Source organism: Phenylobacterium aquaticum, from assembly GCF_022695515.1.
Lineage (GTDB): Bacteria > Pseudomonadota > Alphaproteobacteria > Caulobacterales > Caulobacteraceae > Phenylobacterium > Phenylobacterium aquaticum.
On record NZ_JALDPT010000001.1, the window covers coordinates 114147 to 171817 of the forward strand.

A 57671-nucleotide genomic window follows, 5' to 3' on the forward strand; every position below is an offset into this window, starting at 1 on the left:
CGAACGCCTTCATCACATCCTCCTGCGAATGAACTGAAAGACGCCGCACGCGCCTGCCCATTACGCTTAAAGAGCGAGGGGAACCGAACGTGGTCGGCGCGGCCGCTTTGAAGGGTCCGAGCGGCGCCGGGCCGTGGGCCAACCCACCCGCACCTCGGGCCATCTGGAGGTCAGCTCCACCCGCCGCCGAGCGCCCTGTAAATCGCGACGAGGTCGCTGCTCACCGCCGCTGCGCTCTCCGCCTGGGCGAGTTCGTTCTGCTGGAGGGTGCGTTCAGCGTCCAGCACCTCGATGTAGGAGCCGACGCCGCTGGCATAGCGCTGCTTGGCAAGCGCCGTGGCGTCACGGTTGCGTGCGACCGTCTCCATGAGGGCTGCGGCGCGCGCCTGGTCGGCGCCGTAGGCGGTCAGGGTGTCATCGACCTCATGCAGAGCCGCGAGGACCGTACGTCGATAGCTGAGCGCCGCCTCCTGCGCCCGCAGGTCCTGAAGCCGAACGGTGGCGCGGCGCCGGCCCGCGTCGAAGATCGGCAGCTCGACGGCAGGCCCAGAGGTCAGGAACCGGCTTCCCCAGTCCGTGAGGCTGGCGAGGCTCTGCCCCTGCAATCCCCCTTGGGCGTTCAGCGTCAGCCGCGGGTAGAGGTCGGCCACGGCGACGCCCACCCGCGCCGTGGCCGAATGGAGCCGGGCCTCGGCCTCGCGAATATCGGGGCGACGCCGCGCCAGATCCGCCGGCAGGCCGACCGGCACGCGCGGTGGGACCGGAGGAATGCGCGCTGAGGGCTCCAGCTCGGCCCGGAGCGCACCGGGCGGACGGCCGATCAGTTGGCTGAGCTGGTTGATGTCCCGGGCGATCTGGCGATCGAGTGCCGGCAGTTGCGCCTCGGCGCTGGAGGCTTCAGCGGCGGCGCGGACCACGTCGATGTCGCCGCTCAGTCCGGCGCGGCGGCGCTGGCTCGCAAGCTCAAGCAGCTCGCGGCGGGTGGCGATGGACTCCTCGAGGATCTTCCGCCTGGCCTGGGCGCCGCGCAGATCGATGTAGGCGCGTCCGACGTCGCCCAGCAGCGACACCAGAACAGCGCGGCTGTCCTCCAGGGTCGCCGCGCTATCGGCGTCGGCGGCCTCCACCGATCGCCGCACGCGTCCGAAGAGGTCGACCTCCCACGAGGCGCCGAATCCTAGCTGATATTGATCGTAGGGATTGGTGAAGCTGACGCCCGAGTCGCCCGCGACCTGGCCGATCTTACCGAACAGCGCCCCGGTCGGGGTGGATTCGCTCAGCCTGTTGACCTGGGCGGAGGCATTGGACGACAGGCTGGGCCATTGGGCGGCCGCGGCGACGTCGCGTTGCGCACGGGCTTCGGCGATGCGCAGCACGGCAAGACGAGCATCGAGGTTGGCGGCGCGCGCGCGCTCGATCAGAGAGGTGAGTTGCGGATCGTTGAAAGCGACCCACCACGCGACAGCGTCTTCGGCGGGCGAGCTGGTCACCTGGCTGGCCTGGTCGCCCACGCTGGCTGTGGCGCGGGCGCTCCAGGCCGCCGGGACCTCAGGCAGCGGCCGATGGAAATCCGGACCCACGGCGCAGCCCATGAGCGGAGAAGACAGAATCGCAGCCAAGATGAGGGCGGCGCGAGGGGAGGGGGGCATGGCGAGGCTCACTCGATCCGGTTGCGGAACATCCACGCCGCCGCCGTCAGGGTCACCGTGGCGATGATCGCCATCGGCCACAGATCCGGCCAAAGCCGATCCAAGCCTAGACCTTCCAGGTAGACACGGTGGACCAGGTCGATCGCGTAGCGCAGGGGGTTGATCAGGGTGAAGGCCTGGATCACCCGCGGCATGCTGCTGATCGGTGTCGTCAGGCCGGACAGCAGCGCGAACGGCATGATCGTGACGAAGGCGTAGAGCATGCCTTGCTGCATGGTGGCGGAGATCGAGGAAACGAACAGGCCGATTCCCACCGCGGCCAGGAGGAACAGGACCAGTCCCGCGTAGAGGGTGAGGTAGGATCCCGCGAAGGGGATACGGAACCATAGCTGCGCGACCAGCAGCGCGGTCGTCGATTGCGTCAGGCCGATCATCATCGCCGGGATCGCCTTGCCAACCATGATCTCCGCCGGGTTGAACGGCGCGACCAGCAGCTGGTCGAAGGTGCCTTCCTCGCGCTCACGGGCGACCGAGAGCGCCGCCAGCATCAGGGTCGACATCATGGTGATTGTTCCGACCAGAGCCGGCACCAGGTTCCAGCGCGTTTCGAGGTTGGGGTTGTACCAGGCCCGCGGACTGAGCCGCACCGGCGGCGGTGCGAGCCCGTGGTCGCGCCGCCAATCGACGTTGAACGACTCGACCGCCGCATTGACAGAGCCCAGCGCGGCGCCGGCGGTCGTGGAATTGCGGCCGTCGGCGACCACCTGGACAGCGGCGTTCTGACCCGCAGACAGGCGCCGCTGAAAATCCGGCGCGATCTGGACCACCAGGACGACCCGCCGGCTGTCGATCAGGCGGCGCATCTCGTCGGGGTCAGTGATGTTGGCGATCCTTTGGAAGGCGCTAGAACCGTCCAGCTTGGCGAGCAGGGCGGAGGAGGCGGCGCTGCGATCCCGATCGAAGGCCGCGTAGGGAATGTTGCTCAGGTCCAGAGTGGCGGCGTAGCCGAAAATCAGCAGTTGGATGACCGGCTGGATCAGCAGCATGTTGCGCGTGCGCGCGTCCTTCAGGATGGCCAGCAGCTCTTTACGGATCAGGGCGGCGATGCGGAGAAGCGAACTCAACATGCGGGTTCAGCCGAGCGACTTGCGCGTCGTCAGCCGGGTCAGCGCCAGCAGGACGGCGGCGAAGACCGCCAGGACGGCGGCGTTCGGGATGATGACGCTCCAGACGTCGCCGGCCAGAAACAGGCTCTGCAGCAAGCTTACGTAGTAGCGCGCGGGCACCAGATAGCTGATCAGCCGAACAGCCAGGGGAACGCCGCGCAAATCGTAGATGAATCCCGAGAGCATCAGGGCCGGCATGAAGGTGACGACCAGCGCCACCTGGCTGGACAGGAATTGACCCTTGAGGCTTGCGGAGATCAGTAGGCCCATCGACACGGACACCAGCAGGTAGAGCATGGAGACGGCAACCAGGAGCAGGATCGACCCGCGGATCGGCACGTCAAAGAGCAAGCGCGCGGAGCCCAGGCAAAGCAGCAGGCCGCCGAGACCCAGAAGGAAATAGGGGACGATCTTGGCGATCAGGATCTCGTCCGTGCGCACTGGGGTGACGAATAGCGCTTCAAAGGTGCCACGCTCCCACTCCCGGGCGACCACCATCGAGGTCATGAAGGCGCCAATCAGGGTCATGATCAGCACGACCAGGCCCGGCACCAGGAAGTAGCGGCTGTCGTTCGCCGCATTGAACCAGAGCTGGCTCTCCACCACCGCTTGCCCCCCCGCCGTGGGATCGCTCCGCCCCTCAGCGGCGCGACGGACACCGGCCTGGGCGATTGCGGCTTGAGCATAGGCCTGGATGAAACGGCCTCGGTTCGCATCGACGCCGTAGACCACCACTTCGATATTGGCGTCACCTTGGGCGGCGCGGCGCGCGAAGTCGGCGGGGAGATGCACGATGCCATCGACTTTCTGCGCCAGCATCAATTCCTCGGCTTCGGCCATCGACCGCGTCAGACGCGTTTCGAAGTAGGGCGAGAGCTGGAATCCGGCGGCGACTTCGCTGGCCTCGGAGGACGGCTGCTCCAGCACCACCGCGACAGGAACGTGCTTGACGTCCAGCGACATGGCGTAGCCGAACAGCAGGATCAGCATCAGCGGCAGGACAACGCCGATGGCGAAGCTGGAGGGATCGCGCAGGACCTGACGCCCCTCCTTGCGGATCAGAGCGACGATGCGCGAGGTCTTCGCGGCGAGCCGCGGGCCGGGGGATGTGGCGGCCATCACGCGGCCCGGCCCTGCAGCGCCGCGGCGCGGGCCTGCTCGACGACGGCGATGAAGGCGTCGTCCATGGTCGGCTCTGGGTTCCCCTCGGTCAGGGCGTGGCTGCGGATTTCGGCCGGCGCGCCCTGGGCGAGCACCCGGCCAGAGTCCAGGATGGCGATACGGTCGCAATATTCCGCCTCGGCCATGAAGTGGGTGGTGACGATCACCGTCACGCCCTGGTCGGCGAGAGCGTTCACCCGGCCCCAGAACTCCCGCCGGGCGACGGGATCGGCGCCGCTCGTGGCTTCGTCGAGGAACAGGATGTCCGGCTCGTGCAGCAGGGCCGCGGCCATGGCGAGGCGCTGCTTGAAGCCCCCAGCCAAATGCCCGCCAAGCACGCCCGCCAGGGGGTGTAGGGCGAACTCGTCCATCACCCAGTCAATCCGGCGGCGGCGCGCCGCCCCGGCCAGACCGTAGGCGGAGGCGAAGAAGTCCAGGTTCTCGGCCACCGAAAGCTGCCCATAGAGGGAGAACTTCTGGGCCACATAGCCGAGCTTGCGGCGGGCTTGGGCACGGCTGCGGCGAAGATCGGCGCCATCGACGTTCAAGGTTCCGCTGGTGGCGGTCAGCAGGCCGCAAAGCATGCGGAAGGTGGTGGTCTTGCCGGCGCCGTTCGGCCCAAGGAGACCAAAGATTTCGCCGCGGCGCACCTCGAAACCGATGCGATCCACGGCGACGAATTCGCCGAAGCGTTTGACTAGGTCACGGACCTCGACGACCACCTCGGCCTTGACGCCGCCGCTCAGCTGCTCGGCCCGCAGGGCGGGCGCCGGCCCGGTGGACATTTTGGCCCTCGTGGCGTCGGCAGCCCGCTGCAGGATCATGAAGGCGTCCTCGAACCTGGCGGGAACCGGCTCGAGGGCGAGGCCGGCGAACGCTGCATCGCCCGGCGCCGTGGTGCACACGATCCTTACGCGTCCGCCCTCGGGCGCGGCGTCGGTCACCGTGGGATCGGCGAGCAGACGCGCCTGCAGCTTGCGCGGCGATTCCTCCCCCCGCGGCGCTGCCCGGAAGGTGCGCCCGGCCGCGACCTGCGCGATGTCGTCGGGACGGCCTTGCGCGAGCACCGCGCCCCTGTGCATCACCACGACGTGGTCGCACCGCTCCGCCTCGTCCAGATAGGAGGTGCTGATCAGCACCGGCACGCCCTCGTCGCGCACCAAGGCCGCGATGATTTCCCAAAGCTCGCGCCTCGAAAGCGGATCCACGCCCGCCGTCGGATCGTCCAGCAAAAGCAGTTCGGGGGAGCGGACCAGGGCGCAGGCCAGGCCCAGCTTCTGCTTCATTCCGCCCGAGAGGCGGCCGGCCAGGCGGCCGGTGAAGGGACCGAGCGCCGTCATTTCCATCAGGCGCGGATATTTCTGCGCCCGCACCGCCGCCGAAACGCCGTGCAGATCGGCATAGAGGTCGAGGTTTTCCTGGACGCTCAGGTCCTCGTAGAGGCCGAACCGCTGAGGCATGTAGCCGATCCGGTCCTGGATGGCCTGCGGGTCCTTGGCCACGTCGATGCCCAGGACGGTCAGCTCGCCCGCATCGGCGCTCAACAGACCGGCGATCATGCGGATCAAGGTGGACTTGCCGGAACCATCTGGGCCGACCAGGGCGGACACGCCCCCGGCGGCGATTTCCAGCGACACGCTGGCGAGCGCATCGAGCGTACCGCCGGCGCGCTGTTTGAATCGCTTGCGCAGATCGCGGCCGACGATCACCGGCGCCGTCATCGGGCCGCGGCCTTGGCGGCCAAGGGCAGGTGCACCGTAGCGGGCATGCCGAGCCTGAGCTCATCGGCCGGATCCTTCACGAACACCCGAACCTCGTAAACGAGGCTCGTCCTGAGATCCGCGGTTTGCACTGTCTTCGGCGTGAACTCCGCCACGGGCGAGATGAAGCCGACCGATCCCTCAAAGCCGCGGCCGGTAAAGGCGTCGACGGTCACCGTCGCTTTTGTCCCGGGCCGCACCCGGCCGAGGTCGGTCTCGGTCACGTAGGCCCGGACCCACTTTGGATCGACGATCGCCAGTGAAAAGGCCGCCCGTTGCGGCGTGACGATCTCGCCCGGTTCCACCAGCCGCGAGCGGACCACGGCGTTCGTCGGCGCGCGCAGGACCGCATCCGCCAGCTTGCGCTGGAGCAAGGCCAGTTGGGCGCGAGCGCCGTCGAGCCGGGCCGCGGCCTCGGCGATGTCCTCACCTCGGGGACCGATCACCTGCAGGCGCAAGGCCTGCTGATTGACCGTCAGGCGCGCCTGAGCCGCTTCGAACGCGGCCCGTGCGTCGTCCAGGTCCTGGCGGCTGAGCGCCCGGCCAGCCGAACTTTGCGCCAGCTCCGCCAGGCGCTCGTATCTGCTGCGGGCGTTGTTGGCCTCGACGAGCCCTTGGGCGACACCCGCTCGCGCCTGGCCGATCTCCTCGGGGCGGGCGCCGCGGCGGAGCTTGTTCAGGACCTGTTGCTGCGCCGCGACCTCGGCCGCCGCTTGGGCCACTTCTGGCTCGAGCCGGCCGGTGTCGAGCCGGGCCAGCGCCTGGCCCCGCGCGACCCGTTCGCCCTCGGTGACCAGAACCGCTTCGATCCGCTCTGCGCCATTGAACGGCAACTCGATCTGCCGCAGGTCGACGTTGCCAAAGAGGGTGATCTCCTTCGCGCGCTTGGCGTGGTGGGTGATCCACCAGCCCACTCCTGCCGCCACAACGAGGCCGACCGCGAGCGCGATGGCGGTACGCCGGCCGCCGGGGATGTGCATGTGGGGCATAGCTCTCCTTCTGTGCGCTCGAACGCGGGCGCCGTGCGACTGACGCCCGCCACGGCGAAGCCTTACGGCGCCGCGCGCCGGTGACGGGCGCCAACAGGTTCATTTCCAGGCTATCAGCGCGCCGATTCGGCCGCAGCGCACCAAAACGAGGCCCCCGGTGTAAGGCGCGAGGCTCGTCGGCGTCCGCTGGGTGTAAGAAGCTGTCGGCCCGGCCGCGAAATCAAGGAGCACACGTGGATCAACTTACGTCCACCAGCGCCACGACGCGCGACTTTAGCCGTGCATCGGCCGGTCTTGCGGCATCGCGCGTGCAAGATCGGGCGCCGCCGAACGCATCTTCCGTCATGATACCGACGCTCGACCAGGCGGTCGCCTACCAGCGGGACGCCTGGGAACGCTCGATCCTGTTCTGGGACGTGTTGCGACGGCGTGCCAACAACATGCTCGAACACGAGCGGCTCGGCCTGCCGCCGCTGTTGAAGTTCAAGTATGAGACCCTGCTGGATGCGCGCACTTTCGATGCGCCGGCGAACTACGCCCTGTTGCGTATCACCGAGATCGACGACGCCAGCGCGGACGCCTGTGTCGATCATGACAAGCCGCCGGTGATCGTGATCGATCCGCGCGCCGGGCATGGCCCCGGCATCGGCGGTTTCAAGCGGGAGTCGGAGGTCGGCATGGCGCTGAAGGAAGGCCATCCGGTCTATTTCGTCATCTTCTTTCCCGAGCCGTGCGAGGGCCAGACATTGGCCGATGTGCTGCATGCGCTGCGGCGGTTCGTCGAAGCCGTCGCCGCCCGCCATCCGGGCAAACCGCCGGTGCTCTATGGCAACTGCCAGGCCGGCTGGGCGGTGACCCTGCTCTCGGCCGACTGCGAGGGGATCGTCGGACCGGCGGTGCTGAACGGATCGCCGCTGTCCTATTGGGCCGGCGAATCCGGCGTCAACCCGATGCGGCTCGCCGGCGGTCTTCTCGGCGGCGCCTGGGCCGCTGAGTGCATGGCCGATCTCAGCGACGGCCGCTTCGACGGCGCGTGGCTCGCGCTGAATTTCGAGAACCTCAACCCGGGCAACGCGCTGTGGGACAAGTACACGGCCCTGTTCGCCAAGATCGACACGGAGACGGATCGTTTCCTGGATTTCGAACGCTGGTGGAACGGATTCTACTTTCTCAGCCGCAACGAGATGGCGGCCATCGTCGAAAATCTGTTCATCGGCAATCAAGTCGAACGTGGGATTTTCCGGATCTGTGAGGGTTGCGTCGCCGACCTTCGCCGCATCCGCAACCCCTTGGTGCTCTTCGCGTCGTACGGCGACAACATCACCCCGCCGCACCAAGCGCTGAGCTGGATCCCCACGGTCTACGAGAGCACAGCCGATCTGAAGGCGGCCGGTCAACGCATCGTCTATCTGATCAACCCGCACATCGGCCACCTCGGCATCTTCGTCTCGGCCAGCGTCGCGAAGCTGGAGCATCGGGCGATCCTGGAAAGCCTCGCCGACGTCGAGGCTCTGGAACCGGGTCTCTATGAGATGAAGATCGACAACCCGACCGGAGATCCCGATTGCCACAAGCCGCAGTTCAGCGTGCGCTTTGAGCCGCGCGGGGTGGAGGATCTGCGCTTTCCCAAGGCCGAGAAGGCCTTTGGGCGGGTACGCGAGGTCTCGGAGTTGAACCTCGGCCTCTATCGCGCCTTCCTCGCCCCCTGGATCCAGGCCAGCGCCAATCCCTGGTCGGCCGCCATGCTGAAGTGGCTGCATCCGATGCGCACCAGCCGCTACCTGCTCTCCGAACAATTCGCCCCCTGGATGCGGATGGTCGCCGCGATGGCCCCCGCGATCACCGCCGACCGGCGCCCCGCGCCCGCGGACAATCCGCTGCTCGCGGCGGAGCAGCGTGTGATCAGCGAGGTGTCGGACGGCTTTAAGATCTTCCGCGAACGGCGTGACGCCACCCAGGAAGAGACCTTCGCCTCCCTCTATGGCTCGCGGTAACGCCGGAGATCATATGCATGGATGTTGTGGCGAAGCATGCGGCGGCCTGCGAGGCGATCGGCCTCGACGGGCGCAAGGGTCTGATCGTCCGCGTCGCCTACGATCACAGCCTCGCCTGGGCGGCGCGCGGGCTGTCACCACGCGGCTGGTCGTGAGAGCCCCGCAATCCGAAAGGGTCATCCATAACCCCACCGCTCACAAAGCTTGAACATCTGATCGACCAAGCCGCAGTCCTGCCGCCTCTCCGCGTCGCCGTCGTCGATGCCGCGCAATCGGTTGTCCTCGAGACCCTGCGCGATGCGCATGGGCGCGGCTTCATCGAGCCGCGTCTCATCGGCGACCGGCACGCGATCGAAGGTCTTTGCAATGATCTCGGCTGGACGCCTGAGCCGGACTGGATTGTTCCGGCCTCGAGCGATGCTGAAGCGGCCGCGACGGCGGTCGGCTTGGTGCGCACAGGTCGCGCGGAGCTGATCATGAAAGGCGAGATTCACACCGATGCGCTGATGCACGCACTCCTGGACAAGGATCACGGCCTGCGGCTGCCCGGCCAGCGCGTCAGCCACCTGTTCGTCGCCGAGGTTCCAACCTACCCGAAGCTGCTCGGCATCACCGACGCGGCCATCAACATCGCCCCCGATCTGAACGCCAAGGCCGAGATTCTTCAGAACGCCATCGCGGTTTTTCACCTGCTGGGGATCGAAACGCCGAAGGTCGCGCTCCTCTCCGCTCTCGAAACGATCAATCCGGCGATCATCTCCACCGTCGACGCGGCGTGCCTTACCTTGATGGCCCGGCGGGGCCAGATCACGGGCGCGCTCGTCGACGGCCCGCTCGCCTTGGACAATGCCATTTCGCGCAGGGCTGCCGACGAAAAGCGGATCGTCTCCCAGGTCGCCGGGGACGCCGACATCCTCCTCGTGCCGGAACTGGTGTCCGGGAACATCCTGGCGAAAGAGCTGGAATATCTCGCCGGCGCGATAGCGGCGGGGATCGCGCTGGGGTTAGCAGCGCCGGTCGTCCTCAGTTCCCGGGCGGACCCGCTGCCGGCCAGGCTGGCCTCTCTGGCGCTCGCTGTGCTGCTGCATCATTGGACACCGGACGCCCGGCCGAAAGCGTCGCCGCCGGACGTGAGCCTGCAATCTGCGCCGCAGCCCGAGCGCGCCTGCTGTCCGCTTCCGGCCTGACGCGCCGGACCCGGGCTCAATCGGGGCAATGAGCTCCCCCGTCGGCCGGACCGCATGGGGGCGAAGGAGCATTCCGCGAATCGGAAGCTTCCGATGAGTCGGAGCACGGTGAGACGCCGATCGCGCGCAGCCCCATCAGATGGCGCAGCTGCAGTGGCGGTGAGTCGACCGGCCGGCGCACGGTCAAGGCCGCAGGCGAAAAACCTCCCGTCAGCTCGCGCCGGTTCTGGAATTCGCTGGGGACGCGATGTCAGACAAGCTCGAGGCCTTTCGACCGGCGAGTCCCTCCGGGCCGCCAGCCCGGCCTTCCGTGGCGCGCCGTGCTCAGGGGGTCGCTGTTGCGCGGGGATGGTGATCCCGGCGGACCTTCCAGATCAGTCGGCAGGGCCCTAGGGCTCATCGAACCGGCTCCATGCGGCCGCGGCGGCGTGTCCGCCGCCGGTCAGACCGGCAAGAAGATCTGTCGCGGTCGCTTAACGCCAGACCCTTACGCCGAGGACGAACTGAACCTCGTCGTTCTTGCCGCTGGCCGCGCGCCGCAACCTCTCAGTTTCCCCGAAGGCTCGGTTCCACGCCACCCCGACATAGGGCGCAAATTCGCGGCGGATCTCGTAGCGCAAGCGAAGCGCGGTTTGGAGCGTGGAAAGCCCGCTGCCGAGCCCCCGCGCCGGGTCCGAGCGTCCGTAGAGATTGGCCTCGATCTCTGGCCGCAGCACGAGCTTTTGGGTGAAGCGCAGGTCAGACGAGGCTTTCAGCCGTGCGGCGGTGCGGCCGCTCTCTCCCACATAGGCGGTGGCCTCCATGCCGTACCAATAGGGAGTGGTCCCCTGGACGCCGAAGGCGAGCCAGGTCCGGTCCGGGCCCTTGCCCAGATCGTGCCGCAGCCCAAGTTGGGTCGCCCAGAAGGGGTGGTACGCATGCGACCAGAGGGCCTCGACGCTGGCGGTTTCGAGTTGGCCCTTGCGCACGTCGCCTTCGGTTCTGAGCCAGGCGCGGTCGAACGGGCCGCCATACCAGCCCTGCACGTCCCAGGCTCCCCCGGACCCCTGGTTGCCGGTCACCGCTTCGAACTGGTCCACGATGAGCGCCCCGAGCTGCAGAGCGTCGGCGGTCTCCGCATTGGGCATGGTGCTGCGCTGGTAGCCGCCCGAATAGGCATAGGGATCGCGGGCCGAGGCCGGCGCGCGTCCGCCTTGCATGGGGGCCATGGCTCCGGCCGCCGCGGCGCTGCTTTGCGCGGGCGCCGGACTCATGCCGGGCATCGCATCCATCGCCGGGTCGGTTCCACTGCCGTCATTGGCGGTCATGCCAGGCATGCTCGCCATGTCGTGACCGCCGCCTGCGTCCATTTGCATCGGCGCGGGCGACGGATCGGCGGGCGTAGGCATGGCCGAGGTCTGGGCCAGGGCGGGCGGGGCGACGATGGTGGTCGCGGCGGCCAAGCCCAGCCAGGCAGACCGGTGCGTCAGTTTCGAGCGGGGGGCGGGCGTTCTCATGCGACGACGATCTCGCGGAACATGCCCGCGGCCATGTGATAGAGGATGTGGCAATGGAAAGCCCACCGGCCGGGCGCATCGGCGTTGACACCGATCGACACACGCTGGGCCGGCTGCACGGTCACGGTGTGCTTGCGAACCTGGAACTGCCCGTCCGGGCTCTCGAGGTCCATCCACATCCCGTGCAGGTGCATCGGGTGGGTCATCATGGTGTCATTGACGAGCACCAAGCGCAGCCGCTCCCCGGCCTTGAACGCGACGGGCGGAGATTGCGAATAGCGGATGCCGTCGATCGACCAGATGTAGCGATCCATGTTTCCGGTGAGATGAAGCTCGATCTCTCGCCCGTCCGGGCGCGGATCGACCTTCACGCCGCGCGACTTCAGGTCCGCGTAGGTCAAGACCCGCCTGCCGTTGTCGCGCAGGCCGATCCCCGGGTCGTCAAGGTTGATCCGCGGGCGGTCCACCCGCATGTCGACGCCAGGCCCGTACTCGGTCCGCGCGTGGCGGGCGATCGGGCCGGCGGGCATCTCCATGCCGGGCATGTCGGCCATGGCCATGCCGCCCATCATGTCCGCAGGCGTGAGCCAAGGACGACGGTCGACTGCCGGCACGGCCGCGGGCGTCGCGCCGGGGGGCCCGAGGGTCCCACGAGCAAAGCCGGAGCGGTCCATCGCCTGGGCGAAGATGGTGTAGGCCCTGTCATCGGGCATTTCGACGTAGACGTCATAGGTCTCGCCGGGCGCGATCCGGAATTCGTCGACCGTCACCGGCTCCACGGGCTGGCCATCGGCGGCGACCACGGTGAGCTTCAGGCCAGGGATCCGCACGTCGAAATAGGTGGCCGCCCCGGCGCCGATGAACCGCAGCCTCACGCGGTCGCCGCCCCGCGCGTGTCCGGTCCAGTTGCCGACCGGTGTCATGCCATTCATCAGGTAAGTGAACGTGGCCCCGGAAATGTCGCTCAGGTCGGTCGGGTCCATCCGGGCGCGATAGAACATTGAACGTGAGGAGAGGGCGGCGGCGAAGCCGCTGCCGCGCGCATCCTCGAAGAAGTCGCCCAGGTTCGGCTGGTTGAAATTGTAGTACCCGCCGAGCTTCTTCAGCTTGCCATAGATCCGCAACGGATCCTCGTCGCTCCACTCGCTGATCATCACGACATAGTCGCGGTCTGCCTTCGGCAAGTCGCCTTCATCGCCGTCGATGATGATCGGACCGTAGACCCCGGTCTGCTCGTGCAGGGTGTGAGCGTGGTACCAGTAGGTGCCCGCCTGAATCACCGGGAACCGATAGGTGAAAGCTTGCCCCGGGGCGATGCCGGGGAAGCTTATTCCGGGTACCCCGTCCATCTCCGGCGGCACCAGCACGCCGTGCCAATGGATCGACGTCAGCGCGGCCAGGCGGTTGGTGACCCTTACCGTCGCTGTCTCCCCTTGGCGCAGTCGCAACAGCGGTCCGGGCACCCCGCCATTGATCGCCGTCGCCTGCCGCGGCCGCCCTGTGAAATTGACATCGAGCGGCGCGAGGGTGAGGTCATTGGGTCCGCCGGCGCCGCCAAGGTCTTGCGCCCACCCCGGCCGAGCCACCAGGGCTGCGCCAATCGCCGCGCCTCCGGTGACGAAGCGCCGGCGTGTCGGTCCGTCGGACGCAAGGAGAGTGGGCGGCATGGGCAACCTCGGTTGGGGGAGGGGAGACGGGCGAACATCGCGTCGGCTCGGGCAGGGGTGCGGGGCTCGCCCCGAGTGGGCGGCCGGCTGTCCTAGACGTCCGTTGGTCCCCACGGGTCGCGCGCGACCCGTGGGGACAGCCGATGACGGCGGCGCAGCTCAGCGGGCGTGGGTGTGACGGCCTTCACTGTGCGCGCCGGCCTCCGGGGCGGAGGCGGGCGTCTTACGCTCCTCCTTGGCGCCGCCGCAGCAGCCGGCAGCCTCGCCCTTCGGGGTCTCGGTCGCCTGGGATGTCGGCCGCGCCTGCTGCGCGGAAGTGGAGGCCTTGGGGCCACAACAGCTCATGATCTCGTCTCCAAAGACGCCGGACCTGCGCTCCCGCAACGGCCGGCGCTGTCCGCTGCGGGGCTCAGAGCTTCGGACGACCTATCATTCGAGGAGGGTCAGCCGAGCTCTAAGTGAAAGACGCAGCTCGGCAGATCGCCTTACGCGGAAAATGGCCGAGGCCCATGGAGGCAGAAGCATGCGCCTGAACACTGCAGCGCCCCCTTGTCGCCGCTCCGGCCCGCGAAGCGTTCCGTTCAGCGATTCCACCGCGGCTTGCGACGTTCGAGATAGGCCGCCACGCCCTCTCGCGCCTCGGGACGGACCCAGCGTGCCGCGTGGCGCTGTGCGAGACTCTCGATAAGCGCGTGATCTGGGGATTTGTAGGCGATCTCCGCGAACAGGGTTTTCAGCTCCGCCACCGCCTCCGGGGCGCTGGTCAGCGCCCAGTCAATCAGGCGGTCCATCGCGTGATCGAGGTCTGCAGGGCCCTCCACCACCTCTTGCACCAGGCCGAGCCGCCGCGCCTCGGCCGCATCGAAGCTACGGCCCAGGGCGCACAGCGCCTGTGCCTCACGCGGGCCGACGGCGCGCATGAGGTAGGGCGCGATCATCGCGGGCAGGAGACCGAGTTTGAGGTCCGGAACGGCGAACACCGCATCGTAGCGCGCGACCGCCATGTCGCAGGCGGCCACCAGGCCAACGCCGAGACTGCGAACCGCCCCCTCGACGATGGCGACCGTCAGCGCCGGAGTGGCCGCCACGGCCCTCAGCAGACGGCCCGCCGCGACCGCGTCGCCGCGGACGTCGTCCTCGATCCAGTCCTCCGATGCGACGGTCACCTGCGCCCGGTCGAGACTCCCGCCGAATTCGCCTTCGGCCCCGCGAAGGAAGACGATGCGCACGCCCTCCGCGCCATGCAGCGTCTCTAAAGCTTCGGCGAGCCCCTCCACCGCGAGGGCATTCAACGCATTGTGTTCGGCTGGCCGCTTCAGGGTCACGAAGACCACGCCTTCGGGCGAAGCCTCCAGCCTCACCACATCGGCTATGTCGTCGACGATCACATTTTCCACCAACGGATCGGAAATGGGGTTTTCCATGGAGATGACCTTCATCGATTGCGCCGATCTCGCGGCGTCTTCGCTTGGACGCGGCTGCAAGTCGGCAGCTTCCACGCCAACGCACATCCGCATCCGCCGCACCGGCGGCGGCGTTCTGGACACCCCAAGACCCATGTCGGCTGGGCGCCAAGCTCCCCACGGCGCAGGCGACCGGTTCAGGACGTCGCCGCGACGCGGTGGCGGGAGGCTCCCGGCAAGCCGCGAGCGGCCGGCGCGCGCGCCAACCCCTGTGCGACCGTCAGCGCGGCGGGAAAGTCCTGTCGGACCTGCTCGGCCGTAAGGTGTCGCCGCAGATGGTCCGCCCATCCGAACTCGCTGTAGGGTCCGTCGGTTTTGACGTACGCGCCGCTTCGCCTCAGCGCCGAAGCGAGACTGCGGAAGGGATCATCCGCCAGATCCTCGAAGCGTTGGGGAACGGCGTCGCAGGAGGACCGGACGCCATGGACGTCGATGGGACGGCACCAACCGCGTGCCTCCATCTCGCGCCAGAATGCGGCGCGGTCCAGCAGGTCGAGCTCGCTGACGACCGCCACAGCCACCCTGGCTACCCCCTCAAGCTTCAGGGCGCAGAGTGTATGATGCCGATCCAGCACATAGGCGGCGCCGCCCGGACCCACGACGGCCGGGACGGGGCGGGCCCGGAGCTCGGGGTCCAGGCGCGCGCCTTGCGCGCACCAACGCCGTCGCTTGTACTCTACTTCCTGGAAGCCGACGGTCATCTGCGTCGGGCGCAGATCGTCAAGCGCCCAGAGCGAAACCGGCCGCGTGTCGATGGAGCGAGTGGGGCGGCTCTCCTCAGAAGAGCTCGGCGGGCGCGTATCGGCGCTGACGTTTCCCATGGACACCGGGCTCAGCTCTCGAGCGCTGCGGTCTCATGGAACGGGAAGAGGATCGCAGGGTCGGCCGGTTGCGACGCCTTGTCGTCGAACTCGAAACGGCCAATCAGGTCGCGCATGACCGCGATCCGGGCCGCCCGCTTGTCATTGGCGCTGACGATGGTCCAGGGGGCCGTGAGCGTGTGGGTTCGCGCCAGCATGGTGTCCCGCAGGGCCGTGTAATCGGCCCACCGTTTGACCGCAGCCAGGTCGACCTTGCTCTCCTTCCACTGGCGCAGAGGATCCTTCGTCCGCGATTCGATCCGCGCCTTCTGCTCTTTCTTCGAGATGTCGAGGTAGTATTTGATCAGGCGTACGCCGCAATGGTCGAGGAGGTTCTCGAACAACGGCGCGGTGACGAGGAACTCCTCGTATTCGGCCTCACTGCAGAAGCCCATGACCTGTTCGACCCCAGCGCGGTTGTACCAACTGCGGTTGAAGAGCGCGATCTCGCCCGAGGCCGGGAGGTGAGCGACGTAACGCTGGAAATACCAGGACCGTCGTTCGCGATCCGAGGGCGGGTCGAGCGCCACCACACGGGTCTCGCGCGGACTGAGATGGCGCGTGATCCGCTTGATCACCCCGTCTTTGCCCGCCGCATCGCGCCCCTCGAAGATCACCAGGATCTTGAGGTTGTTGGCGATCACGTGGCGTTGCAGGCGCGAAAGCTGGACCTGGGCCTCCTGTAGTTCGGCCCGGTACCGCTTGTCGTCGGAAATGTCGTGCTTGCGCTTGTGGCCCATCGTCGTCTCCCATCCGCGACGGCAGCTCGCGCAGCAGCGCGGACAACACCGACCGGGAACAGACGCCGCGACCTGAGATTCGTTACGCGCAGGCCAGCATGCGCGCAGAAGTCGCGGCGCGGCGCGCGTTCCAAGGCCGCCTGTAAGGTCGGGGCCCGGCTTGCGTCCTGACTGACAGACGCGCGCATCGCGCGACATGGCCGAGGAGAATGGACGTGAATGAAGCTCCGGCCGCTCAGGAAGCGACGTCCGCCCTCATCACCTTCGAGGTGGTCAAGGAAAGCTACGGCTGGGCGATCCGGCGCGATCGTCAGATGATGACCCCGATGTGGTGCCGCGACTTGGCCGTGGCGGAAGCAGAACGCATGGTCGAAGCGCTCCGCCGTCACGGCGAACGCGCCGAGGTGCGCATCTGTGAGACCGACGAGGGGGCGCAGGGGTTATCGCTGGCCCAGTGACCGAGCCTTGCGCAAGATCGGTCACCGAGCCCCGGCGAAAGCCTAAGGACGCTGAACCGTTGACAAGCGCCGCTGCCGGCCCCTCATCAGGCGGCGTTCGCCCGGTTCTGCCCGTTACGCATTAGCTCTGCGCAGGCGCGGCGCGCTCCACAATGGCGTTGAGCTCGCAGCCGCGGCAACATGCCGAATGCGCCGGCCTCGGGGCCAAGCCGGCTCTTGAGGAAGGCCTCGACCATGAAACCCGGCGCATGGCGAATGAGCAGCGCGCCCTGCAGGGTGACAACGAGGTCTCGGCAGAGGCGGCGAAGGTTCGCCTCGTCATCTGCCACACGCGCAGAGTCGAGGACGAGGTCGATCTGGCGGTCCAGTCGCGGATCGGCGCCGCGGGCGGGGGCGAGTTCGGTGTCGAGCGCGTCCAAGACCTCAGGGGCGCGTTGCAACGCCCGCTGGACGTCCAGGCCCATGATGTTCCCGGCTCCCTCCCAGACGGAGTACAGCGGCAGTTCGCGATAGAGCCGGGGCAGGCCACTGTCTTCGACATAGCCATTGCCGCCCAGCACCTCGAGAGCCTCGGCTCCCACGACGGGGCCGCGCTTGCACACCCAGAACTTGGTGGCAGGCGTGACGAGGCGGCGGAAAAGCGCCTCGGCGGGGTCGCTCGGCGCGTCGAAGGCGCGGGCCAGGCGAAAGGCGACGGCGGTGGCGGCCTCCACCTCCAAGGCGAGATCCGCCAGCACGTTGGCCATAAGCGGCTGTTCGATCAACGGCCTCTGGAAGGCGGTGCGAAATTGGGCGTGGTGCAGCGCCAGGGCCAGCGCGCGGCGCTGCACGCCGGCGGAGCCGACGATGTTGTCGAGCCGCGTGAATTCCACCATCTCGAGGATGGTGGGCACGCCGCGGCCCTCGTCGCCGATCAGCCACCCGAGCGCACCCTCGAATTCCACCTCTGACGACGCGTTCGACCGATTGCCGAGCTTGTCCTTCAGCCGCTGGAAGCGCAGGGCGTTGAGGTTCCCATCTGGCGTCCAGCGCGGCAGGAAGAAGCACGAAAGGCCACCCGGCGCTTGCGCCAGGATCAGGAAGGCGTCGCACATCGGCGCCGACATGAACCACTTATGCCCGACGATGCGATAGGCGCTCCCGGGTCCTGCCGCGCCTACCGCTTCGGCCCGAGTCGTATTGGCTCGCACGTCGGAGCCGCCCTGCTTTTCGGTCATGCCCATGCCCACGAGCGCCCCGGCCTTCTCGGTGACGGGACGATGGGCCGGGTCGTAGACGCGCGAATAGAGCTTCGGAAGCCAGGCGCGCAGGCTCTCATCGGCCCGCGCCAGGATCGGGACCGCGGCGTGGGTCATGGAGATCGGGCAGCTCGTGCCGGCCTCCACCTGGCCGCTCATGTAGAGGCCCGCGGCCCGCCGCACATGGGCGCCTGGCCTCGGATCCGACCAAGGGGAGGACTGGAGACCCTGGGCGACGTGAAGCCGCATCAGGGCGTGGTAGGCAGGATGGAATTCCACCCTGTCGACACGTTCGCCGTAGCGATCGTGGGTCTCGAGCCGGGGGACCTCGCGGTTCGCGACCCTTCCAAGCTCGAGCGTCGCGGCTGTTCCAAGCGTTTCGCCATAAGCGGTCAGCTCATCGAGCGCCCACGCCGCACCTTCTCCGACAACAGCCTCCATCAGCGCCACGTCCGAGAGGAAAAGGTTGTAGTCTACCAAAGGTGGCGGCTGGTTGAGGACCTCATGGGTCTGAAAACACGGTCGGGCGCTCATGACAGATCGTCAGGCTCCTCAGGGCGACGCCGGCATCCCGAAGCTTCGCGGAGCCCAGTTCGGCTCTTCGCCGTGGTCTGTTCGCTCATCGCTTCTCGCCTCGGCGTGGAGGGAATCTAAAGGACGTGATCTCCGCCATTCCTGCGGCTGAGCGACACGTTTCACTGGTGACAGCGACGCAGCCGATGCGGCCGCATTACCCTCGTCTTGCACCGGGCGGTCGCGTAAGGCCGAAGCTCGATGCGCGTCATGCTACGCGAGCCGATGCGTACGACCCCGGCGCCCCTCCAACCGGGAGCCTCGAGATCGATGCGACGCGTTCAAGGCGAAGTCGATGCATTGCTGACAGGGCGCCCGCCCGCGGCCAGGTTGGCCACCAAGACATCCGTGGCGCTTGCCGTCCTCGGCGTATTGGTGAGCGCTTGCACGACAAGCCCACCAAACACCACGCGGGGAGGTCCGTCGCGTCCGATCGTGAACGCCACGCAGCAGCCGCTCCGGGACCTGAATGTCATGCGCGAGACGACGCCAGAGGTTCTCCAAGAGGCGCTCCGCGCGCCGTACGCCGTCCCTACGGGCGGCTGTCCCGCAGTGCGAGCTCAGAACCTTCGCCTCGACGCCGCGCTTGGGCCTGACGTGGACGCGCCGAAGGTGACTGAGGGGCGCGTGCAGGCGTTCGCGGCTGAGACCGTCAGGAGCGCAGCGGCCCTGCCGTACCGCGGCCTGGTGAGGAAGCTCTCAGGCGCTGCGGCCATCGATGAGGCGCGCAGCGCCGCGATCCTGGCCGGCATGGTGCGCCGTGGATATCTAAGGGGCCTCCTGCAAGCTTGCGGCGCCTAGCTTGCGGACGCCTTAGGGGCTCCCTCGCGACCACTCCGCGCGGTGCGCCTCAGCGGCTCATCGGCACGCAGAGGCTGGATTCGCCCGAGAGTTCGAAGGCGACCACGGCCGCGCCCGCCCGCCCGCCCGCCACGATTAGATCGGCCCCGCCGGCGACTTGCAGGATGGCATCAAGGGTGGTTCTGGGGCCTTCAGCGACGTTGAGGCCCGAGTCCCGGACCGCCGGGGGAAGCGGACTTGGCCGCGTTCAAGGTCGAGACGCAACGGCGCTCAGCAGGCGCCGGTGGGCCTCGGCCTCCGGCTGGACACGGCAAAAATTGGACCACGAGCGTGCCAGGCGCAGCGCGGGGCCGCTCAGAGCTGGCGCTCGCGGAGGTATCCGAGGTGTCGCGGCTCCGCCCCGACGCGCGAGAGTTCGGGGCGGAGCCTGCATCGATCACAGACGCGCGAAGGCGGCGACCGTCCGAGCTCAGGCCTTCACCGCCGCGGGAGCTCCATGGTGCCGCTGCTGAGCCGCGTGGCCCTCATGGCCGGCGCAGGTGCCGTGATGAACGTGGAGGTCGCTGGGCATGGCCGACTTCAGCAGCTCCTGAACCCGCTTGATCTGCTCCGGCGCGCCGTGCGCCAGGACCAGGAATCGATCCGCCTTGATCGCTTCCTCATAGCGGACGACGGAGTCCTTCGGGATGCCGATGCTAGCCAAGGCCCCGGCGAGAGCGCTCACGCCGCCGACGAGGAGCGCACCCTCGGCGGCGCCTAGGAGCATGGCGGCGAGATGACCCAGCACGACGACGGGGCCGACCAATGGCACGGTCATGAAGACGCCGCCCACGAACAGGCCCCAGAGGCCGCCCCAGAAAGCGCCGTTCTTACCCCAGAGCTTGATCCGATCGCCGACGTTGTAGAAGCCGATCACCTTCTCGTCGCTGTGATAGCCTTTGCCGATGATGGTGAGCTGCTGGACTGGAAAATCCGAGCGGCCGATTTCACGCACCGCCTCTTCAGCTTTGGCATGGCTGTCAAACACCGCAACGACAACATCTTCTTTGCTCATGGCTCCGCCCTTCGATCTTCGCCGTCCGACCCCATTGGCCGTGACGGACAAAAGACGCGCAACGCTCGACGGCATTACACGCCAGGTCGTAGGGGCTCGGCTTCGCGCCGGGCGGCCTCAGGATGATCGCCTCCAATGCGCGGGATCCACCTAAACGGCCCCGGTGCGCGGTGTTGAGATGGGGGCGGGCAAGGTCGCCCGTCACCGGCCAAGCGTTGCTCCAACGGGGGGCAGGCGCTGCGTGCCTAGACCGGTCCGCCTAGGCGCTGGCGAACCTTACGAATGTGCTCGCCCTCCTCGCACTGGCAATCGAGGAAGCCGTGTTCCGGGCAGGTCAGGCAAATGGCCTCGAGGCGCAGCTTCAGCGCCCGTCGGCCCCTGTGCAGCTTCACGTTGACGTTGTTCAAGGTGAGACCCAGGCTGATCGCCACGCGATCACGCGGTTCGCCGAGGAGGTCGATGCGCCAGATCAGTTCGCTGTATTCCGCCTTCAGGGTCGGCAGGAGCCGATAAAGGCAGAAGCACACCGCCGCCTCCACCTCGACGTCGGCTTCCATCGGCAGCTCATCCAGCTCAGCCGGTTCATGCAGCGTTTCGCGACGCCGCGAGCGGCGTCGATGATGATCCACGAGGGTTGTGGCGAGGATACGGCTCAGCCAGCCGCGGACAGACTCCACGTCTCGCAGGTCGTGCGACCGGGCGAGGGCCTTGGCCATGAACTCCTGCAGCACATCCTCCGCGTCATGGTGGCTGCCCAGCCGTCGACGCAGGAACAAGAGGAAGTCGCGGTGGCATTCAACGAGCTCGCGCCGCACCGCCGCGTCCGCGGCCTTGGCGGCGTCGCCGCGGCCTGAGGTGGTCTTCGGGTCGTCATCGTCGTCATCGCGTCTTTTCATCGGCGAACCTCCTGGGGTGATGACGCGCAAGGCTGCATGGGCTTACGCAACGGGGCGATGGCCCCCGACCTGGCCGCCGTTCCGCGGTGTTCACACCTGAACCGTTCCGTTTCCAGCAGCCGGCGCCTGGGAGAGCGGCCTGTAACGGGTCTGCATCCCGTGCGTCAGGCCTCCACGGCAAGCGCCTGGTGCGGCTCTCGGACCTCGGCGTCGTCGCGAGTATTCGATCAGCCAGAAGGTGACGCATGGCCCCAGAGACGGTCCAGCAAGGCATGGCCGCAGAAGAGGCGGACGCGCCGCCGCCGCGCGGCAAAGGCCGCGGCCCCGAGTGGTTGCGGGCGCTCGGCCCTGGCTTGATCACCGGCGCGGCTGATGATGATCCGAGCGGCATCGCCACCTACAGCCAGGCCGGCGCCCAATTCGGCCTCAACATGCTGTGGACGATGGCGTTTACCCTGCCTCTGATGGCCGCCGTCCAGATGATCAGCGCGCGGATCGGCCGCGTGACAGGCGCGGGCCTGGCGGCGAACATGGGCCGCGTCTTCCCCCGCTGGGCGGTCACCTCGCTGGTGGCGTTGCTGTTCGTCGCCAACACCATCAACATCGCCGCCGACTTAGCGGCCATGGGCGCGGCGGCTCAGCTCGTCTTCGGCCGCGGCGCCCATCTCTTCACGCTTCTGTTCGGCTTGGGATCGCTCCTGCTGCAGGTTTTCGTGCCCTATCACCGCTATGTCCGGTTCCTGAAGTGGCTGACCCTGGCGCTGTTCGCCTATGTCGGGGTCATCTTCACCGTCCATATCGATTGGGGGCAGGTGGCCGCGCGAACCTTCGCGCCCCACGTGGAGCTGAACGGCGCACTGATGACCTTGGTGGTCGCGGTGTTCGGCACCACCATCAGCCCCTACCTATTCTTCTGGCAGAGCTCGCAGGAGGTGGAGGACCAGGAAGCCGATCCCGATCAGGCCGCGCTGCTCGCCGCACCCGCCCAGGCGCCCCGACAGCTGCGTCGTATCCGCTGGGACACGTTGGTGGGCATGGGTATGTCCAATCTGATCGCCTTTTTCATCATCCTGACGACGGCGGTCACGCTCAACGCCGCCGGCAAAACCGACATCCAGACGTCCGTCGACGCGGCGGCGGCCCTGGAGCCGGTGGCTGGCCGCTTCGCCTTCCTGCTGTTCAGCCTGGGGGTGATCGGAACCGGATTGCTCGCCATCCCGGTGCTGGCCGGCTCGGCGGGCTATGCGGTGGCGGAGGCGCGTGGCTGGGTCAGCGGACTGGAGCGAAAACCCAGGTCCGCGCTCGGCTTCTACGCCGTCATCGCCCTCGCCACCGGGCTGGGCTTCGCCCTGCACGACTCGCCGCTCGATCCGATCAAGGCGTTGTTCTGGAGCGCGGTCCTGAACGGCCTGATCTCTGTGCCGATCATGGCGGCGATGATGATCGTGGTCGGCCGGCGCTCGGTGATGGGGCCGTTCACGGCGCCCCCGATCCAGCGCCTCTTAGGTTGGGTGGCCACCCTGGTGATGGCGGCCGTGGCGCTCGGCATGTTCGTCTTCCGGTGAGCGGCGCGACGGGCGCGCCCAACTCGGGGTTTCATCCCAGGCGCCCCGAGGCGCTGGTTCGCGCGCAGATCACCGACAACTCGGCTGGCGGCGACGCGGCCCTGCCGCTCGTCGCGATCGCCGCCCAGTGTCGGCTTGGGCCGCCGCGCCGCCGCCTGTTGAACTCAAAACCGGCCGTCACCGAGCCCGCTCAGATCTTGACCGTTCGCAGTCGCAAGGCGTTGCCGATGACGCTCACCGAAGAGGCCGCCATCGCCGCCGCGGCGATGATCGGTGAGAGCAGGAGGCCGAAGACGGGATATAGCACCCCGGCGGCGATTGGGATTCCGGCGATGTTGTAGGCGAACGCGAACACCAGGTTCTGTCGGATGTTGCGCATCACCGCGTGGCTGAGCCGCCGCGCGCGCGCCAGAGCCAGCAGGTCACCCGTCAGCAGGGTGACTCCGGCGCTCTCGATGGCCACGTCTGCGCCCGCGCCCATGGCGATGCCGACATCGGCGGCCGCCAGCGCTGGCGCGTCATTGACCCCATCACCGGCCATGGCCACCACGCGGCCCTCGTTGCGGAGCCTCGCCACGACGGAGGCCTTGTCCTGCGGCAGCACCTCGGCGGCGACCTCGTCGATGCCGAGCCGTCGGGCCACCGCGTCCGCCGTCGTCTGATTGTCTCCGGTCATCATTACGACCCGGATCTGCGCGGCCTTGAGCGCGCGCACGGCTTCCGCGCTGGTCGCCTTGATCGGGTCGGCGATGCCGATGACGCCGGCCAGGCGACCCTCGATGGCGACGAAGATCGCGGTGGCGCCCTCCTGGCGCAGGGTCTCGGCTGTCGCCTCCAGGGACGCCGTCTCGACGCCCTGTGACTTGAGGAACTTAGGATTGCCGAGCACGAGACGGCGCCCGTCGACCTGGCCGAGCACGCCGCGGCCGACGGGAGACTCGAACTCGGTGGGATCGCTGAGGGTGAGCTTTCGTTCGACCGCCGCGCGAACGATGGCGTCCCCAAGCGGATGCTCGCTGGCGCGCTCCAGGCTCGCGGCGAGCCTCAGGAGCTCCGTCTCATCCTGACCCTCGGCGGCCTTGAGCGCGGTCACGGCCGGATGGCCTTCGGTCAAGGTGCCAGTCTTGTCGACGACTAGGGTGTCGACCCGCTCGAACCGTTCGAGCGCCTCGGCGTTGCGGATGAGGACGCCGCTGCGCGCGCCGCGGCCGACGCCCACCATGATCGACATCGGCGTGGCCAGCCCCAAGGCGCAGGGACAGGCGATGATCAACACGGAGACAGCGGCGATCAGCGCATAGCCGAAGCGGGGTTCGGGGCCAACGGCCCACCAGACCGCGAAGGCGACAACGGCCACGCCGATGACCGCCGGCACGAACCAGCCGGAGACCTGGTCGGCCAGCCGCTGGATCGGCGCGCGGCTGCGCTGGGCCTGGGCCACCAGTTGCACTATCTGCGACAGGAGGGTGTCGGCGCCAACCCGCTCGGCGCGCATGACGAACGACCCCGTGGTGTTGATCGAGGCGCCGATCACCTTGGCGCCTTGCTCCTTCGTCACCGGCATGGACTCGCCCGTCACCATCGATTCGTCCACGGTGGCGCGGCCTTCGATCAGTTCGCCATCGACCGGCACCTTCTCGCCCGGCCGCACCCGCAGCCGGTCGCCAACCCCGATCTGGTCCAGGATCACTTCCTCGTCGCCGCCGTCCGGGCGCACGCGACGCGCGGTCTTCGGCGCGAGATCGAGGAGGGCGCGTATGGCGCCGGAGGTCTGTTCGCGCGCCCTGAGCTCGAGGACCTGCCCGAGCAGGACGAGTACGGTGATCACCGCGGCGGCTTCGAAATAGACCGGCACCGCACCCTGGGCGCCGCGGATCGCCGCCGGGAAGGCGTGCGGTGCGAGCAGCGCCACCACGCTGTAGGCCCAGGCCACGCCGACCCCCATGGAGACCAGCGTGAACATGTTGAGGCGGCGGGTGCGCAAGGACGCCCATCCCCGCGCGAAGAACGTCCAGCCGGCCCACCAGACGACGGGGGTGGCGAGCGCGAACTGAATCCAGTCGGAGACATGCCGGTCGACCGCATCATCAGACCGGTCAGGTGACCGCCCATCTCCAGGGCGAGGACGGGAAGCGCGAGCACCAGGCCGACCCAGAAGCGGCGGGTCATGTCGACGAGTTCGGGGTTGGGTTGGGTCCCGGCCTCGATCGTCTCCGGTTCCAGCGCCATGCCGCAGATCGGACAGGATCCTGGACCGAGCTGGCGGATCTGCGGGTGCATCGGGCACGTGTAGATGGCCCCCGCCGACGCCGGAGCCGACTCGACCGCTGCCGGCGAAAGATAGCGCGCCGGCTCGCTGATGAATTTCTCACGGCAACCGGCGGAGCAGAAGTGATAGGCGCGGCCCTCATGCTGCGCGTGGTGCGGCGTGGTCTCAGGGTCCACGGTCATCCCGCAGACTGGATCGACAACCTTCGCCGTGTCGGCCGCCGGGTCTTTCACCGCGGAGGCCTGATCATGTCGATGATGAATGTTCGTCACGCTGAACTCCCGCTCGGGATAAGGGCTTCCGGGGCGGAGAAGCCGCCTTGAAATTACCGGATCGGGGTATAGCCTCGATCCTGCAGATGATCTCCTCCGACAAGGCTCGACTCCGCAATCGGTTGCGCCGGCTCGAAGGCCAGATCGGCGGCGTTACGCGCATGCTTGACGCCGATCGCGACGCGCAAGACCTGCTGACGCAGTTGCAGGCGGCGCGCGCCGCGCTCGCCCGCGTCGAGGCGGAAATCCTCCAGTCGCTGGTGGATGCGTGGCTGGCTCGCGCACAGGCCGGCGGACGCTCGCCCGAGGCGACCGCCGAAATGAGAAGGCTGCTGAAGCATGCCTTGCGCTAGCGCTAGGCTACCGCCAGTCGGCCCGCGGGGGCTTGGCGCAAATCGGCTTCCGCTCACCCGGTGACCGCCGTCAGCGCGCCGATGCCAAGGCTGGCGTTGGTGAGGGCGATCGAGGCGCTCGGATCGTTCACCGTGCCGGCGAGCGCGCGGATGGCGTCGATCGTCTCGGGAATGACGATCGCCTGGTTATCGACCATGTAGGCGTAGAACAGCTCGTCGCCTTGGACCCGCAGCATGTCGGCCCAAAGCGCAACCTCATAGAGGTCGCCGTGGGGACGACCGAGGTCCGCAGTCATCTCCTTGACGACATTGAGCGCGACAACCCCATCCCCCATCGAGACGGGCGCGATGCGGCTCGAGGTGGCGAACGCCGCCAGCACCTCGGCCCGATCGGCGGGCCGGGTCAGCTGCACGGCCCAGTAATGCAGATGCCCGAGGGTCTCGGGAACCTTCACGGCCATGGTCACGACGTCGAGCTCGGGGTCGACGCTCTGCGCGTCAGGTCCTTGATGGCTCGGAATGTCCGGCTCCGGAACCAGGGTGTTCATGATCCCGCTGTGATCGCTCTCCCAGGGATCAGTTGCCCGCCTCAGCAGCGTGCCGCGCGCCCGCCACAGCAGCCCGGCGCGCTTCAGGGCCGACAGGGTGCGCACAATCGAGGTGGTGTTGCAGGAAACCACGCGCGTGGCGGGGCGCGAGAATGCTCCAGCATAGCTGGCTTCGGCGACGAAGGAATGCCCGGTGATCTCGTGTCTCTCGCCGCCCTGGACGATGAAGGGCTTGCCCGCTTGGCGGTAGAGCGCCGCGTTGGCGGCGCCGACGCGTTTGGGCGTGCAGTCGACGACGATGTCGGCCGCGCCGATCATATCTGCAAGGACGCCGGCGGGGGCGAGGCCGGCTTTGCGCATCGCCTCGCAATGCTCCGCCGTTGCGCCATAAAGCGAGAAGCCGCGGCGCGCAGCGTCGCGCAGGCGCCAGTCGGCGGTGACTTCGCCGATGCCCACCAGGACCATATCCTGCTGACGGGCGACGGCCGCGGCCACGCGCTTACCGATGACGCCATAGCCGTTGACGGCGACCTGGATCTTCTGGGGCTCAGTCATGGACGTGTCCTCGTATGTCAGCGGCTGGGGCGGCTCACGCGCTGGCGCGACGCTCGTCGTCGATCATATAGTCGCGGGTGAGCGGCAAGGCCCCGACGTCGCGGGTCAACTGCAACTGAAAGACCATCAGGCCGCCGAGGCGGAAGCCCGCCTCGCACGCAGCCAGGTAGTATTCCCACATGCGGCAAAAGCGCTCGTCGTAGAGCTGCGCGGCGGTCGGCCGGCGGCCTGGAAGCGCTCGTACCAACGTTTCAGGGTCTCGGCGTAGTGCAACCGAAGGATCTCGACATCGGTCACCCAAAGCCCAGCCTTTTCGACGGCCGCCAAGACCTCCGAAAGTGATGGGCAATAGCCGCCGGGGAAGATGTATTTCTCGATCCAGGGGTCGCTTTCCGCCGGGGTCGCGCGGCGGCCTATGGCGTGGATCAGCGCCACGCCACCCGGCGCGAGGCGCTCGCGGACCGTCTCGAAGAACTCGACATAGTGGGGTTCTCCAACATGCTCGAACATGCCGACCGACACGATCCGGTCATAGACCCCGGTTTCGTGTCGGTAGTCGCGCAGGTGGAAGCGCACCCGATCCTCGAGGCGCTCGCCGGCCACGCGGCGCTGAGCCACGGCGATCTGTTCCTGCGAGAGCGTCAGGCCGTCAACCTGCGCCTCGTATTCGCGCGCCAGTTCGAGCGCCAGGCCGCCCCAGCCTGAGCCGATGTCCAGAACCCGGGTTCCGGGCGTCAGGCGAAGCTTGGCGGCGATGTGCCGTTTCTTTCGCGCCTGGGCAACCGCGAGTGATTCATCGCCGGTTTCGAAGTAGCCGCAGGAGTACTGCAGATCAGGGTCCAGGAAGAGCCGATAGAGGTCCTCGGAGAGATCGTAGTGATGCGCGACATTGGCCCGGGCCCGCGCGATCGGATTGGCCCGGCGCAGTCTGCGCAACGGTGCGGCGATCTCGGAAAGGGCGCCCGCCTGCCGGGCCAGTTCCTCGGAAGCGGCCACGGCGATCATGAGGAAATCGCGCAGATCGCCCGCCTCGAGGGTCAACCGGCCGTCCATGTAGGCCTCGCCGACGTGGAGGCTAGGGTTCGCCAGCAACCGCACCGCCTCACCGGGATCCGCCAGCCGAATGGTGACGAAGGGGGGCTCGCCGCTCCCGAAAGCGTGCTGGCGGTCCCAGGGATCGATCACCGCCAGGGTCCCGTACTGCACAGAGCGGCCAAGAACCTTGGCGAGCAGGTCGAAGGCCGCACGGTCGGGGAGGACGGAGCTGAGGGCGGTTCGCAGCATGGACGGGTTCCTGGCAAATCTGACGTGTCAGGCTCCCTAGACGCCGGCGCACCCGCCGAGATTACATCGGCGTCGGCTTGGGACGCGTCGACGCTGTCGAGAGAGCACCGAGCCGCGGCGCGATCAGCAGGGCGACGACGGCGCTGGCCGCCGCCAGCCCTGCACTCCACAAGAATGGCGCACCGCCGCCAAGCCACGCCAGGAGCCAGCCGCCGGCCGCGGCGCCGGCCGCTTGACCAAGGCTCGCCGCCGCCGTCTGCCGGCCCAGCTGGGCGCCTTGACGGGTCCCGGCGTGCGCCGAGAGCCAGTAGGCGAGCGTGGGGCTTACCGCGCCGGCGCTGGCGGCGACCACGCTGACCGCGGTCATCTCCGGGGCGAAGCCCGCCACCGACGACGCCAGGAGGAGGCCTGCGGAGAGCAAGCCAAAGCCGGGCGCGAGATAGCGCCAGGTGCTTTCGGCGCGAACGAGAGGCGAAAACAGCACCGCCTGAGTCACGAACATGACCAGGCTGCACACCGCGAACATGGCGGCGATCTCGCCTTGGGAGGCGCCGGCGAGCCGGCCGCTCCGCAGCGAGACAGAGACTTCGAAGACCCCGACGATGGCCGCGGCGGCGAAGGTGAGGGTGAGCAGTACGTTGGTGAGAGCGCCGTCACGCGCTGTCGGCTCGGCAACCAGTGCGGGCGCCCCATGGGGGCGTCGCATCGTCAGCCAGATCCAGCTGGCGGAGATCAAGGCCACCGCGGCTGCAGCGGCGAACGGCCCAAAAGCCGCGCCCGCGAGCCCGATCGACGGCCGCCCCGAGGCGCTGGTCCAGACGCTAAGACTGGGGCCCAGCACGAAGCCTGCGATGCTCGCCATGTTGAGCCAGGCCATCCGGCTGGCGCGCCATTGCCCGCTCGGCGCAGCGTCGGCCACGAAGGCCGCAGCCACCGGCGCGATCGCGGCGGCGAACAGACCGCTGGCGGAGCGCTCCAGGTAGAGCTGGGGAAGCGTCCGGACGAAGCCAAACGCCGCCATGCTGAGCGCAAATCCGGCCAGGCCCACCACAATGATCACGCGGCGCCCGTGCCGGTCCGACAGCCGGCCCCACATCGGCGCAAACAGGGCGACCGCCAGCATATAGACGGCCGTGAGGCCCCCCGCGTGCATCGCGACCGCGGCCGACTGCCCCTCGGCGGCGCGCACCAGCTGCGGCGCGATCGGCAGGATCAAGCCGAAACTGCTGGAGATCGTGAACGTCGCGACGATCAGGCCAGCGAGCGCCCAGCTGTTCGGACAGGCCGCCAGCGCCGGCCGCCCCTCAGTGGCCATCGGAGCCTCGAGGACGGCGACGTCTGATCGCGTGCGCGAGGAGCCGTCCGGACCCCGCGAGGACGAGGCCGCCCAGCACCCTGCGAGGGCGGCGAGGCCGCACGCCCCGCTGATCGCCCACGGCCGCCTCGATGGCCTTCCACACGCCAGGCGGCGGACTGACGGGTTCGATCGGATCGCCCAGGGCGGCGAGATGGTCGCGCCAGCGCGCCACCCGCCGCGCGAATCCGACATCGTAGATCATGCGCGCTCCAGCGACGGCTCGCGCGGCACCGGAGAGCAACCCCAGAGCATGTTCCGCGGCAAAGATCTCCGCCGCTGAATTGGGACGTCTATCCATTCCGGCGCTCCCTCGATTGCCGCGGATCCTGCGCATTGGCAGGAAGATCAGCGGTCGGACCGCCGGGACGGCTCGCGACGGCGGGCGCGCGCAGGGGCCAGCCGGCCTTGAACTCGCTTGTCGTGCTGCGGCGACGCTCCAGGATCGGCGTCGCCATGACCGCCGTGGCCGCCATGGCCGACCACGTGGAGGCTCGCGAAGGCGGCCGCCGCGAGGAGCCAGAGCCAATTCTGCGACAGCCAGGTCATGCTGGTCTCCATTTCCTCAGACGATCGACAGCCTCTGGGCGCCGTTCTTCCATTAGACGCGTGTTGCGACCGCGGCTTACACCAGCCCGTCGAGGGTGGCCTAGGCGCGGGCCTGGCCTGCGGGTTCGGAGAGCTGGTGGAGGCGGGCCTTGGCCCAGCAGTCGGCGAGGGCGCAGGTCTGACACTTCTCGTGCAAGGCCTGGCGCAGGGCGGCCCGGGCGCGGTGCACGCGCACGGCGGCGTTGTTGGCGGTGAGGCCCAGGGCTTCGGCGACCTCCTTGAGCGGGTGGTCCTCAAGATAGCTGCGCCGCAGGATCTCGGCGTAGTCGGGCTTGAGCCCCGCCACCAGTCCGCTGAGGCACTCGGCCGGGGCGACCAGGTCCGGCGCCTCGTCGGACCTGTCGGCGGGCCCGAAGTCAGGCTCCACGGCCAGGGTCTCGGCCAGCCGGCGCTGCACGGCGGCGCGGCGATAGCGGTCGACCACCAGGCGGCGCAGGGAGACGGCCATCCAGGCCTCGGGCCGCTCGGCGGCTTCGAGGGCGTGGGCGTGCTGCAGGAACTTGATGGAGGCGTCCTGCCAGGCGTCCTCGGCGTCTTCGTGGGAGGGCAGGCGGCTGCTCAGGAAGCGGACCTGGCCGGCGCGCTCGTCGGCGAGCCGGCGGGCCAGCCTCGCGGCGGCGGGATCAGCGTATCCCGGAGCCGGCAAATATTCCAATGGTTGTAATGTTGTAGACGCGCCTGCGTCTGAGGTCTGTAACATGGCCATCTGAAGCATCGCCCGAATTCCCTGAAGTCTTCGCTCGACAATCCTGGCCTTGATCCTACGCCTTCGATTTGACCTCGATCAATCTGCTTCCTATTGTCTCAAGTAAAAGAAATTCTGAGGGATTTTCTTCTGTCGCGCGTATAGGCCAACAGCACGCATAGATGACGGCCGTCGCCGGATCGGGTCACGCACCGCGCCTCGAAGCGGCTCCTAGGTCCGGTCGGTCCGGTCCAGGCTGCGCACCAGGCGAACGGTGAACCAGAGCGCGAGGCCATAGCCCAGGGCGGCGAGGACGGGCAGATTGCCGAGGATTCGCGGACCGATGCTATGTTGCATCAGCAGCGAGGCGGCGATGTAGAGGCCAAGGACGACGAGGGCGAGCGCGATGCGATCGGCCGCCCGACCCAGACGGTCGGCCGCGGCGGTCGCATCCGGGAGCCGGACGGCGAGCCCGCCCTTGAGGCGCCCGTCATGCAGCCAGCGGGCGGCGGCTTGCGGCAGATCGCGCGTCGCCGTCGCGATCTCCCAGCGGAATCGGTCGAACGCATGCGCGCCGCCACTCTTCGACCCTTCCAAAGACTGCAGTATCTGCGCTGCGCTCTCGCTGAACATCTGCGTGACGTTCAGCGTCGGATCCAGGGTCCGCAGGGTCCCTTCTGCCGTGAACACCGTGCGCATCAGCACGGCCAGGTGGGGCGGTAGCATGACCGCGTCGCGCCCGCCCAGCCGGGCGATGTCGAGCATGAGGTCGGCGATGGACCAGGCCTGCAGCGGGATGCCCTCGAGCTCGACCAGGATGGCTTCGACGCCCCGCGCGATCGCCGTGCGATCGACACCCGGCGTGAGCAGACCGAGATCGCCAGCCGCATCGGCCAGCCAGGCCGGATCCTGCGTCGCAAACGCCTGGACGAAGGCCATGAGCGCGCGTCGCGAGGCCCAGTCCAGCATGCCCACCGCGCCGAAGTCGTGAAAGCAGAGCCGGCCGTCTTCCAGGACGAAGATGTTGCCCGGATGCGGGTCGGCGTGGAATACGCCCAGGCGGAAGAACTGCTCCAGATAGAAGTTCACGAAAGCCCGGGTGAGGGCTTGGGCTTTGCCGGCCAGGGCCGGATCGCTGATGTCCCTGCCGTGGCTCATCTGCTGGACGAGAACGGTCGGGGCGCTCAGCGCCTCAATCACATCGGGGATGAAGACGGTGGCGGAGTCTTGGAAGGCCCGCGCGAAACGCCGGATGTTGCGCGCTTCCTCCTCGAGATCGGTCTCTCGGCGCAGGTTCCGCCAGATCTCGAGCGCCACGAGCACGGCGCGCCGCCGCCGCAAGAAGGGAATGAGGACGGTTCCCAACCAGGCGACCGCAACGACGATGCGCATGTCGCGATCGATCTGCGAGCGAACCCCGGGTCGCAGAACCTTGACCACGACCGCCCGGCCGTCCTGCAACCGGGCCTGATGGACCTGGGCGACGGACGCTGCGGCCAGCGGCGCGGGGTCGAAGTCCAGGAACAGCACATCAGGCCGCTGCCCCAGCGCGGCCTCAATGGCGGCGACGGCGGCCTCGGCCGAGAAGGGCCGCGCCGCCGACTGGAGACGGCTGAGCTCAGTGGTCCATACCGGCGAGAGCAGGTCCCGCCGCTGACTGAGCGCTTGGCCGAGTTTGACGAACGTCGGGCCCAGCCGCTCCAAGGCGCGCCGAACCCGCACGGGTAGGTCGAGCGCGGCTTGCGGCCGCACGCGCGCCCACACCGCCGCGATGAGTAGGCCGAAGGCGACGAAGCCGATCTGGAGCGCCCTGAGGATGATCATGCCGCCGCCTCGTCGCACGCGCCGATGTCGCCAGCTGGACGCCGCTGGGCGCGCGCCATTACAGGGGCCCAAGGCGCGACCCCACCGCGCGCCGCGGCGGGCACGCGCCACAGACCCCGCCGGACGGGCCCCCCGCCGCAGGCGCGCGAGTACATCCTATCGATGCGTGGTCGCCACCAGGCCCGCGGCCAAGGGACCGCCCGCATCGAGCGCCTTAGGGGACCAAGATCATCGCGACGATCGTAATTGGGCCGGCGGCCGCGCGTCTGAACTATTCGGCCGAAAGCGCCTCATGGAGACGACGTGCGAACACTCCGATCCTCCGCGTTCATGGCCCTGTGGGCCGGTTGGACGGGCTTGTTTGGCCTGACCATCCCGCTGCTGTGGCTCAGCGGATCCCCGCCCAACGCGATCCGTCGGTTCTCCAGGGTGTGGGCGCGCGGGGTGCTCGCCCTGCTCGCGATCGTCGTCGGCCTGCGGTTCGTGGTGCGCGGCCAGCCGCCGTCCGCCCCGGCACTGGTCGTCGCCAACCACCAGTCCACGTGGGAGACGGTCGCGGCGCTGGTCCTGTTTCCCGACGTCGCCATCGTCACCAAACGCGAACTCCTGCGCATCCCGGTGATGAGCTGGTATCTGCGTCGCTCGCCGATGATCGTGATCGACCGCGATGATCGTCGGGCGGTGCGCGAGATGCTGGTGCAAAGCCGCGCGGCGCTGAAGACCGGCCGCTCGGTGTTGATCTTCCCTGAGGGGACCCGCGCGCCGCCCGGCGCTGGGGTGCGCTTCAAACGCGGCGTGGAATGGCTCTATCGCGGGCTTGACGTGGAAGTGACGCCGGTCGCCTACGACACCGGCCGGTTCTGGCCTCCCGGCGGCGGTCCGACGCGCGCGGGGGTCATCACGGTCAGCCTATTGCCGGCGATTCCCCCCGGCCTGCCGCCTGCGGAGTTCATACGCCGCGCGGAACAGGCCATCGAAGCCGCGCTCACGGCCACCCCCGAGCGCTTAACATAAAGCTGGGTAGCACTAAGTTTCCGGCAACTGCGGGGGGCAGCCTTTGAAGCGCCGTCACCGGCGAGACGGGCGGTCATCCTGCGATCCCACCCGGTCGAGCGCTTCGATCACGGACGTCCAGGGCGCCGATCCTTGGCGAGACGACAGGTCCGCCGCAGGCGCAACCGGGCCGTCAGCCTGGCCCCCCGGCGCGAGCGTCTCCGGACCGAGCACGCCCATTGCGGCGAGCAACATGGCGCAGGCGACGTACTCGTCCCGACGGGCGCTCACCAGGCCGAACTGGGCCTCCCGCAGCGCCTGCTCGGCGTTCAGCACGTCCAGCGGCGTGCGCAGCCCGACCTCGGCTTCGCGACGCACCCCTTGCCAGGCCGCCATCTCCGCCCGCACCTGCTCCGCATTTCCCGCGACCCCGGCTCGGGCGGCCGCCACCTGCCGCCACGCCTGCGACACCGAGCGTTCCGTCTCGCGTCGCGCCTGTTGCTCCTCGAGCTCCGCCGCGTCGGCGCGGGCCGCCGCCTGACGCACGCCCGATCCGATCAGTCCGCCCGAGGCCAGCGGCATCTTGAAGACCAGCGCGGCGGCGCTGAACTGATCATAGCCGCGGAAGGGGGAGGCGCCGGAAGCCCCCCCACCGGCCACGCCCAGGCTACCGCGCAGGCTGACTTCCGGCCGCCCGCGCGCCCTGGCCTCCGCGACCCGGGCGGCGCTGGCGCGTGACGCCGCCTCGGCCTGTCGGATCCGCGGATCGCGGTCCACGGCGATGCGCGCGGCGTCGGCAAGGCTGGGCGGCAGGGCGGCTGCGATAGGCGGCTCCGGCGCCAGGTTCTCCGGCGCATGGCCGACCAGGGCGCGGAAGTTGTCTTGGCTGATCCCAAGCTGGGCCTCGGCCGCGGCGACGCGCGTTTGGGCGGCGGCGAAACGGCCTTCGGTCTGCGCGAGATCGGTCCGCGTGATCACCTTTACCCGCAGGTTCGCCTGCGCCTCGGCGAGCTGACGGTTCAGAACCTCGGCGCTGTCCTTGCTGATGGCGAGACGCTCCTCGTCGCGGCGCACATCGACGTAGGCGGCGATCACATTGAGCAGCAGCGCCTGGCCGGCGCTGCGCAAGCCTTCGCGTCCCGCCGCGACCTCGGCTTCAGCCGCGGTGATCGCATGCGCCACGCGCCCGCCGGTGTAGAGCGGCTGCTCGCCCACCAGGCCCAGGCCCGAGGCGTTGATCTGCCCGAGCAGGGGGAGGGCGGTTTCGCTGCGCAGTATCCCTCCGGTGACGCCGAGGGTGGGCTGATAACCGGCTCGCGCCTGCGACACGACCTCGCCCAGCGCGCGCTGACCTTCCCGACGGGCCCGCAGTCCAGGGTTGGTCCGGTAAGCCGCATCGAGCGCATCGCCCAAGGTTTCCGCGTAGGCCGGCGAGGCCAGGAACGCCAGCGCCAAGCTGAAGATCCACCCTGAACACGCGATCCGGCGTGACCTCGTCATCTTGATCCCCCTCGATGCCCGCGTCGGGCGCGCCGGCCAGGCCGACCGCGCTCGCTAAAGGACGACACACCCCGCCGCCGATTACAGCGTGAGGGGACGGCGGGCTCCGATCTGGCTGTAAGCAGGCTCACGGCTCAGCGTCTGCTCGCTTGGGCCGATCGCGAGCCCGGGCGGCGGAGGAGATCGCGTAGAGGTGTCGCAACTGGAAGCCTTGGGGCGGCTCAGCGTGGCGCTGGCGATTGGACTGCTGATTGGGCTCGAGCGCGGCTGGCGGCGACGCAGCGCGGGCGAGGGCGGCCGTGCGGCAGGTCTACGGACCCTAGGCCTGACCGGCCTGTTGGGCGGCGTGGTGGCGCTCACCGTTCAGGGGGCCGCCGACGCCCTGCTGGGCGCCGCGTTCCTCTCCGTCGCGCTGGTGCTCGGCGGGTTTCAATGGCTGGAGGCCCGTCGCACGAGAGATGCAAGCGCGACCGGTGTAATCGCCGGGCTGCTGGCCTTCGCCTTGGGCGCCTACGCGGTCCGCGGGACGCTGCAGATCGCGGTCGGCGGCGCCGTCGCCGCCACCGCCCTGCTCGCGTTCAAGCGACCCTTGCACGCGTGGGTGCGTGCGCTCAGTTGGTCGGAGCTGCGCGCCCTCGTTGTTCTGCTGGTAATGACCGCCCTGATCCTGCCGGTGCTGCCGGATCGGACCTTCGATCCTTGGCAGGCGCTCAATCCCCGGCGGATCTGGCTGCTGGCGGTGTTGATCGCCGGCGTCTCGTTTATGGGGTACGCGGCCGTGCGGATCGCCGGCGCCCGGGGCGGGCTGCTGCTCTCCGCCCTCGCCGGAGGCTTGGCCTCATCGACGGCGACGACCTTGAGCTTTGCGCGGCTGGTGCGCGCAAATCCCGCGCTGTGCACATGGCTGGCCGGCGGCAGCCTGATTTCCAGCGGCCTGATGGCCCTGCGCGTCCTCGTGCTCGCGGGCGCCATCAATCGGCCGTTCGCATCGGCGCTCGCCTGGCCGATGGGCGCGGTCGCCTTGGTGCTCGGCGCAGCCGGGGCGCTGCTGATGACCAGACGCCCGGCCGGCGCTGGCTCCACGCAGGTGACCACACTGAGCAATCCGCTCGAATTGGCTGCGGCGCTCAAGTTCGCGGGGCTGATCGCGGTGATCATGGTGTTGGGCAAGGTGCTCTCGCGCACCCTCGGCGCATCGGGCGTCTACGCTCTGGCGGTGTTGTCGGGCGTCGCGGACGTCGACGCGCTGACCCTCTCGGTGTCGGGTCTCGCCGATCGCGACCTGGCAAGGTCGGCCGCCGTGTTGGCGGTGAGCCTGGCCGTGGGCTCCAACACGCTGTCGAAGGCCGCCATCGCCAGCGTCGTCGGAGGTCGACGGCATGGCCTGCTGATCGGCGGCGCCAGTCTCGCGGCCGTGGCGATCGGCGCGATGGTCCTCGTCGTGCGCAGCTGAAAGGGCGGGCGGTGTAAGCGCCCGGTCCCCTGAGCGTCTAGGCGGGAGCGGTGCTCGGGACCTTCTCGAGCGCGAAGCGAAGGAGCCGCCGGATGCGAGACCCCGCCCATAGGAAAGCCCAGCCATCGCTGAAGGTTGACCATGCCGGTGCGGCCTGCGCCAGGGCCCAGGCGTCGGCTCGCCTCGATGAGGCGCTCGCAGATTCGAGTCCGGCCAGCGATCCCCCCGCGCTCACCGCCCGGCGGGCGGCGGGCGAGCCCAAGGCCTGTGCCGCATCCGCCTGCGCGGATACGGCGTCGAACCGCTGACATTCAGATTGCGAGACGTGACGATGGATCTGAACTCCGATTGGGTCGCCAGCTTCGAGGAGCTCGGGCGCGGCGACGTGGCGCAGGTGGGCGGCAAGAACGCATCGCTCGGCGAGATGGTGTCCAACCTGTCGAGCCGAGGGGTGCGCGTCCCGCCCGGATTCGCCACCACCGCGGCGGCCTATTGGCGCTTCCTGGACGCTAACGGGCTCAGGGACGTGATCGCTGGCGCGGTCGGCGACTTGGCGCAGGGGCGGGCGCCCTTGCCGGCTGTGGGCCGCCGCTTGCGCGAGGCGATGCTCGCTGGCCGCTGGCCCGAGGACATCGCGGCCGCGATCGTCGAAGCCTACCGGGCGCTCTGCGGCCGGATCGGCCGTTCGGACGCTGACGTGGCCGTGCGGTCCAGCGCCACCGCCGAGGATCTGCCGGACGCCAGTTTCGCCGGCCAGCAGGAGAGCTTCCTGAACATCCGCGGCGAGGCCGCGCTGCTTGACGCGTGCAAGCGTTGCTACGCCTCTCTGTTCACCGACCGGGCCATCTCCTACCGCGCGGCCAAGGGCTTCGATCACACGAAGGTGGCGCTGTCGATCGGGGTCCAGCAGATGGTCCGCTCGGATCGGGCCGGGGCGGGGGTGATGTTCTCCCTCGACACGGAGAGTGGTTTCGATCGCGTGGTGCTCATAAACGCCGCCTGGGGTCTCGGCGAGATGGTGGTGCAGGGCGCCGTGGACCCCGATGAATACCAGGTCTTCAAACCGCTCCTCGACGCGCCCGGCGTCACACCGATCCTCGAGAAGCGGCTCGGCGCCAAGGCCGAAAAGCTTATCTACGCCTCAGGCGGCGAGGCGCCGACCCGCCGAACCGCCACCTCACGCCGGGAACAGGGGAGCTACGTCCTCCTGGACACTGAGATCCTGCAGCTCGCGCGCTGGGCTCGGGTCATCGAGGACCATTATGGCGTCCCGATGGACATGGAATGGGCGAAGGACGGCGAGAGCGGCGAGCTCTTCATCGTCCAGGCGCGGCCGGAGACCGTGCAGTCGCGCAAGGGCACGGCGGCCCTGCACAGCTATTCGGTCAGCGCGAAAGGGCCGGTTCTGGCCACCGGGCTCGCCATCGGCGAGGCGGCCGTGGCGGGTCGCGTGTGCCTTCTGCAGAGCCCGCAGGAGATCGGTCAGTTCATCGACGGCTCGATCCTGGTGACGACCTCGACCGACCCGGACTGGGTGCCGATCATGAAGCGGGCGGCGGCGATCGTCACCGACCACGGCGGCCGGACCTCGCATGCGGCGATCGTCAGCCGTGAACTCGGCCTGCCGGCCATCGTCGGCGCGGGCGATGCGAGCCAGGTGCTGCATGACGGCCAGGAGATCACCGTGTCCTGTGCGGAGGGCGAGCAAGGGTTCGTCTATGAGGGGGTGGCGCAGATCGAGCAGACGGCGCTCGATCTGCAGGGCCTGCCGGCGACCCGCACCCAGATCATGCTCAATCTGGCCAACCCCGGGACCGCGTTTCGCTGGTGGCGGCTGCCGGCCGACGGCGTGGGCCTGGCGCGGATGGAGTTCGTCATCAGCAACCACGTTCGCGTGCACCCGATGGCGCTGGTCAATTTCGCCAGCCTGAAAGACGAGGCCGCCGCTCGCGCCATCGAGGAGATCGCCGCCGGTTACGAGGACAAGACGGAATATTTCGTCGACCGCTTGGCGCGCGGCCTGTCGCGCATCGCGGCGGTCTTCCACCCCAAGCCGGTCATCATTCGGATGAGCGACTTCAAGACCAACGAATACGCCAACCTGATCGGCGGCGCCGCCTTCGAGCCTCAGGAGGAGAATCCGATGCTCGGGTTCCGGGGCGCCTCACGGTACTACTCGCCGCGCTATCAGGCGGGCTTCGCTCTGGAGTGTCGCGCCATCCAGCGCCTGCGCGACACCATCGGTCTGCGCAATGTGGTGGTGATGATCCCGTTCTGCCGGTCCACCGCCGAGGCGGACCGGGTGCTGGCGGTGATGGCCGAGAACGGCCTCGAGCGCGGCCGGGACGGTTTGGAGGTCTACGTCATGTGCGAAATTCCGTCGAACGTCATCCTTGCGGCCGACTTCGCCCGGCGATTCGACGGCTTCTCGATCGGCAGCAACGACCTCACCCAGCTGACGCTGGGGGTGGACCGCGATTCCGGCGACCTCGCGGGCCTGTTCGACGAGCAGGATCCGGCCGTTAAATGGATGATCGGCGAGGTCCTGCGCGCGGCCGGGGAGGCCGGCGCGAAGGTCGGAATCTGCGGCGAAGCGCCCAGCAACCATCCAGAATTTGCGCGTTTCCTCGTTGAGAGGGGCATCGACTCCATCTCCGTGAGCCCTGATAGTTTCGTGGCGGTGAAGCGGGTCGTCGCCGATGCGGAGGCGACGCCGCGGCCATGAGAATCAAGGATCCTCGCCAGCATGGATGATCGGCGCGCAGCGACGGGTACGGCTGCGGCGGACCGTCTCAACGAGGCCTGCTTCTGCATCACCCTCGACCGGCGCCTGTTGAACGAAGCGCTCGACGAAACGGCGGGAGAGGCCGGGTTTGCCCAGGCTCTCGTGGACGCCCACCCTTGGTTGTTCGCGAACTCGCCCGTCTTTCTCCGGACCGACCTGCTGCGCGATATGCTGGACGTGGTCGCCGCCGTGCAAGCCGCGGCGGCCGTACCGGACTATCGGGCTGCGGCGCTCGCCTGGGCGCCGGCGTTGGCGCGCCCAGACCCGGGACCCTTGGGCGTCTTCATGGGCTATGACTTCCACCTCACCGAAAGCGGCCCGAAGCTCATCGAGATCAACACCAACGCCGGCGGCGCCTTCCTGAACGCCGTGCTCGGCCGCGCTCAGCAGGCCTGCTGCGGCGCCGATCTTATCGCCCGCAGCGACGCCTCGCCGGACACCTTCGCTGCGCGCGTGGCGGACATGTTCAAGGCGGAATGGCGCCGGCAGGGTCGAGAGGGGGCGCCGCGGCGCATCGCCATCGTCGACGATGACCCCGCAGGGCAGCCGCTGCGCGGCGAGTTCACGCTCGCGCAGGCGCTGCTGCGCACGGCAGGTCTGGAGACGATCATCGCCGACCCGCAGGACCTCAAGCTTGACGGCGATCAGCTGCTCTGCGGCGGCGAACCGGTCGACCTCGTGTACAATCGTCTGGTGGACTTCTGGTTGGACGCGCCGGGCCACGCGGTGCTGCGGCGCGCCTATGAAGCGGGCAGGGTGGTCGTGACGCCCAACCCGCACGTCTATGCGCTCTATGCTGACAAGCGAAACTTGACCCTTCTCTCCGACCGCGAACAGCTGGCCGCCTGGGGACTGGCGAGCCACCACGGCGAGACGCTGGCGCGCGCCGTCCTCCGCACGGTGCGTCTGACCCCAAACAACGCCGATCGCCTCTGGTCAGAGCGCAACCATTGGTTCTTCAAGCCTGCGCGCGGGCACGCCAGCAAGGCCGCCTATCGCGGCGCGAAGCTGACCCGCCGGGTGTGGGGCGAGATCCTCGATGCTGACTATGTGGCGCAAGCCTATGCACCACCGAGCGAACGCGCGCTGCTGCGAGATGGCGAACATGTCCGGCTGAAGGTCGACGTCAGGCTCTACACCTACGGCCGCGCCTTGCTCCTGACGGCCGCGCGGCTCTATCAGGGCCAGACCACAAACATGCGGACGCCCAGCGGTGGGTTCGCGCCAGTCTTGGTGCTGCGCCAGCCGGCATAGCGCCGCCGGGCCAGCCGGCCTTGCCGTCGGCCGCCAACAGCGGCCGACGGTACTGAGAACCCTCAGCGGGGCGCGGGCGGCGCCGTTTCGGACGCGGCCGGCTTGTCCATCATGGCCTGGCATTTGTCATGCATCCCCTTCATCTCGGCAGGCGAGAGCGGCTTGCCATTGGGGTAGCTGGCAATGCCCATCTTGTCGCGCGTGTGATCGTGCGGCTGCTTGGGGTCCATCATGCGGCCCATGTAAGCCTTGCAGTCCTCGTGCAGCTTGGCGTCGGCCGCCTTGGCCCGCGCCTCGGTGACCCCCGGATGGTGGGCGGCGTGGTCCTGCGCCAGGGCGGCGCTCCCGCTTAGCAGGGCCGCCGCGACGCCCGCGATAATGAATCTCATGATGATCTCCTTGAATGGCGCCCCCTCGGCGCTCACTTGGCCTGACGCAACCCAGCCGAAAGCCTTACGGCGATCGTCAGCGGCGTTGACCGAACAGGTTGAGCAGGAACTGGAAGAGGTTGATGAAGTCCAGGTAGAGGCTGAGCGCGCCATAGCTGCTCGCCGCGCCCAGGGCCGCGGTATCGCCACCCAGGTCGTGATAGGTCAGCTTCAGACGCTGGGTGTCATAGGCGATGAGCCCGGCGAAGATGAGCACGCCGATCGCGCTGAACAGAAACGAGAACCCGGGCGGGTTCCAGAACATCCGCACGAGCGAGGCCAGCACCAGGCCCACCAGGCCGATCATCAGGAAGCTGCCGAACCCCGTGAGATCCTTCTTCGTCGTGTAGCCGAAGAGGCTGAGCGCGCCGAACGCCGCGGCCGTGATCAGGAAGGTGCTGGCGAGAGATGCGCCGGTATAGACCAGGCCGAGAACGCCCAGCGAGGCACCGATCAGCGCGCTGATGCCGAAGAAGAGGAGACCTGCGCCCCGGGCGGTCGGCTGCCGCATGGCGAACATCGATCCCAGCAGCACCACCAGCGGGGCGAACGCAACCGCCATGCCGAGCAGGGTGTAGCCGGCGAACCGGCCATCTGGCGCGAGCCGGAACATGGCGTCGCGCACCGGCGGGACCATGCTGGTCAGGTAGGCGAGCGCGGCCGAAAGCAGGAGGCCGAGAGCGACCTTGTTGTACACACCGAGCATGAAACGACGCAGGCCCGCGTCTACCGCCATGTCCAGCTGAGCTGGCGCGCGGAGCGTCTGATGATCTAAATGAGCCATGTGAGCCTCCTCCTGCCGCCCGTCCTCAGGTCCTGAGCGACCCCCCGGGCTCCCAATTGACGCGCCGAATCGCGGATCATTACGCGGGCGCGCCGTGACCGACGAATGTGGCGCCTTCCAGCGGATATCTCACCCTCGCGTCAGCAGCCGTGGCGGCGCGGCGGGCTCTCCTCCTTCCGGCGGGTCGACGTCGAGGGCGCTGCGCGGCCTCGCGGGTCCCTGACGGGCTGATCTTGGGTGTGCGTCGCCGTGCGATGACGGCCGTGCCGCCCGTGGCCGAAGAGGTGGACGGCGACGAAGCCGCCCGCGAGAAGAACCCAGATCCAATTGTTCGAGAGCCAAGCCATGACCGCCTCCTTGTTCCGGAGCAAGACGCGCCGGTCCTGGTCTTGGTTACAGCTGAGTTCCTAGTCGGCAGTCGGCCGTGCGGCCGCGTGGGGGGCCAGGCGCAGCAGCCGCAATATGATCGGCAGTGCTGCTCGGCCCGAGGCCTTCGGGCTTCTCTTCGCGGGCAGGTCAATGGCTGAGCAGCACAGCTCGTTTGGTTTGGGCCAGGAGCGCGCGCGTGAACCCGCCGAAAACCCACTCTCCAAGGCGGCTGTGTCCGTAGGCGCCGGCCACGATCAGGTCGGCCGCGTGTTGATCGGCCAGTTCGAACAACTGTTGAGCGGAGCTGACGTCCCGCTCCTCATGGCCCACCCGCGTCGCGGCGCGCACGCCATGGCGGAGCAGGTATTGCGCGACGTCGGCGAGCCGGGCTTCAGCCGCCGGGGCCTCGGCATGGCCGCAGATTTCCGCCACCAACACCGCCTTGGCGCGCTTCAGGATCGGCAGGGCGTCGGCCAGCGCGCGGCGCGCTTCTCGCGTGTCTCTCCACGCCACGAGCACGCGACCCAGTTCGAGGCTTTTAGCGTCCGCTGGGGCGACGAGAACCGGTCGGCCAGTCTGCAGAGCCAACGCCGCCGGCGTGGCGACGTTGTAGTCCGACCGCCCATGGCGGCGGCTGGGACTTGTCACAATCAGGTCAGCCGCCCGGGCTTCGGCCGCGACTTCGACGATCGGGAACTGGATCGCTGAACGCCAGTCCGACCCCTGCCGCACCGCTGCGGCGGCGGCCTCGAATTTCGCCTTCGCCTTCTGCAGATCGGCCTCGATCAGCGCCGTCTGCGCCGTATACATCTCCGCCGCGGCGTAGCCACCGTCGAACTCTCCGCCGACGGCCCAAGTCCGCCAGAGTTCGGCGCCCACGCCGATCAGCTTGGCGTCGAACTGATTGGCCAGATCGATGGCGAGCGACAACCGGCAATCGACCTCAGGTTCCGCTTCGACGGGGACCAGTAGGGTGGCGTAGGACATATCAGCGACTCCTCCAGAACGACATTCCTCACGGCCCGCTCCAGCGAGACGAACGCGGACCCGCAGGGGTTCGCCCGGAGCTTGCGCCGTTCCGCTGCGCAGCCCTCCGGCGTGAGACGCCAGCGTACTAGAAACCTTACAGGGGTCGGCGAAGGTTGCCGGACCGGCGTCGAGCCGAGGACAAGCTGTAATGAGCATATCCAGGACGCGTCTCTCATCCCGGGGCTGCCACATCTGGCTTCACCGCAACGGATTTATGGGAGACCGATGTGACCAATTTCATGCGACGTTTCGCACGTCTCGGAGCGCTGATGCTCTTCCCGGTCCTGCTGGCCGGTTGCGGCGTGAACACCATCCCCACCAAGCAGGAAAAGGCCAAGGCCTCATGGGCGGATGTCCAGAGCCAGTACCAGCGGCGGGCTGATTTGGTCCCGAACCTGGTCGCCACCGTACAGGGCTACGCCGTGCAGGAGCGCACCGTGCTCACCCAGGTGACGCAGGCCCGCGCTTCGGCGACTCAGGTCAAGGTCGATGCATCGACCATCACCGACCCAGCAGCGTTCCAGCGCTACCAGGCGGCCCAGAACCAGCTCACCGGCGTGCTCGGTCGGCTGTTGGCGATCAGCGAGAACTATCCCGATCTGAAGTCCAACCAGAACTTCCTGGCCCTTCAGAGCCAGTTGGAGGGCACCGAGAACCGGATCGCCGTCGCCCGCCGCGACTACAACGAAGCCGTGCGCGACTACAATACTAGCCTGCGCACGTTCCCGACCATCATCTGGGCCAAGACCGCCTATTCCTCCGCCAAACCGATGCAGCTGTTCCAGGCCGCCGAGACCTCCCAGGCTGCGCCGACCGTCAGCTTCGCGCCGGCGCCGGCCGCCAACTCGGCCGCCGCACCGCGCGCCCCCGCCCAATGACCGCGCGGGGTCGCCCGGTCCTGGCGGGCGTCCTCTCCCTTCTTGCGGGACTGGTGCTCTGGGCGACATTGGCGGTGGCGGCTCCGACCTTCCCCAGTCTTACGGGGCGGGTGGTGGACGACGCCAACATCCTGTCGCCTCAGACGAAGGCGGCGCTGACCACCAAGCTCGAGGCGCTCGAAGCCAAGACCTCCCGGCAACTGGTGATCGTCACCGTCCCGTCGCTGCAAGGTTACGAGATCGAGGACTATGGCTACCAGCTTGGCCGCAGCTGGGGCATTGGGGAAAAGGGCCGCGACACGGGCGCGCTCATGATCGTCGCGCCGAAGGAGCGCCGGGTCCGCATCGAGGTCGGTTACGGACTCGAAGGGGTGCTCACCGACGCGCTTTCGACTGTCATCCTGCAGGACCGGGTTCTGCCCAGGTTTCGGACCGGGGACTACGAAGGTGGTGTGGTCGGCGGCGCCGACGCGCTGATCGAGCAGCTGTCGCTGCCGGACGAGCAGGCCAAAGCCAGGGTCGCGGCCAGCGCCGAGCCGCAGAGGGCCTCGAACGGCTCGGTACCGACAGTGGTTCTGGTTCTTCTCGGCCTCTGGGTGTTGTTCGGGTTGTTCGGGACGATTACCGGCCGACCCGGCCATCGCATGGACCTTTGGCTGTTGCCGCTCCTTCTGCTGATGAGCGGTTCCGGCCACGGGCGTAGCGGCCGCGGCGGCGGGTTCCGAGGCGGCGGCGGTTCTTTCGGAGGCGGCGGCGCCTCAGGGGGTTGGTAGGATGTTGCTGAAGCCCGACGACCATGATCGCATCGAACGGGCCGTTGCGGCCGCCGAGGCGACGACCCGCGGCGAGATTGTCTGCGCAGTTACGGACGAGGCGGGGACCTATGCCGAAGTCCCTCTGGCCTGGGCGGCGACTGGAGCGCTGTTGCTCCCCCTGGTCGCCCTCGCCGTCGCCCGCGCCGCAGGACACTTCGACTATGCGCTCGGCGGTTGGTCGGCGGCTCACGTGGCGGCCATGCATGCCGCCGTGTTGACGGCCCTTACCGGTTACGCGCTGCTGCAATGCATGTTGTTCGCGAGCATCTTCGTGCTCGTGTCGCTTGCGCCTGTCCGTCGGGCGCTGACACCGCCCTCCTTGAAGAGAACCCGAGTTCGTGAACGCGCCTTGGAACAGTTCTTTGCCCGCGGGTTGGACAAGACCCGTGAGCACACCGGCGTGCTGATCTTCGTATCCCTGAAAGATCGGAGGGCTGAGGTGGTCGCCGATTCGGGGATCAACGCCAAGGTCGGCGCCGCAGCTTGGGACAAGGCGATCGAAGACCTCCTGGCAGGCGTGAAGGCGGGAGACCCCGGCAGTGGATTTGTGGCCGCCATCGCGCTTTGCGGCCGTCTCCTCGCCGAGCACTTTCCTGCGGGCTCGGAAAACCCGAATGAGCTGCCCAATGCCCTGATTGAGACGCCACCCACCTGATTTATGATTGCGGGCGCTTGACGCCGAACTGCCTGACCGGTGGCGCAAGAGGGCTCGAGAGTGACTGACAAGCTTCGCTTGGACATCCCGATTCTGCTGCCGGAAGTGCATGACGCCGCCGATGCCTGCGTGGCGCGTTTGATATCTCAGCTACGCGGACGCGAGGGCGTTGAGAAGGTTCACGTCGCCGCCGCTAGTGGCGGCGAGCCTGCTCAGCTTTGCGTTCATTATGATCCTGCGGTTCTGCCGCTGCCGCGCATTCGCGAACTGGTCACCGCTGCGGGCGCGAGGATCGCGGAGCGTTACGGCCACGCGGTGTGGCAGCTCGACATCCCACACGAGCGACGTGCGCGTACCATCGCCGGAAAGTTGCGCGCGCTGCCAGGCGTCCTTGAGGCAGAAGCCAGTGCCGCCGGAACCGTGCGCGTCGAATTCGACCGCTCGCTCACCTCGGAGGCATCACTCAGCAGAGAACTCGAGAGGATGCGCATCGCCGCCGCGGAGCCGAGCCGGCACGCCCATCAACCGGGGAAACATGGAGCCGGCGAGGCCGGGCACGACCATGAAACAGGCCCGCTCGGGCCAAACGCCGAACTGATCTTCGCGCTGACTTGCGGCGGGCTGCTCGCCTGCGGGTACGTCATAGAGCGGTTCCTCGCGGCGCCGGCCTGGCTGCCGTTTGGCTTCTATCTCGGCGCCTATATCTTCGGCGGCTTCTTCACGCTTCGCGAGGCGATCGACAATCTGCGGCTGAAGCGGTTCGAGATCGATACGCTTACGCTGGTCGCTGCGGCGGGCGCGGCCGCGCTCAGCAAGTGGACGGAAGGCGCGCTCCTGCTCTTCTTGTTCAGTCTTGGCCATGCTCTTGAGCATTACGCGATGGGCCGCGCCAAGCGCGCAATCGAGGCGCTGGCGGAACTGGCGCCGCGGACGGCGCTCGTTCGGCGCGGCGGCGACTTGCGGGAAGTGCCGGTGGAAGAGCTCGCCATCGGCGACGTCGTCATCGTCAAGCCGGACGCGCGGCTCCCCGCGGACGGCTTCGTGGTTGTGGGCGAGAGCAGTGTCAACCAGGCGCCGGTGACGGGCGAGAGCATCCCCGCCGACAAGCAGGCCGTCACCGACGCGGCGATAGCCCGGACGAACCCCGACGGGCTCGAAGCCACCCACCGCGTCTTCGCCGGCACGATCAACGGCAGCGGCGCCATCGAGATCGAGGTCACCCGCAAATCTACCGACAGCGCGCTCGCCAAGGTCGTGCGCATGGTCAGCGAGGCCGAGACGCAGAAATCGCCGACCCAGCGCTTCACCGAGAAGTTTGAGCGCCTCTTCGTGCCGGGGGTACTGTCGCTGGCGGGACTGCTGCTCTTCGCGTGGGTGGTCATCGACGAACCGTTCCGCGATAGCTTCTATCGGGCCATGGCGGTGTTGGTCGCCGCCAGCCCCTGCGCGCTCGCCATCGCGACCCCGAGCGCTGTGCTGTCTGGCGTGGCGCGCGCAGCCCGCGGCGGTGTCTTGGTGAAGGGCGGCGGGCCGCTCGAGAATCTCGGCTCGCTTTCGGCGATCGCATTCGACAAGACCGGGACGCTCACGGCCGGCAAGCCGCGCATCACCGACGTGGTGACCGCACCCGGCGTCGGGGAGAAGGAATTGCTGATGGTGGCGGTCGCCGTCGAGAGCTTGAGCGACCATCCGCTCGCCCGCGCCATCGCGCGAGACGGCCGCCAGCGCCTCGGCGAGGACCCGGTCCCTCACGCCAGCGATTTTGAAAGCCTGACCGGGCGTGGAGTCGCCGCGAATGTTAACGGTGACACGGTCCTGATCGGCAAGGCCGAGCTGTTTGGCGCCAGGGATATCCCGCCGTTATCCACGCCAATGCAGGACGCCATTGCTTCGCTGCGGGAGGGCGGCCGCACGACCATGGTCGTGCGGCAGGGCAGCCGCGACCTCGGTGCGATCGGGCTGATGGATACGCCGCGCGAAGGCGCCAAGGCGGCGCTGGCGCGGCTGCGAGCGCTTGGCATCCGTCGAATGATCATGATCTCCGGCGACCACCAGAAGGTCGCCGAGGCGATCGCGCGCCAGGTCGGCCTCAACGAGGCCTGGGGCGACCTGATGCCGGAGGACAAGGTCGAGGCGATCAAGAGGCTCCGCGCCGTGGCGAAGGTCGCGATGGTCGGCGATGGCGTCAACGACGCGCCGGCGATGGCCAACGCGACCGTCGGCATCGTCATGGGCGCCGCGGGATCAGACGTGGCGATGGAGACTGCCGACGTCGCCCTGATGGCCGACGATCTCGCCAACCTGCCATTCGCGGTCGGGCTGAGCCGCACGACCCGTTCGGTGATTCTGCAGAACGTATTCGTCAGCCTGGGCGTGGTGGCGCTGCTCGTGCCGGCGACGATCTTCGGTCTCGGCATCGGACCTGCCATCGCGGCCCACGAGGGTTCGACACTGCTGGTCGTGTTCAATGCGCTCAGGCTTCTCGCCTATCGCGACGACAGGTAGTGACGGCCAAGTCGTTCGGAGTTGCGCCTCGTAGTTTGAGCCAGGCGCCCCACTGAGGTCCCGGTAAGGAGATCTTTCCGAGGCAGGATACGATCTATCAAAGCCGACCCGGCGCTGCGATCGATTTTGAAGAGTAATAACGATATCATGAGCTTTTGCGACATCGTTGTCGATGCAAGCCGCTCGGAGCGGGATATATCGAACGCCTGAGCACGCTTGGGAGCCGGTCGCACATGTGCATGTTCGATCTGCTGTCCTTCGTTCCGTCGCTGACGGACGCGACCAGATCGGTGAGGGATGAGATCTACGACTTCAACGAACGGTTCATCTCGGATTCCCATGCGCGGCTGGTCGCCGGAGGCGAGAAGCTCGACGCCTCGAACCTCGGCCTGAGTAACAAGGACCGCCTCGACCTCACAGAGATCATGGCGGTCTCGGAGGCCTCGCTAGGCGCCAAGCGGATCGCAGAGCTTTTCCAACCGTCGTTCTTCAAGACCAACTTCTGGTTCATGTGGTGCACGACCTTCGCCTTCCAGCCCTGGCACAGCGCGGTCGAGCTGAAGCGCTACTTGCACCGCTTCATTCAGGAATTGCCGCGCATCCACACTCTCGGCGGGGTTCGGCGCACGCCCTACAACCAATATGACTCGATCGTCCGGCCATTGGTGGCGTGGCTCACGGAGCAGGGGGTCGTCTTCTCGACCGCCGCTAAGGTGACGGATCTCGACTTCCGCTATGGGCCCCGGGGCAAGCACGTCGAGCGGATCCGGTATCTGGAGGGCGGCCTCGCCGCGGCGCTGGAGATCGGACCCGACGATTTCGTCTTCGTCACGAACGGTTCGATGACTGGCGCCTCGAGCTTTGGGTCGATGACGACGCCGGCGAGGCTGGAGACCGACAAGGGCGGAGCCTGGGCGCTCTGGGAGACCTTGGCGGCGAAGAATGAGGATTTCGGGCGGCCCGCGGCCTTCGACGGCCACATCGACGAGGCGAAATGGCTATCGTTCACCGTCACCCTCACCGATCCGACCTTCTTCAACCTTATGGAGGTCTTCACCGGCAACGAAGCCGGGACGGGTGGGCTGGTCACGCTCACGGACTCCAGTTGGCTGATGTCCGTCGTCCTGGCGCACCAGCCCCATTTCATAGGCCAGCCCGATGATGTCCAGGTCTGCTGGGGCTACGGGCTGCTCGTGGATCAGGAAGGCGACTTCGTGAAGAAGAAGATGTCCGACTGTACAGGCGAGGAGTTGCTCGTCGAACTGCTTGGGCACCTGCGCCTCCGCGCCCACAAGGAGCAGATCCTGAAGTCGGCCAATTGCATTCCCTGCATGATGCCGCTGATCACCAGCCAATTCATGCCCCGCGTGGCCGGCGACCGTCCGCCGGTACGGCCTGTGGGGACCACGAATTTCGCCTTCATCGGTCAGTATTGCGAAATCCCCGACGACGTCGTCTTCACGGTCGAATATTCCGTCCGAGCCGCGCAGACCGCGGTCTATTCTCTGCTCGGCCTCAAGAAGGCGGTGTCGCCGCTCTACAAAGGGCAATACGACCCAGCCGTGCTGATCAAGGCGGCGAAGGCTTTCGTACGCTGACCTGGTTGAGTCGAGGGGCCGGAGTTGATGGAACGAGGTGACGGTTTGCCAGGCCGAGCCGCTGCCACCGGGAGCGCACACGCTTGGCGCGCAGGATTACTTGCCCGCTGCGACGGCCTGGACCTCGTCGCGAGCCTTGGCGCCAAACGGTCCGGAGCACTTGCAAGCTGAAGTCTACTCGGGGAAGCTGACCACGAGGCTTCAACGGGAATCATCTTGCTTGACCACGTCTTCTGCGCCGCGATGAACGAAAACAAAGGCTGACCACGAATGTGCTTTTCCGCGACGGCCAGCTTCACAGCGGCGGCGGTGCTCGCGCCAGCTGGCGTGGTCAGTCTGGGTCGCGCCTGGCGCGACGATCGGCGCTATCTCGCTCTGGCGGCGTTGCCCTTGCTGTTCTCCGTTCAGCAGTTCCTCGAAGGCTTGGTCTGGCGCGCCGGCGAGGCCGGCGACGCCGGCGCGGTGACCCGGTACTCGTTGGGATACATGTTCTTTTCCTGGCTGGCGTGGCCAGTCTGGGTGCCATTCGCGAGCTATTTCCTCGAGAGCCCCCGCCGGCACCGGCTTTACCTTCTCTTCGCGATCCTTGGCGGGTTTCTGGGCGGATTGCAGTATGTCCCGTACTTCGCCCACGAGGGCTGGCTGGTCACTCGCTTCTTGCCGCATGCGATCAGCTATGGGGGGACGGAGTTGCTGGGCCTCGTCATCGGTCGGGAGTTCACCTACGCGATCTATCTGCTGGTGGTAATCGCCCCTCTGCTGCTCAGCACCAGCAAGGACGCCAAGGTCTTCGGCGTGCTGGTCAGCATTGTCTTCGTCACGACATATCTATTCTTCACCTTCGCCTATATCTCGGTTTTCTGCTTCGGCGGCGCGATCATGTCGTTGTATCTCGTTTGGCGGCCTTTCTCCTCGTCTAGCGGACGCCCGGCGGGGCGCGGCGCCCACGAAGTTGTGAGCTGATTGCCGGCGAGGTTCCGTCCGGCGAGGACAGGCATTTCACTTCGAAGGCTCATCAAATCCTCAGATAGACGTGCAATCAGACCCCGGCGCCAAGAACAGCGGCGCCTCCGCTTCGCCCTGCGCTCTGCTCCGGCTCCCGCCGCGGCTTATTCAATGACTCAGCAGTAGCGGCCGATCGCCCTGCTCGAGGAGCGCCCTGGTGAAGCCACCGAATACCCACTCGCCCAATCGGGTGTGACCGTAGCCGCCCGCGACGATCAGATCTGCTGACCAGTCCTTGGCCATTTCCAAGAGGACCGCCGAGGCTGGTCTGTCTCCCCGGGGTCGCACGATCGTTTCCGACCTGACTCCGTGGAGGAGGAGCCCCTCGGCGACATCCTCCAGCCCGACCTGAGTAGTCTGGTCACAGCCCGCCTCGCAAACTCCCACGAGGATGACCCGCGCAGCGCGCTGAAGGAAAGGAAGTGAATCCGCCAGCGCCCGGCGAGCCTCCCGGGCATCCTTCCACGCAACGACGACGGTCGTTACATCAAGACGGCTTGCGGTCTGCGGCACGACGACAACAGGCCGTCCCGCCAGTACGACGAGGCGGCCGGGGGAGGGGATGGCTGACGCCGACGTCAGATGTTCGCGGTGTTGTGTCACAACGATCAGGTCCGCCGCGCGCGCCGCCACGGTCATGGCGAACTGTGAGAAATTGATCATGGAGCGCCATTGGACGCCCCCGTTGATCGCGATAGCGGCGGCGCGGAATTTGGATTCCGCCAGCTGCAATTCACGCTCCGCCGCCTCATACCTGGCCGCCATGAGCAAGCCGTCGTCATAGCCGTCGACGACAGTCGTGGTCTCCCACAGCTGTGCGCCGAAGCCGACCAGGCGCGCCTCAAACCGCCGCGCGAGGTCGATCCCGACGGCGAGGCAAGCGTCTGACGCTTCGTCGGCCTGAACGGGCACCATGATGGATTTGTAAGACATCGGAATTGTTCCAGTCGGCGAAGCTTTGCGCGCGGGGCCGCCAGGCTTCCTACCGAGATCTGGCCGAGAAGAAGTTGTAGAGCGAGCCGAACACCACCGCGATGTACCAGCCAGAGAGGAAGGCCCAGACCGTCCCAGCGAGGATCATCGCCGGGTTCGCCCAGTCGATGTCGGGATAGAGCGCCTTCAGGAAATGAAAGTCCTGGAGCCAGGGGATCAGGTCGGCGACGGTGCAGAAAAGGAAGCTGATCGCCAGGAAGATCGAAAGGCTGAGGCCCAGCGGAACGATCGCAATGGCCGGCGGAGACTTGGCGTGGGCGCGCCCACCTGGGACGCAATCAGCGGTCGACGACATGGAGGTTCTCCTTGGTGGTGGGGCTTGCGAGCGGCTTGCCGGCGCTCCGCGCGGCGCCGAGGCGCGGGATGAAGGCCGGTGTCGTGCGCATGTAGGCGGCATAGCTGTCGCCAAACGCCGCGAGCGAGTCCCGCTCTTCGGTCTTGGCCAGGCGCCAGTACATGAACACCAGGATCGGGAACATCGCCAACGTCAGCAGGGTCGGCCACTGCAGCAGGAAGCCGATCATCACCAGCACGAAGGCGACATATTGCGGGTGGCGAATCCTGGCGTACGGGCCGGACGTCGCGAGCTTGCTTTCCTTCTGCGCCCGATAGAGCGGAGGCCAGGACGCTGAGAGCAGCCAGAAGCCGCCGCCGATGAAGACGTCGCTCAGGATGTGGAACGGGCCGAAGTGCGGATTGCCGCGCCAGCCCACCATTTCCTCCAGCAAGTGACCCGCATCGTGGGTCAGCCAATTGACGCCCGGGAAGCGGCTCTGCAGCCAGGGCAGCAGAAGGTAAATGGTCAGGGGGAAGCCGTACATCTCGGTGAACAGCGCCACCAGGAAGGCGCTGAAGGCGCCGAACGAGCGCCAATCGCGGGCGCTCTGCGGTTTGAAGAAAGTAAATGCGAAGAAGATGAACAACGCTGAGTTCAGGATAACGACGGTCCAGAGGCCGTAGGCTTGTGATGTGTCGTGCATCGGATTTCCCCACGGTAGTTCTGAAGCGTTCAGGGGGTGGCGCTCGTCGATCGGGCGGCCTCCATCCCGCTATTGACGCCCCGATCGCCCGAGCATTACGCGCCCTGGCCGCGGCGAGGCCATCGTCTCAGACGATCCGTGGGATCTGCGGCTCCCGGACGTCACAGCCGCCGGTAGGCGCGAACCGTAAGATTTCGGCGCCACGGACGTCTGATGGCTGGGGTCGCCCGTTCTCGACCTCGCCGGCGCGGCGAGCCGGTTCGAGAAGACCGAGACGGAGGTGAGATGGCCGCTGGACCATTCTGGGCCCACACGCCCGCGGACGCTGCGGCCGGCCTCGGATGCGACGTCTCGGGTCTGAATTCGTCCGACGCCGCCGCTCGGCTCGCCAAGTACGGCCGCAACGCCGACGCCGAGGCTCGGGAAAGCGGGCTGATCGTGTCCGTGGGCCGCCGACTGCTCGAGCCCTTGTGTTTGATCCTGATCGCCGCGGCGGCGGTTTCGGCCGCGACGGGGGATGTGCCGAGCGCGCTGATCATCCTGGTCATTCTTGGGGCCTCGGTTGCCCTGGACACGGTGCAGGAAGGCCGCGCCAAACAGGCGGCGGCCATGTTGCGTCAGTCGGTGGCCGTCAAGGCCGAGGTCAAGCGCGACGGCGCGTTCACATCCGTCGACGCTGAGACCGTGGTCCCGGGCGACGTGTTTCGAGTAGGCGTCGGCGACATCATACCCGCCGACGCTCTGGTGCTGGAGGCCAGCGCCTTCACCGCCAACGAGGCGGCGCTCACCGGCGAACCCTATGGCGCCGCCAAAAGGCCGGGAGAGGTGAACACCGAGGCGGCGGCGGAGGCCAGCAACGCCCTCTTCCGTGGATCCGTGGCTCAGACCGGCGAGGCGGTGGCGCTGGCCATCGGCACCGGCGCCAACACACTGTTGGGAAAGGCGGCGCTGTCCCTGAACGCGGCTGCGGAGACATCACCCTTTCAGCATGACCTGCGGCAGCTGGGCTTTTTGGTGGCGCGGGCGACGGGGGTCCTGGCGGTTGGCGTCCTGGCCGCCAACGTCGCCTTCGGTCGGCCGCTGATCCAGTCGCTGATGTTCTCGGTCGCCCTGGCGGTGGGGCTGACGCCCGAGCTGCTGCCGATGATCACGACTGTGACCCTCTCGCGCGGCGCCGTGCGCATGGCGCGCAAGAAGGTGATCGTCAAACGGCTGGCAGCGATCCACGATCTCGGCGCGATGACAGTGCTATGCACCGACAAGACCGGCACGCTCACCTCCGCGCAGATCGAGCTGGCCGGCTCCCTGGCGCCGGATGGCAAGGCCGACGACCGTCCCGCCGTACTCGCCGCGATCTGCGCGAGCCTCGGCGGCGACAAGGGGTCGCTGGACGACGCCTTGGCCGAGGCCAATCCCGACGCGGCAGAAGGCTGGACCCGACGCGGACGACTGCCGTTCGACTATCAACGGCGCATGGGCGCGGTGTTGGCGGAGGGGCCGGACGGTCTGTCACTCATCGTTAAAGGCGCTCCCGAGGCCGTATTGGCGGCTTGTACTACCGCGAAAGGCGCGACGTTCGACGGCGCGGCGCGCGAGGCCGCCTTGCAGCGCGTCCGCACCCTCGCGGCCGAGGGTTTGCGGTCGGTGGCGGTGGCCGCGCGGCCCTGGCCGGGCGAGACGCGCGATCCCGTCGTGGACGACGAGACGGGCCTCGAGTTCGTGGGGCTGTGCACCTTCGCCGACCCGCCGAAAGCTAGCGCGCCGGCGGCGGTGGCGCGGCTGGCGGCAGCCGGGATCAGGGTCGTGGTGCTCTCGGGAGACGATCCGCTCGTGGTCGAACGCCTGGCCAGGATCGTCGGCCTGCGTGGCCAGCGTGTAATCGGCGGCGCGGAGCTGAATAAGCTCAGTGTCGACGCCCTGCGCGTTCGGGTGCGCGACACCGACGTTTTCGGCCGTCTGGCCCCGGACCAGAAGGTACAGATCGTCCACGCCCTACGCGCGGCGGGCGAGGTGGTGGGCTTCCTAGGCGACGGGGTGAACGACGCGCCGGGGCTGAAGGCGGCGGACGTCGGCTTGTCGGTGGACGGCGCCGCGGGCGTGGCGCGGGCGGCGGCCGACATGATCCTGCTGGACTCCGACCTGGCCGTTGTCGCCGACGGGGTGGAGGAAGGCCGCCGGACCTTCGCCAACATCCTCAAATACGTGCGCATGGGGGCCAGTTCGAACTTCGGCAACATGCTGTCGATGGCGGCCGCCTCGCTGTTCCTGCCGTTCCTGCCGATGCTCGCGACCCAGATCCTGCTCAACAATCTGCTTTATGATCTGTCGGAGATCGGCATTCCGTTCGACACCGTACGAGCCGAGGACATTGCTGGGCCGCAGCATTGGCGGCCCAAGGATATCATGCGGTTCGCCGCAGTGATGGGGCCGCTCTCATCGATCTTCGACCTGGCCACTTTCGCCGTGTTGTTCCTAGCGTTTCGAACCGGGCCGGAGGTGTTCCGCACCGGCTGGTTCCTAGAATCCATCGCCACGCAGACCCTGGTGGTGTTCCTCATCCGCACCCGCGGCCGCCCCTCGCGGGACACGCCCAATCCAGTTTTGATAACCTCGACCCTTGGGGCCCTGGCCCTGGCTTTGATGATCCCCTTTTCACCCTTCGGGGCCTGGTTTGGATTCCGGACGCCACCCCTGATCGTGACGCTCGCGTTGGTGGGGATTGTGGTGGCCTACTTGGCTTGCGCCGAGCTGTTGAAACCGCTGGCGATCAACGGCGCCACAGTCACGTTCGGCGCGCGCGCGTCGAACAAGGGCCGCCGCGCGCCGGCTTATTGAGCGGCGCGAGGTTTCCCAGGCCTTCCTCGGGCCGCCGTTGCCAGCGTTTGTTTCGCGATCATCCGCTCTTCGTCGGTCGGGATGACCCAGGCGGCGAGCCGCCCGCCAACCGAGTCGATGCGCCCCTGACCGCCGCGCTGGTTGGCTGCGTCATCCAAAGACAATCCGAGCCATGACAGGCGCTCGGCGATCAGGGCGCGGATCGCGGGGCTGTTCTCGCCGATGCCTGCGGTGAAGACGATCCCATCGATCCCGCCAAGCGAGGCAGCGAGGGCGCCGACATTCCGAGCGACGCGGAAGACGAACAGGTCGACCGCTTCCCGCGCATTGGCCGCGCTGCTCGATAGCAGTTCGCGCATGTCCCCGCTGATCCCGGAGACGCCCAACAATCCCGAGCGGCGGTAGAGTAGATCCTGAACCTCAGCGATGGTCAGGCCCTGATGGTTCTGAAGATAGATCACCACGCCCGGATCGAGTTCACCGCAGCGGGTGTTCATCACCAGCCCATCCAGCGGCGAAAATCCCATGGTGGTGTCGATGCTCCGCCCGTTGATCATGGCGCATAGGCTTGCGCCCGAGCCCAGGTGCGCCACGATCACTCGACCTGCGGCCATGGCGGGGTCGAGCATCCTCAGACGTTCGGCGATGTGTTCGTAGGACAGGCCGTGAAAGCCGTATCGCCGCACGCCCGCGTCATGGAACCCGCGCGGCAGGCCAAATCGCGTGGCGACGGCGGGCAGGGTCCGATGGAAGGCGGTGTCGAAGCAGGCGGCCTGGGGAAGATCCGGCCTGGCTGTGGTGACGGCGCGGATCGTCGCCAAGCTCTGGGGTTGGTGGAGCGGCGCCAGCGGACTGAGCTCGTCCAGCATGGCCAGAACCGGCTCGTCGACCAGTGTTGGTTCCTGAAAGGACGCACCGCCGTGGACCACGCGGTGGCCAACGGCCACCAATCGGCCAGACGGGTGCAAAGCTTGCGCCCACGCCAGCAGCTCGGCCACCGCCGCGGCGTCTGCCATGGGCCCGTGGATGTCGACCTTGGTCCGGCCGACTTCGGTCGGCTCTTCGCCGCCGGCCTCGAATAGGGCGCACTTGAGATTGGACGAGCCCGCGTTCAGGGCCAACACCAGCTCGACCATGGCTAGGCGGCCACGGCCGGGGCGCGGTTGTGGACCATCAGCAGGCCGATGGCGCAGGCCGCCACTCGCGCCTCGGGACTATCGGCTCGGCTGGTCAGCACGATCGGCGATCGGGCGCCCAGAACCACGCCCGCAGCGTCCGCGCCCGCTAAGAAGGTGAGCTGCTTGACCAACATGTTGCCGGCCTCCAAATCCGGCACCACCAAGATGTCGGCGAGGCCGGCAACGTCGGAGACGACGCCCTTCTCCCTAGCCGCCTCGGGGCTGACAGCATTGTCGAAGGCGAGCGGCCCATCGACCAGTCCACCGGTGATCTGACCGCGGTCGGCCATCTTGCACAGCGCTGCAGCGTCAATGGTCGAGGGCAGCTTGGGCGTCACCGTCTCGATAGCCGACAGAATAGCCACGCGTGGGTTGACGATGCCCAAGACGTGGGCGAGGTCGATGGCGTTCTGGACGATGTCGCGTTTGTCGTCGAGCGAGGGGAAGACGTTGATCGCCGCATCGGTGATTAACAGCGGCCTGGGATAGTGGACCACGTCGACGAGAAAGGCGTGGCTGATGCGCCGGGCGGTTCGCAGGCCCGTCTCGGAGGACACCACCTCGTGCATCAGTTCGTCGGTGTGCAGCGATCCCTTCATCAGCATGGCCGCATCGCCGCAACGCACAAGGGCCACGGCCTTGGCGGCGGCGGCGTGGCTGTGCGGCGTGGCGACCAGCGTGTAGGGCGAGATGTCGAGTCCCGCTTCCTGGGCGGCGGCGCGGATCTTAGGTTCGGGACCGACCAGGATCGGGATGATCAGCCCTTTGTCGGCGGCGTCCACTGCGCCGGCGAGGCTGACCGGATCGCAGGGATGGACGACAGCGGTGACCAACGGGTCCAGGCCTACGCAGCGCTTGAGCAGCGAGCGAAACAAGCCGTGGTCGCGGGCCGGAGCGTCGGAGCTGACGGAAAGCGCGTCCATGGGCAGAGGTCATCCGTTATTGATCGCCCGCTCTTATCACGGGACCCCGTGTCGCGATTGAGCCTCATCAAACGGCGGGGCTTGAGGTTCGTCTGCATGATTTGGCGGAGCCGCCGGGAGGTGGCCGGTCCGATCACTGGCGACGACGACCGCGGTCCGGGCGGGTGGTCGGGGTATCCAGCAGCTGAGGCCTAATGCAGGTCGTATGGCCGCAGCGGCAGCTCGACGCCGATTTTGCCAC

Annotated in this window: 48 protein-coding genes and 1 pseudogene (1 of these 49 only partly in view); 17 read left to right on the forward strand and 32 right to left on the reverse strand. The window is 67.9% G+C overall.

Annotation, left to right across the window (positions count from 1 at the left end; genetic code table 11):
- The 6 genes from MQH10_RS00490 to MQH10_RS00515 form a co-directional block, all read right to left on the reverse strand.
- A protein-coding gene (locus tag MQH10_RS00490; RefSeq protein ID WP_242562112.1) for a zinc-dependent alcohol dehydrogenase family protein crosses the window boundary here: on the reverse strand, positions 1-13 show its start. Its footprint begins 1025 nt before the window's first position; only the first 13 of its 1038 coding nucleotides appear in the window; it begins with the start codon at positions 11-13; its stop codon lies beyond the left edge, outside the window.
- 157 nt (positions 14-170) lie between these two features.
- Positions 171-1661 carry an efflux transporter outer membrane subunit gene (locus MQH10_RS00495; RefSeq protein ID WP_242562113.1) on the reverse strand — a complete coding sequence of 497 codons (1491 nt, stop codon included), beginning with the start codon at positions 1659-1661 and terminating at the stop codon, positions 171-173.
- Entirely contained in the window at positions 1658-2776 is a 1119-nt protein-coding gene (locus MQH10_RS00500) for an ABC transporter permease (protein ID WP_242562114.1), read from the reverse strand. Before MQH10_RS00500 ends, MQH10_RS00495 begins: the two co-directional genes overlap by 4 nt.
- A gap of 6 nt (positions 2777-2782) precedes the next feature.
- Positions 2783-3934: an ABC transporter permease gene (locus MQH10_RS00505; RefSeq protein ID WP_242562115.1), complete on the reverse strand. Its 1152-nt coding sequence runs from the start codon at positions 3932-3934 to the stop codon at positions 2783-2785.
- Positions 3934-5697: an ATP-binding cassette domain-containing protein gene (locus MQH10_RS00510; protein WP_242562116.1), complete on the reverse strand. Its 1764-nt coding sequence runs from the start codon at positions 5695-5697 to the stop codon at positions 3934-3936. The genes MQH10_RS00505 and MQH10_RS00510 overlap by 1 nt, the downstream gene beginning before the upstream one ends.
- Positions 5694-6716, reverse strand: a complete 1023-nt coding sequence (locus tag MQH10_RS00515; protein WP_242562117.1) for an HlyD family secretion protein — start codon at positions 6714-6716, stop codon at positions 5694-5696. The genes MQH10_RS00510 and MQH10_RS00515 overlap by 4 nt, the downstream gene beginning before the upstream one ends.
- Positions 6717-6805: 89 nt before the next feature.
- On the opposite strand from MQH10_RS00515, the gene MQH10_RS00520 reads away from it, so the two are divergent.
- The 3 genes from MQH10_RS00520 to MQH10_RS00530 all read left to right on the forward strand — a co-directional run bounded on the left by MQH10_RS00520 (position 6806) and on the right by MQH10_RS00530 (position 9906).
- Positions 6806-8719 (forward strand): DUF3141 domain-containing protein, encoded by a 1914-nt coding sequence (locus MQH10_RS00520; RefSeq protein WP_242562118.1) that lies wholly within the window; start codon positions 6806-6808, stop codon positions 8717-8719.
- Positions 8720-8736: 17 nt separating this feature from the next.
- Positions 8737-8874: a hypothetical protein gene (locus MQH10_RS00525; RefSeq protein ID WP_242562119.1), complete on the forward strand. Its 138-nt coding sequence runs from the start codon at positions 8737-8739 to the stop codon at positions 8872-8874.
- Positions 8875-8952: 78 nt separating this feature from the next.
- On the forward strand, positions 8953-9906 hold the full coding sequence (locus tag MQH10_RS00530; RefSeq protein ID WP_242562368.1) for a bifunctional enoyl-CoA hydratase/phosphate acetyltransferase: 954 nt from the start codon (positions 8953-8955) through the stop codon (positions 9904-9906).
- Positions 9907-10379: 473 nt separating this feature from the next.
- On the opposite strand, the gene MQH10_RS00535 is transcribed toward MQH10_RS00530, so the two are convergent.
- From MQH10_RS00535 to ppk2, 6 genes are all read right to left on the reverse strand, one after another.
- Entirely contained in the window at positions 10380-11402 is a 1023-nt protein-coding gene (locus tag MQH10_RS00535; RefSeq protein WP_242562120.1) for a copper resistance protein B, read from the reverse strand.
- Positions 11399-13069 (reverse strand): copper resistance system multicopper oxidase, encoded by a 1671-nt coding sequence (locus MQH10_RS00540; protein WP_242562121.1) that lies wholly within the window; start codon positions 13067-13069, stop codon positions 11399-11401. The genes MQH10_RS00535 and MQH10_RS00540 overlap by 4 nt, the downstream gene beginning before the upstream one ends.
- 159 nt (positions 13070-13228) lie before the next feature.
- Entirely contained in the window at positions 13229-13414 is a 186-nt protein-coding gene (locus tag MQH10_RS00545; RefSeq protein ID WP_242562122.1) for a hypothetical protein, read from the reverse strand.
- Positions 13415-13650: 236 nt separating this feature from the next.
- Positions 13651-14508, reverse strand: coding sequence for an enoyl-CoA hydratase-related protein (locus tag MQH10_RS00550; protein WP_242562123.1), 858 nt, complete (start codon positions 14506-14508; stop codon positions 13651-13653).
- Between the two features lie 161 nt (positions 14509-14669).
- Positions 14670-15353, reverse strand: a complete 684-nt coding sequence (locus MQH10_RS00555) for a ParB/Srx family N-terminal domain-containing protein (RefSeq protein WP_242562124.1) — start codon at positions 15351-15353, stop codon at positions 14670-14672.
- 11 nt (positions 15354-15364) lie between these two features.
- Positions 15365-16132, reverse strand: a complete 768-nt coding sequence (ppk2, locus tag MQH10_RS00560) for a polyphosphate kinase 2 (protein WP_242562125.1) — start codon at positions 16130-16132, stop codon at positions 15365-15367.
- A 215-nt stretch (positions 16133-16347) separates the two neighbouring features.
- Here ppk2 and MQH10_RS00565 point away from each other — a divergent pair, with 215 nt between their 5' ends.
- Positions 16348-16590, forward strand: coding sequence for a hypothetical protein (locus MQH10_RS00565; protein ID WP_242562126.1), 243 nt, complete (start codon positions 16348-16350; stop codon positions 16588-16590).
- Between the two features lie 86 nt (positions 16591-16676).
- Here the strand turns inward: MQH10_RS00565 and MQH10_RS00570 are convergent, their stop codons facing one another.
- The 3 genes from MQH10_RS00570 to MQH10_RS00580 form a co-directional block, all read right to left on the reverse strand.
- Positions 16677-18362 carry an isovaleryl-CoA dehydrogenase gene (locus MQH10_RS00570; protein WP_242562127.1) on the reverse strand — a complete coding sequence of 562 codons (1686 nt, stop codon included), beginning with the start codon at positions 18360-18362 and terminating at the stop codon, positions 16677-16679.
- 1309 nt (positions 18363-19671) lie between these two features.
- Positions 19672-20256 carry a DUF1269 domain-containing protein gene (locus tag MQH10_RS00575; protein WP_242562128.1) on the reverse strand — a complete coding sequence of 195 codons (585 nt, stop codon included), beginning with the start codon at positions 20254-20256 and terminating at the stop codon, positions 19672-19674.
- A gap of 245 nt (positions 20257-20501) precedes the next feature.
- On the reverse strand, positions 20502-21182 hold the full coding sequence (locus MQH10_RS00580) for an RNA polymerase sigma factor (RefSeq protein ID WP_242562129.1): 681 nt from the start codon (positions 21180-21182) through the stop codon (positions 20502-20504).
- A gap of 215 nt (positions 21183-21397) precedes the next feature.
- On the opposite strand from MQH10_RS00580, the gene MQH10_RS00585 reads away from it, so the two are divergent.
- On the forward strand, positions 21398-22717 hold the full coding sequence (locus MQH10_RS00585; protein ID WP_242562130.1) for an NRAMP family divalent metal transporter: 1320 nt from the start codon (positions 21398-21400) through the stop codon (positions 22715-22717).
- A 190-nt stretch (positions 22718-22907) separates the two neighbouring features.
- On the opposite strand, the pseudogene MQH10_RS00590 reads toward MQH10_RS00585, so the two are convergent.
- Positions 22908-25249: pseudogene (locus MQH10_RS00590) on the reverse strand (heavy metal translocating P-type ATPase).
- 95 nt (positions 25250-25344) lie between these two features.
- Here MQH10_RS00590 and MQH10_RS00595 point away from each other — a divergent pair.
- Positions 25345-25611 (forward strand): metal-sensing transcriptional repressor, encoded by a 267-nt coding sequence (locus tag MQH10_RS00595; RefSeq protein WP_242562131.1) that lies wholly within the window; start codon positions 25345-25347, stop codon positions 25609-25611.
- Between the two features lie 53 nt (positions 25612-25664).
- Here the strand turns inward: MQH10_RS00595 and MQH10_RS00600 are convergent, their stop codons facing one another.
- From MQH10_RS00600 to MQH10_RS00630, 7 genes are all read right to left on the reverse strand, one after another.
- Positions 25665-26714, reverse strand: a complete 1050-nt coding sequence (locus MQH10_RS00600) for a type II glyceraldehyde-3-phosphate dehydrogenase (protein ID WP_242562132.1) — start codon at positions 26712-26714, stop codon at positions 25665-25667.
- 126 nt (positions 26715-26840) lie between these two features.
- Complete coding sequence (locus MQH10_RS00605; RefSeq protein WP_242562133.1) at positions 26841-27998, reverse strand: SAM-dependent methyltransferase; 1158 nt, start codon at positions 27996-27998, stop codon at positions 26841-26843.
- Between the two features lie 61 nt (positions 27999-28059).
- A complete protein-coding gene (locus tag MQH10_RS00610; RefSeq protein WP_242562134.1) occupies positions 28060-29313 on the reverse strand; it encodes an MFS transporter in 1254 nt (417 codons plus the stop codon).
- The gene (locus tag MQH10_RS00615; RefSeq protein WP_242562135.1) at positions 29303-29557 is read right to left on the reverse strand and encodes a hypothetical protein; all 255 of its coding nucleotides are present in this window, start codon (positions 29555-29557) and stop codon (positions 29303-29305) included. Before MQH10_RS00615 ends, MQH10_RS00610 begins: the two co-directional genes overlap by 11 nt.
- Positions 29558-29700: 143 nt before the next feature.
- On the reverse strand, positions 29701-29901 hold the full coding sequence (locus MQH10_RS00620) for a DUF2933 domain-containing protein (RefSeq protein WP_242562136.1): 201 nt from the start codon (positions 29899-29901) through the stop codon (positions 29701-29703).
- 100 nt (positions 29902-30001) lie between these two features.
- Positions 30002-30607: an RNA polymerase sigma factor gene (locus tag MQH10_RS00625; protein ID WP_242562137.1), complete on the reverse strand. Its 606-nt coding sequence runs from the start codon at positions 30605-30607 to the stop codon at positions 30002-30004.
- Between the two features lie 270 nt (positions 30608-30877).
- A complete protein-coding gene (locus MQH10_RS00630) occupies positions 30878-32470 on the reverse strand; it encodes an ABC1 kinase family protein (RefSeq protein ID WP_242562138.1) in 1593 nt (530 codons plus the stop codon).
- Between the two features lie 330 nt (positions 32471-32800).
- Here MQH10_RS00630 and MQH10_RS00635 point away from each other — a divergent pair, with 330 nt between their 5' ends.
- On the forward strand, positions 32801-33484 hold the full coding sequence (locus MQH10_RS00635) for a lysophospholipid acyltransferase family protein (protein ID WP_242562139.1): 684 nt from the start codon (positions 32801-32803) through the stop codon (positions 33482-33484).
- A gap of 54 nt (positions 33485-33538) precedes the next feature.
- On the opposite strand, the gene MQH10_RS00640 is transcribed toward MQH10_RS00635, so the two are convergent.
- A complete protein-coding gene (locus MQH10_RS00640) occupies positions 33539-34918 on the reverse strand; it encodes a TolC family outer membrane protein (protein ID WP_242562140.1) in 1380 nt (459 codons plus the stop codon).
- A gap of 238 nt (positions 34919-35156) precedes the next feature.
- Between MQH10_RS00640 and MQH10_RS00645 the strand changes: the two genes are divergently transcribed.
- The 3 genes from MQH10_RS00645 to MQH10_RS00655 all read left to right on the forward strand — a co-directional run bounded on the left by MQH10_RS00645 (position 35157) and on the right by MQH10_RS00655 (position 40455).
- A complete protein-coding gene (locus MQH10_RS00645; protein WP_242562141.1) occupies positions 35157-36416 on the forward strand; it encodes an MgtC/SapB family protein in 1260 nt (419 codons plus the stop codon).
- Positions 36417-36747: 331 nt separating this feature from the next.
- Positions 36748-39141 carry a phosphoenolpyruvate synthase gene (ppsA, locus tag MQH10_RS00650; RefSeq protein WP_242562142.1) on the forward strand — a complete coding sequence of 798 codons (2394 nt, stop codon included), beginning with the start codon at positions 36748-36750 and terminating at the stop codon, positions 39139-39141.
- 21 nt (positions 39142-39162) lie between these two features.
- Positions 39163-40455 (forward strand): hypothetical protein, encoded by a 1293-nt coding sequence (locus MQH10_RS00655; RefSeq protein WP_242562143.1) that lies wholly within the window; start codon positions 39163-39165, stop codon positions 40453-40455.
- A gap of 62 nt (positions 40456-40517) precedes the next feature.
- On the opposite strand, the gene MQH10_RS00660 is transcribed toward MQH10_RS00655, so the two are convergent.
- The 3 genes from MQH10_RS00660 to MQH10_RS00670 form a co-directional block, all read right to left on the reverse strand.
- Positions 40518-40844 carry a hypothetical protein gene (locus tag MQH10_RS00660; protein WP_242562144.1) on the reverse strand — a complete coding sequence of 109 codons (327 nt, stop codon included), beginning with the start codon at positions 40842-40844 and terminating at the stop codon, positions 40518-40520.
- A 76-nt stretch (positions 40845-40920) separates the two neighbouring features.
- A complete protein-coding gene (locus tag MQH10_RS00665; RefSeq protein WP_336605017.1) occupies positions 40921-41619 on the reverse strand; it encodes a Bax inhibitor-1/YccA family protein in 699 nt (232 codons plus the stop codon).
- 564 nt (positions 41620-42183) lie between these two features.
- Positions 42184-43023 (reverse strand): universal stress protein, encoded by an 840-nt coding sequence (locus tag MQH10_RS00670; RefSeq protein ID WP_242562146.1) that lies wholly within the window; start codon positions 43021-43023, stop codon positions 42184-42186.
- A 311-nt stretch (positions 43024-43334) separates the two neighbouring features.
- Here MQH10_RS00670 and MQH10_RS00675 point away from each other — a divergent pair, with 311 nt between their 5' ends.
- From MQH10_RS00675 to MQH10_RS00700, 6 genes are all read left to right on the forward strand, one after another.
- A complete protein-coding gene (locus tag MQH10_RS00675) occupies positions 43335-43943 on the forward strand; it encodes a LemA family protein (RefSeq protein WP_242562147.1) in 609 nt (202 codons plus the stop codon).
- Positions 43944-44056: 113 nt separating this feature from the next.
- Positions 44057-44716 carry a TPM domain-containing protein gene (locus MQH10_RS00680; protein ID WP_336605018.1) on the forward strand — a complete coding sequence of 220 codons (660 nt, stop codon included), beginning with the start codon at positions 44057-44059 and terminating at the stop codon, positions 44714-44716.
- A 1-nt stretch (position 44717) separates the two neighbouring features.
- The gene (locus MQH10_RS00685; RefSeq protein ID WP_242562149.1) at positions 44718-45413 is read left to right on the forward strand and encodes a TPM domain-containing protein; all 696 of its coding nucleotides are present in this window, start codon (positions 44718-44720) and stop codon (positions 45411-45413) included.
- A 60-nt stretch (positions 45414-45473) separates the two neighbouring features.
- The gene (locus tag MQH10_RS00690) at positions 45474-47918 is read left to right on the forward strand and encodes a heavy metal translocating P-type ATPase (protein ID WP_242562150.1); all 2445 of its coding nucleotides are present in this window, start codon (positions 45474-45476) and stop codon (positions 47916-47918) included.
- 155 nt (positions 47919-48073) lie between these two features.
- Positions 48074-49516 (forward strand): oleate hydratase, encoded by a 1443-nt coding sequence (locus MQH10_RS00695; protein WP_272886625.1) that lies wholly within the window; start codon positions 48074-48076, stop codon positions 49514-49516.
- A gap of 270 nt (positions 49517-49786) precedes the next feature.
- Positions 49787-50479 (forward strand): DUF6629 family protein, encoded by a 693-nt coding sequence (locus MQH10_RS00700; RefSeq protein ID WP_242562152.1) that lies wholly within the window; start codon positions 49787-49789, stop codon positions 50477-50479.
- Positions 50480-50629: 150 nt separating this feature from the next.
- Here MQH10_RS00700 and MQH10_RS00705 read toward each other — a convergent pair whose 3' ends face one another.
- Genes MQH10_RS00705 through MQH10_RS00715 form a run of 3 tightly spaced genes read right to left on the reverse strand, consistent with a single transcriptional unit; the run spans position 50630 to position 52494 of the window.
- Positions 50630-51454: a universal stress protein gene (locus MQH10_RS00705; RefSeq protein ID WP_242562153.1), complete on the reverse strand. Its 825-nt coding sequence runs from the start codon at positions 51452-51454 to the stop codon at positions 50630-50632.
- A 49-nt stretch (positions 51455-51503) separates the two neighbouring features.
- On the reverse strand, positions 51504-51809 hold the full coding sequence (locus MQH10_RS00710; RefSeq protein ID WP_242562154.1) for a hypothetical protein: 306 nt from the start codon (positions 51807-51809) through the stop codon (positions 51504-51506).
- Positions 51793-52494 (reverse strand): methyltransferase family protein, encoded by a 702-nt coding sequence (locus tag MQH10_RS00715; protein ID WP_242562155.1) that lies wholly within the window; start codon positions 52492-52494, stop codon positions 51793-51795. Before MQH10_RS00715 ends, MQH10_RS00710 begins: the two co-directional genes overlap by 17 nt.
- Positions 52495-52779: 285 nt before the next feature.
- Here MQH10_RS00715 and mgtA point away from each other — a divergent pair, with 285 nt between their 5' ends.
- The gene (mgtA, locus tag MQH10_RS00720) at positions 52780-55329 is read left to right on the forward strand and encodes a magnesium-translocating P-type ATPase (RefSeq protein ID WP_242562156.1); all 2550 of its coding nucleotides are present in this window, start codon (positions 52780-52782) and stop codon (positions 55327-55329) included.
- Here mgtA and MQH10_RS00725 read toward each other — a convergent pair.
- Positions 55323-56465, reverse strand: coding sequence for an acetate/propionate family kinase (locus MQH10_RS00725; protein ID WP_242562157.1), 1143 nt, complete (start codon positions 56463-56465; stop codon positions 55323-55325). The genes mgtA and MQH10_RS00725 overlap by 7 nt on opposite strands.
- Before the next feature lie 2 nt (positions 56466-56467).
- On the reverse strand, positions 56468-57430 hold the full coding sequence (locus MQH10_RS00730) for a bifunctional enoyl-CoA hydratase/phosphate acetyltransferase (protein WP_242562158.1): 963 nt from the start codon (positions 57428-57430) through the stop codon (positions 56468-56470).
- Between the last annotated feature and the right edge of the window lie 241 nt (positions 57431-57671).

Coding starts and splice junctions, on each gene's coding strand:
- MQH10_RS00500 (WP_242562114.1), bottom strand. CDS start 2,776: ATGTTGAGTTCGCTTCTCCGCATCGCCGCCCTGATCCGTAAAGAGCTG.
- MQH10_RS00505 (WP_242562115.1), bottom strand. CDS start 3,934: ATGGCCGCCACATCCCCCGGCCCGCGGCTCGCCGCGAAGACCTCGCGC.
- MQH10_RS00510 (WP_242562116.1), bottom strand. CDS start 5,697: ATGACGGCGCCGGTGATCGTCGGCCGCGATCTGCGCAAGCGATTCAAA.
- MQH10_RS00515 (WP_242562117.1), bottom strand. CDS start 6,716: ATGCACATCCCCGGCGGCCGGCGTACCGCCATCGCGCTCGCGGTCGGC.
- MQH10_RS00525 (WP_242562119.1), top strand. CDS start 8,737: ATGGATGTTGTGGCGAAGCATGCGGCGGCCTGCGAGGCGATCGGCCTC.
- MQH10_RS00535 (WP_242562120.1), bottom strand. CDS start 11,402: ATGAGAACGCCCGCCCCCCGCTCGAAACTGACGCACCGGTCTGCCTGG.
- MQH10_RS00540 (WP_242562121.1), bottom strand. CDS start 13,069: ATGCCGCCCACTCTCCTTGCGTCCGACGGACCGACACGCCGGCGCTTC.
- MQH10_RS00545 (WP_242562122.1), bottom strand. CDS start 13,414: ATGAGCTGTTGTGGCCCCAAGGCCTCCACTTCCGCGCAGCAGGCGCGG.
- MQH10_RS00550 (WP_242562123.1), bottom strand. CDS start 14,508: ATGAAGGTCATCTCCATGGAAAACCCCATTTCCGATCCGTTGGTGGAA.
- MQH10_RS00555 (WP_242562124.1), bottom strand. CDS start 15,353: ATGGGAAACGTCAGCGCCGATACGCGCCCGCCGAGCTCTTCTGAGGAG.
- ppk2 (WP_242562125.1), bottom strand. CDS start 16,132: ATGGGCCACAAGCGCAAGCACGACATTTCCGACGACAAGCGGTACCGG.
- MQH10_RS00570 (WP_242562127.1), bottom strand. CDS start 18,362: ATGAGCGCCCGACCGTGTTTTCAGACCCATGAGGTCCTCAACCAGCCG.
- MQH10_RS00575 (WP_242562128.1), bottom strand. CDS start 20,256: ATGAGCAAAGAAGATGTTGTCGTTGCGGTGTTTGACAGCCATGCCAAA.
- MQH10_RS00585 (WP_242562130.1), top strand. CDS start 21,398: ATGGCCCCAGAGACGGTCCAGCAAGGCATGGCCGCAGAAGAGGCGGAC.
- MQH10_RS00595 (WP_242562131.1), top strand. CDS start 25,345: ATGATCTCCTCCGACAAGGCTCGACTCCGCAATCGGTTGCGCCGGCTC.
- MQH10_RS00600 (WP_242562132.1), bottom strand. CDS start 26,714: ATGACTGAGCCCCAGAAGATCCAGGTCGCCGTCAACGGCTATGGCGTC.
- MQH10_RS00605 (WP_242562133.1), bottom strand. CDS start 27,998: ATGCTGCGAACCGCCCTCAGCTCCGTCCTCCCCGACCGTGCGGCCTTC.
- MQH10_RS00610 (WP_242562134.1), bottom strand. CDS start 29,313: ATGGCCACTGAGGGGCGGCCGGCGCTGGCGGCCTGTCCGAACAGCTGG.
- MQH10_RS00615 (WP_242562135.1), bottom strand. CDS start 29,557: ATGATCTACGATGTCGGATTCGCGCGGCGGGTGGCGCGCTGGCGCGAC.
- MQH10_RS00620 (WP_242562136.1), bottom strand. CDS start 29,901: ATGACCTGGCTGTCGCAGAATTGGCTCTGGCTCCTCGCGGCGGCCGCC.
- MQH10_RS00630 (WP_242562138.1), bottom strand. CDS start 32,470: ATGATCATCCTCAGGGCGCTCCAGATCGGCTTCGTCGCCTTCGGCCTA.
- MQH10_RS00635 (WP_242562139.1), top strand. CDS start 32,801: ATGGCCCTGTGGGCCGGTTGGACGGGCTTGTTTGGCCTGACCATCCCG.
- ppsA (WP_242562142.1), top strand. CDS start 36,748: ATGGATCTGAACTCCGATTGGGTCGCCAGCTTCGAGGAGCTCGGGCGC.
- MQH10_RS00655 (WP_242562143.1), top strand. CDS start 39,163: ATGGATGATCGGCGCGCAGCGACGGGTACGGCTGCGGCGGACCGTCTC.
- MQH10_RS00660 (WP_242562144.1), bottom strand. CDS start 40,844: ATGAGATTCATTATCGCGGGCGTCGCGGCGGCCCTGCTAAGCGGGAGC.
- MQH10_RS00665 (WP_336605017.1), bottom strand. CDS start 41,619: ATGGCGGTAGACGCGGGCCTGCGTCGTTTCATGCTCGGTGTGTACAAC.
- MQH10_RS00670 (WP_242562146.1), bottom strand. CDS start 43,023: ATGTCCTACGCCACCCTACTGGTCCCCGTCGAAGCGGAACCTGAGGTC.
- MQH10_RS00675 (WP_242562147.1), top strand. CDS start 43,335: ATGCTCTTCCCGGTCCTGCTGGCCGGTTGCGGCGTGAACACCATCCCC.
- MQH10_RS00685 (WP_242562149.1), top strand. CDS start 44,718: ATGTTGCTGAAGCCCGACGACCATGATCGCATCGAACGGGCCGTTGCG.
- MQH10_RS00700 (WP_242562152.1), top strand. CDS start 49,787: ATGTGCTTTTCCGCGACGGCCAGCTTCACAGCGGCGGCGGTGCTCGCG.
- MQH10_RS00705 (WP_242562153.1), bottom strand. CDS start 51,454: ATGTCTTACAAATCCATCATGGTGCCCGTTCAGGCCGACGAAGCGTCA.
- MQH10_RS00710 (WP_242562154.1), bottom strand. CDS start 51,809: ATGTCGTCGACCGCTGATTGCGTCCCAGGTGGGCGCGCCCACGCCAAG.
- MQH10_RS00715 (WP_242562155.1), bottom strand. CDS start 52,494: ATGCACGACACATCACAAGCCTACGGCCTCTGGACCGTCGTTATCCTG.
- mgtA (WP_242562156.1), top strand. CDS start 52,780: ATGGCCGCTGGACCATTCTGGGCCCACACGCCCGCGGACGCTGCGGCC.
- MQH10_RS00725 (WP_242562157.1), bottom strand. CDS start 56,465: ATGGTCGAGCTGGTGTTGGCCCTGAACGCGGGCTCGTCCAATCTCAAG.
- MQH10_RS00730 (WP_242562158.1), bottom strand. CDS start 57,430: ATGGACGCGCTTTCCGTCAGCTCCGACGCTCCGGCCCGCGACCACGGC.